The 56303-nt window shown below is 60.5% G+C and carries 54 protein-coding genes (1 of these 54 only partly in view); 23 read left to right on the top strand and 31 right to left on the bottom strand.

The window, feature by feature from the left end:
- Window positions 1-587, top strand: partial view of a LysR family transcriptional regulator gene (locus ACR52_RS01690; protein ID WP_048719774.1) — the 3' portion only. 322 nt of this gene lie to the left of the window's left edge; the window shows 587 of its 909 coding nt (coding positions 323-909); its start codon lies off the left edge, out of view; its stop codon occupies window positions 585-587.
- On the opposite strand, the gene ACR52_RS01685 is transcribed toward ACR52_RS01690, so the two are convergent.
- From ACR52_RS01685 to ACR52_RS01645, 9 genes are all read right to left on the bottom strand, one after another.
- On the bottom strand, window positions 584-1069 hold the full coding sequence (locus ACR52_RS01685; protein ID WP_048719772.1) for a DoxX family protein: 486 nt from the start codon (window positions 1067-1069) through the stop codon (window positions 584-586). The genes ACR52_RS01690 and ACR52_RS01685 overlap by 4 nt on opposite strands.
- Complete coding sequence (locus ACR52_RS01680; protein WP_048719771.1) at window positions 1066-1842, bottom strand: HvfC/BufC N-terminal domain-containing protein; 777 nt, start codon at window positions 1840-1842, stop codon at window positions 1066-1068. The genes ACR52_RS01685 and ACR52_RS01680 overlap by 4 nt, the downstream gene beginning before the upstream one ends.
- Window positions 1839-2717, bottom strand: coding sequence for an MNIO family bufferin maturase (gene bufB / locus ACR52_RS01675; protein ID WP_048719769.1), 879 nt, complete (start codon window positions 2715-2717; stop codon window positions 1839-1841). The genes ACR52_RS01680 and bufB overlap by 4 nt, the downstream gene beginning before the upstream one ends.
- A 23-nt stretch (window positions 2718-2740) precedes the next feature.
- The gene (locus ACR52_RS01670; RefSeq protein ID WP_048719767.1) at window positions 2741-3037 is read right to left on the bottom strand and encodes a BufA1 family periplasmic bufferin-type metallophore; all 297 of its coding nucleotides are present in this window, start codon (window positions 3035-3037) and stop codon (window positions 2741-2743) included.
- Between the two features lie 266 nt (window positions 3038-3303).
- Complete coding sequence (locus tag ACR52_RS01665) at window positions 3304-4005, bottom strand: ABC transporter ATP-binding protein (RefSeq protein ID WP_048719764.1); 702 nt, start codon at window positions 4003-4005, stop codon at window positions 3304-3306.
- Window position 4006: 1 nt separating this feature from the next.
- Window positions 4007-4774: a high-affinity branched-chain amino acid ABC transporter ATP-binding protein LivG gene (livG, locus tag ACR52_RS01660; protein ID WP_016975067.1), complete on the bottom strand. Its 768-nt coding sequence runs from the start codon at window positions 4772-4774 to the stop codon at window positions 4007-4009.
- Window positions 4771-6024, bottom strand: a complete 1254-nt coding sequence (locus ACR52_RS01655; protein WP_003231103.1) for a high-affinity branched-chain amino acid ABC transporter permease LivM — start codon at window positions 6022-6024, stop codon at window positions 4771-4773. Before ACR52_RS01655 ends, livG begins: the two co-directional genes overlap by 4 nt.
- Window positions 6021-6944, bottom strand: coding sequence for a high-affinity branched-chain amino acid ABC transporter permease LivH (gene livH, locus ACR52_RS01650; RefSeq protein ID WP_048719759.1), 924 nt, complete (start codon window positions 6942-6944; stop codon window positions 6021-6023). Before livH ends, ACR52_RS01655 begins: the two co-directional genes overlap by 4 nt.
- A 228-nt stretch (window positions 6945-7172) precedes the next feature.
- Window positions 7173-8300: a branched-chain amino acid ABC transporter substrate-binding protein gene (locus tag ACR52_RS01645; RefSeq protein ID WP_048719757.1), complete on the bottom strand. Its 1128-nt coding sequence runs from the start codon at window positions 8298-8300 to the stop codon at window positions 7173-7175.
- Window positions 8301-8640: 340 nt separating this feature from the next.
- On the opposite strand from ACR52_RS01645, the gene ACR52_RS01640 reads away from it, so the two are divergent.
- Window positions 8641-8943: a DUF2288 domain-containing protein gene (locus ACR52_RS01640; protein ID WP_048719755.1), complete on the top strand. Its 303-nt coding sequence runs from the start codon at window positions 8641-8643 to the stop codon at window positions 8941-8943.
- Window positions 8944-9163: 220 nt separating this feature from the next.
- Here ACR52_RS01640 and ACR52_RS01635 read toward each other — a convergent pair whose 3' ends face one another.
- Window positions 9164-11341 carry a hypothetical protein gene (locus tag ACR52_RS01635; protein ID WP_048719753.1) on the bottom strand — a complete coding sequence of 726 codons (2178 nt, stop codon included), beginning with the start codon at window positions 11339-11341 and terminating at the stop codon, window positions 9164-9166.
- A gap of 412 nt (window positions 11342-11753) precedes the next feature.
- Complete coding sequence (locus ACR52_RS01630; RefSeq protein ID WP_048719751.1) at window positions 11754-12122, bottom strand: YkgJ family cysteine cluster protein; 369 nt, start codon at window positions 12120-12122, stop codon at window positions 11754-11756.
- Window positions 12123-12375: 253 nt separating this feature from the next.
- On the opposite strand from ACR52_RS01630, the gene ACR52_RS01625 reads away from it, so the two are divergent.
- Window positions 12376-13722 carry a spinster family MFS transporter gene (locus ACR52_RS01625; protein ID WP_048719749.1) on the top strand — a complete coding sequence of 449 codons (1347 nt, stop codon included), beginning with the start codon at window positions 12376-12378 and terminating at the stop codon, window positions 13720-13722.
- A 170-nt stretch (window positions 13723-13892) separates the two neighbouring features.
- Here the strand turns inward: ACR52_RS01625 and rapA are convergent, their stop codons facing one another.
- A complete protein-coding gene (gene rapA / locus ACR52_RS01620) occupies window positions 13893-16739 on the bottom strand; it encodes an RNA polymerase-associated protein RapA (protein WP_048719747.1) in 2847 nt (948 codons plus the stop codon).
- A 218-nt stretch (window positions 16740-16957) separates the two neighbouring features.
- On the opposite strand from rapA, the gene ACR52_RS01615 reads away from it, so the two are divergent.
- Window positions 16958-17299, top strand: coding sequence for a hypothetical protein (locus ACR52_RS01615; RefSeq protein ID WP_048719745.1), 342 nt, complete (start codon window positions 16958-16960; stop codon window positions 17297-17299).
- On the opposite strand, the gene ACR52_RS01610 is transcribed toward ACR52_RS01615, so the two are convergent.
- The 3 genes from ACR52_RS01610 to ACR52_RS01600 all read right to left on the bottom strand — a co-directional run bounded on the left by ACR52_RS01610 (window position 17296) and on the right by ACR52_RS01600 (window position 19906).
- Window positions 17296-18477 carry an aminotransferase class V-fold PLP-dependent enzyme gene (locus ACR52_RS01610; RefSeq protein ID WP_048719743.1) on the bottom strand — a complete coding sequence of 394 codons (1182 nt, stop codon included), beginning with the start codon at window positions 18475-18477 and terminating at the stop codon, window positions 17296-17298. The two genes, ACR52_RS01615 and ACR52_RS01610, sit on opposite strands and share 4 nt — an antisense overlap.
- Window positions 18474-18944, bottom strand: a complete 471-nt coding sequence (locus ACR52_RS01605; RefSeq protein WP_048719741.1) for a RidA family protein — start codon at window positions 18942-18944, stop codon at window positions 18474-18476. Before ACR52_RS01605 ends, ACR52_RS01610 begins: the two co-directional genes overlap by 4 nt.
- An 89-nt stretch (window positions 18945-19033) precedes the next feature.
- Complete coding sequence (locus tag ACR52_RS01600; RefSeq protein WP_048719740.1) at window positions 19034-19906, bottom strand: LysR substrate-binding domain-containing protein; 873 nt, start codon at window positions 19904-19906, stop codon at window positions 19034-19036.
- Between the two features lie 134 nt (window positions 19907-20040).
- Here ACR52_RS01600 and ACR52_RS30870 point away from each other — a divergent pair, with 134 nt between their 5' ends.
- Together ACR52_RS30870 and ccoM are read left to right on the top strand one after the other, a co-directional pair.
- Window positions 20041-20202 (top strand): hypothetical protein, encoded by a 162-nt coding sequence (locus tag ACR52_RS30870; RefSeq protein ID WP_173439161.1) that lies wholly within the window; start codon window positions 20041-20043, stop codon window positions 20200-20202.
- A gap of 143 nt (window positions 20203-20345) precedes the next feature.
- Window positions 20346-20462: a cytochrome c oxidase subunit CcoM gene (gene ccoM / locus ACR52_RS31560; protein WP_048719738.1), complete on the top strand. Its 117-nt coding sequence runs from the start codon at window positions 20346-20348 to the stop codon at window positions 20460-20462.
- Between the two features lie 166 nt (window positions 20463-20628).
- Here the strand turns inward: ccoM and ACR52_RS01590 are convergent, their stop codons facing one another.
- The 3 genes from ACR52_RS01590 to ACR52_RS30060 all read right to left on the bottom strand — a co-directional run bounded on the left by ACR52_RS01590 (window position 20629) and on the right by ACR52_RS30060 (window position 23176).
- Window positions 20629-22104 (bottom strand): inorganic phosphate transporter, encoded by a 1476-nt coding sequence (locus ACR52_RS01590; RefSeq protein ID WP_048719736.1) that lies wholly within the window; start codon window positions 22102-22104, stop codon window positions 20629-20631.
- Between the two features lie 333 nt (window positions 22105-22437).
- Window positions 22438-22638: a hypothetical protein gene (locus ACR52_RS01585; RefSeq protein WP_003172389.1), complete on the bottom strand. Its 201-nt coding sequence runs from the start codon at window positions 22636-22638 to the stop codon at window positions 22438-22440.
- 277 nt (window positions 22639-22915) lie between these two features.
- Complete coding sequence (locus ACR52_RS30060) at window positions 22916-23176, bottom strand: hypothetical protein (RefSeq protein WP_152687570.1); 261 nt, start codon at window positions 23174-23176, stop codon at window positions 22916-22918.
- Between ACR52_RS30060 and pcaR the strand changes: the two genes are divergently transcribed.
- The 11 genes from pcaR to pcaC all read left to right on the top strand — a co-directional run bounded on the left by pcaR (window position 23165) and on the right by pcaC (window position 34049).
- Window positions 23165-24007, top strand: a complete 843-nt coding sequence (pcaR, locus tag ACR52_RS01580) for a pca regulon transcriptional regulator PcaR (RefSeq protein WP_048719734.1) — start codon at window positions 23165-23167, stop codon at window positions 24005-24007. The genes ACR52_RS30060 and pcaR overlap by 12 nt on opposite strands.
- Before the next feature lie 144 nt (window positions 24008-24151).
- Window positions 24152-25492 (top strand): MFS transporter, encoded by a 1341-nt coding sequence (locus ACR52_RS01575; RefSeq protein WP_048719732.1) that lies wholly within the window; start codon window positions 24152-24154, stop codon window positions 25490-25492.
- A gap of 160 nt (window positions 25493-25652) precedes the next feature.
- A complete protein-coding gene (locus ACR52_RS01570; RefSeq protein ID WP_048719730.1) occupies window positions 25653-26510 on the top strand; it encodes a CoA transferase subunit A in 858 nt (285 codons plus the stop codon).
- Window positions 26510-27289, top strand: a complete 780-nt coding sequence (locus ACR52_RS01565) for a CoA-transferase subunit beta (protein ID WP_048719728.1) — start codon at window positions 26510-26512, stop codon at window positions 27287-27289. Before ACR52_RS01570 ends, ACR52_RS01565 begins: the two co-directional genes overlap by 1 nt.
- Window positions 27286-28491 (top strand): 3-oxoadipyl-CoA thiolase, encoded by a 1206-nt coding sequence (gene pcaF / locus ACR52_RS01560; protein WP_173439166.1) that lies wholly within the window; start codon window positions 27286-27288, stop codon window positions 28489-28491. The genes ACR52_RS01565 and pcaF overlap by 4 nt, the downstream gene beginning before the upstream one ends.
- 17 nt (window positions 28492-28508) lie before the next feature.
- A complete protein-coding gene (gene pcaH / locus ACR52_RS01555) occupies window positions 28509-29213 on the top strand; it encodes a protocatechuate 3,4-dioxygenase subunit beta (RefSeq protein ID WP_048719724.1) in 705 nt (234 codons plus the stop codon).
- A 1-nt stretch (window position 29214) separates the two neighbouring features.
- Window positions 29215-29781: a protocatechuate 3,4-dioxygenase subunit alpha gene (gene pcaG / locus ACR52_RS01550; protein WP_048719723.1), complete on the top strand. Its 567-nt coding sequence runs from the start codon at window positions 29215-29217 to the stop codon at window positions 29779-29781.
- A gap of 187 nt (window positions 29782-29968) precedes the next feature.
- A complete protein-coding gene (locus ACR52_RS01545) occupies window positions 29969-31264 on the top strand; it encodes an MFS family transporter (RefSeq protein ID WP_048719720.1) in 1296 nt (431 codons plus the stop codon).
- A gap of 10 nt (window positions 31265-31274) precedes the next feature.
- Complete coding sequence (locus tag ACR52_RS01540) at window positions 31275-32639, top strand: 3-carboxy-cis,cis-muconate cycloisomerase (RefSeq protein ID WP_048719718.1); 1365 nt, start codon at window positions 31275-31277, stop codon at window positions 32637-32639.
- A gap of 26 nt (window positions 32640-32665) precedes the next feature.
- Window positions 32666-33457, top strand: a complete 792-nt coding sequence (gene pcaD / locus ACR52_RS01535; RefSeq protein ID WP_048719715.1) for a 3-oxoadipate enol-lactonase — start codon at window positions 32666-32668, stop codon at window positions 33455-33457.
- Between the two features lie 193 nt (window positions 33458-33650).
- Window positions 33651-34049: a 4-carboxymuconolactone decarboxylase gene (pcaC, locus tag ACR52_RS01530; RefSeq protein ID WP_048719714.1), complete on the top strand. Its 399-nt coding sequence runs from the start codon at window positions 33651-33653 to the stop codon at window positions 34047-34049.
- A gap of 178 nt (window positions 34050-34227) precedes the next feature.
- Here the strand turns inward: pcaC and ACR52_RS01525 are convergent, their stop codons facing one another.
- The 5 genes from ACR52_RS01525 to ACR52_RS01505 form a co-directional block, all read right to left on the bottom strand.
- Entirely contained in the window at window positions 34228-35127 is a 900-nt protein-coding gene (locus ACR52_RS01525; protein WP_048719712.1) for a polysaccharide deacetylase family protein, read from the bottom strand.
- An 85-nt stretch (window positions 35128-35212) separates the two neighbouring features.
- Window positions 35213-36463, bottom strand: a complete 1251-nt coding sequence (locus ACR52_RS01520; protein WP_048719710.1) for an OprD family porin — start codon at window positions 36461-36463, stop codon at window positions 35213-35215.
- A gap of 182 nt (window positions 36464-36645) precedes the next feature.
- On the bottom strand, window positions 36646-38103 hold the full coding sequence (adeC, locus tag ACR52_RS01515; protein WP_048719708.1) for an AdeC/AdeK/OprM family multidrug efflux complex outer membrane factor: 1458 nt from the start codon (window positions 38101-38103) through the stop codon (window positions 36646-36648).
- Window positions 38100-41261, bottom strand: coding sequence for an efflux RND transporter permease subunit (locus ACR52_RS01510; protein ID WP_048719706.1), 3162 nt, complete (start codon window positions 41259-41261; stop codon window positions 38100-38102). Before ACR52_RS01510 ends, adeC begins: the two co-directional genes overlap by 4 nt.
- A 3-nt stretch (window positions 41262-41264) precedes the next feature.
- Window positions 41265-42419 carry an efflux RND transporter periplasmic adaptor subunit gene (locus tag ACR52_RS01505; RefSeq protein WP_048719704.1) on the bottom strand — a complete coding sequence of 385 codons (1155 nt, stop codon included), beginning with the start codon at window positions 42417-42419 and terminating at the stop codon, window positions 41265-41267.
- A 286-nt stretch (window positions 42420-42705) separates the two neighbouring features.
- Here ACR52_RS01505 and ACR52_RS01500 point away from each other — a divergent pair, with 286 nt between their 5' ends.
- Window positions 42706-43338: a TetR family transcriptional regulator gene (locus ACR52_RS01500; protein ID WP_048719703.1), complete on the top strand. Its 633-nt coding sequence runs from the start codon at window positions 42706-42708 to the stop codon at window positions 43336-43338.
- Between the two features lie 380 nt (window positions 43339-43718).
- Here the strand turns inward: ACR52_RS01500 and ACR52_RS01495 are convergent, their stop codons facing one another.
- From ACR52_RS01495 to ACR52_RS01485, 3 genes are read right to left on the bottom strand one after another with little or no spacing between them, the layout of a single operon-like run.
- Window positions 43719-44774: an alkene reductase gene (locus ACR52_RS01495; RefSeq protein ID WP_048719702.1), complete on the bottom strand. Its 1056-nt coding sequence runs from the start codon at window positions 44772-44774 to the stop codon at window positions 43719-43721.
- 27 nt (window positions 44775-44801) lie between these two features.
- Window positions 44802-45968, bottom strand: coding sequence for an MFS transporter (locus ACR52_RS01490; RefSeq protein ID WP_048719700.1), 1167 nt, complete (start codon window positions 45966-45968; stop codon window positions 44802-44804).
- 13 nt (window positions 45969-45981) lie between these two features.
- The gene (locus ACR52_RS01485; protein WP_048719699.1) at window positions 45982-46308 is read right to left on the bottom strand and encodes an ArsR/SmtB family transcription factor; all 327 of its coding nucleotides are present in this window, start codon (window positions 46306-46308) and stop codon (window positions 45982-45984) included.
- Window positions 46309-46462: 154 nt separating this feature from the next.
- Between ACR52_RS01485 and ACR52_RS01480 the strand changes: the two genes are divergently transcribed.
- Window positions 46463-47047 carry an acyl carrier protein phosphodiesterase gene (locus tag ACR52_RS01480; RefSeq protein ID WP_048719697.1) on the top strand — a complete coding sequence of 195 codons (585 nt, stop codon included), beginning with the start codon at window positions 46463-46465 and terminating at the stop codon, window positions 47045-47047.
- 114 nt (window positions 47048-47161) lie between these two features.
- Here ACR52_RS01480 and ACR52_RS01475 read toward each other — a convergent pair whose 3' ends face one another.
- Together ACR52_RS01475 and olsB are read right to left on the bottom strand one after the other, a co-directional pair.
- Window positions 47162-47953: a lysophospholipid acyltransferase family protein gene (locus ACR52_RS01475; protein WP_048719695.1), complete on the bottom strand. Its 792-nt coding sequence runs from the start codon at window positions 47951-47953 to the stop codon at window positions 47162-47164.
- A complete protein-coding gene (gene olsB, locus ACR52_RS01470; protein ID WP_048719693.1) occupies window positions 47953-48708 on the bottom strand; it encodes an L-ornithine N(alpha)-acyltransferase in 756 nt (251 codons plus the stop codon). Before olsB ends, ACR52_RS01475 begins: the two co-directional genes overlap by 1 nt.
- A gap of 184 nt (window positions 48709-48892) precedes the next feature.
- Here olsB and ACR52_RS01465 point away from each other — a divergent pair, with 184 nt between their 5' ends.
- Both ACR52_RS01465 and ACR52_RS01460 read left to right on the top strand, forming a co-directional pair.
- Entirely contained in the window at window positions 48893-49975 is a 1083-nt protein-coding gene (locus ACR52_RS01465; RefSeq protein WP_048719691.1) for a serine hydrolase domain-containing protein, read from the top strand.
- Window positions 49972-50286, top strand: a complete 315-nt coding sequence (locus ACR52_RS01460) for a hypothetical protein (RefSeq protein WP_048719690.1) — start codon at window positions 49972-49974, stop codon at window positions 50284-50286. The genes ACR52_RS01465 and ACR52_RS01460 overlap by 4 nt, the downstream gene beginning before the upstream one ends.
- Before the next feature lie 197 nt (window positions 50287-50483).
- On the opposite strand, the gene ACR52_RS01455 is transcribed toward ACR52_RS01460, so the two are convergent.
- Together ACR52_RS01455 and ACR52_RS30055 are read right to left on the bottom strand one after the other, a co-directional pair.
- Window positions 50484-51146: a DUF2335 domain-containing protein gene (locus ACR52_RS01455; RefSeq protein ID WP_048719688.1), complete on the bottom strand. Its 663-nt coding sequence runs from the start codon at window positions 51144-51146 to the stop codon at window positions 50484-50486.
- A complete protein-coding gene (locus tag ACR52_RS30055) occupies window positions 51118-51474 on the bottom strand; it encodes a hypothetical protein (protein ID WP_048719686.1) in 357 nt (118 codons plus the stop codon). Before ACR52_RS30055 ends, ACR52_RS01455 begins: the two co-directional genes overlap by 29 nt.
- A 478-nt stretch (window positions 51475-51952) precedes the next feature.
- Between ACR52_RS30055 and ACR52_RS01445 the strand changes: the two genes are divergently transcribed.
- Together ACR52_RS01445 and ACR52_RS01440 are read left to right on the top strand one after the other, a co-directional pair.
- Window positions 51953-52543 carry a YceI family protein gene (locus tag ACR52_RS01445; protein WP_048719683.1) on the top strand — a complete coding sequence of 197 codons (591 nt, stop codon included), beginning with the start codon at window positions 51953-51955 and terminating at the stop codon, window positions 52541-52543.
- A gap of 1 nt (window position 52544) precedes the next feature.
- A complete protein-coding gene (locus tag ACR52_RS01440; RefSeq protein ID WP_048719680.1) occupies window positions 52545-53702 on the top strand; it encodes a phospholipase D-like domain-containing protein in 1158 nt (385 codons plus the stop codon).
- Between the two features lie 132 nt (window positions 53703-53834).
- Here ACR52_RS01440 and bglX read toward each other — a convergent pair whose 3' ends face one another.
- Window positions 53835-56126, bottom strand: coding sequence for a beta-glucosidase BglX (gene bglX, locus ACR52_RS01435; protein WP_048719678.1), 2292 nt, complete (start codon window positions 56124-56126; stop codon window positions 53835-53837).
- Between the last annotated feature and the right edge of the window lie 177 nt (window positions 56127-56303).

Here is a 56303-nt window from a genome sequence, read left to right as displayed (position 1 = left end):
ACGGCTTGTTGCTGGAGTTTTCCAAGGAATACCCGCAGGTGCAGATCGAGCTGGAGCTCAACAACAGTTATCGAGACCTGGCGCGGGATGGTTTTGATCTGGGGGTACGTTTGGGGGCCATCGAACATGAGCGCCTGGTGGCCAAGCCGCTGCTGGCCTGGCACGAGATGACCTGCGCCAGCCCGGCCTATCTGGAGCAGCATGGTGAACCGCAGACCCCGACGGATTTGGCCACCCACACCTGTTTGCTCAACAGCCACTACAGCGGTCGCGAAGAGTGGCTGTACCACCAGCAGCACGAATTGTTGCGGGTTCGCGTAAGTGGCACCTTTGCGTCCAATCACTACAACCTGCTGAAAAAGGCCGCATTGGTGGGCGCCGGTATCGCCCGCCTGCCGTCCTACGTATTACCGGCGGAATTGGCTGATGGCCGATTGCGCTGGCTCCTGCGCGACTATCAGACGCGGAGCATGCCGATGTACCTGGTTCATCCTTACCAAGGCGGCCTGCCGCGCCGTACCCAAGTATTGGCCGACTACTTGGTGGACTGGTTCAAGCGTAGCGGCGAGGCCCTCGACCGGCTCTAGCGATAGCGACGGGCGATCAGGTGGTCGATGGACAAGCGGCCCGGGCCCTTGGCAACCAGCAGCAACAGCAACGCAAGCCAGGTGCCGTGGGTCGGGTAGGCGTCAGGGTAGACGAACAGCTGAATGGTCAGGGTCATGCCGATCAAGGCCAGGGCCGAGAAGCGCGTGGCGAACCCCATCAGGATCAACGCCGGGAAAAAGTGCTCGGCAAACGCCGCCATGTGCGCCGCGATTTCCGGCGACAACAGAGGCACGTGGTACTCGCTGCGAAACAGCGGCAGCGTCGACGCCGATAATCGCGGTTCGCCGAGTTGGAAGGTGCCGCTGACCAGGTCTATCGCAAAGCCTTCGACCTTGGTTTGTCCGGACTTCCAGAACACCGCCGCGATGGAGAAGCGTGCGAGGAAGGCGATCAGGCTGTAGGGGATTTGCTCGAAAACCTGGATGACCCACTTTATCAGGCAAGGAGGGGACGTGTTCATGGCGATACCTTTTGTTCCTGGTGCAAGTGAGTAATGGCGCTGTGGGTAATCAGCAGCGTCAGGCATTGATGCAGGTCGAAGTCGGCCGACGCCTCGAGGGCATGCGCCACCGCCATTTCCAGCCCAGCGCCGTGGTTCAGGCTGTTGATAAACGCTACCGAGCCGCTGTCGATGGCGATGACCTTGACCGCCAGGCCCTGGCGCAACACCAATGCACCCTGGGCATACCAGGGATTCAATGTGGCGATGGCGCCCTCGGTCTGGTGTGCCGCCCACACTGCTACTACCGCGTAGGCGGAGTTCAACGTGGCAAGGGACGGGTGTAACTGCAGGCGTAATGCACCCAACTCCGTTTGGCGTTGCAGTGTTTCAAGCACGGCCTGCTGATCCAGCGTCTGGCTATCGGCGGCGTGATACGCACGTACCCGCAACCGCTCCAACCGCGCGACATCGGCCAGATACGGCACGCTGGCCGCAGGTTCGAAGCCTTGGATAAAGTCGGAAAATGTGCCGCCATACTCGCTGATCACTGGGCCAGTGGGCGGAAAAGCCTGTACGAAGAGGCTGGCCATGGCGCGGAAAAACTCATCGCCGACCAGTTGCAACGTCACCGGATACGCAGCGGCCAGCGCATCGATCAGCGAGCTGTGGATATTGTTGCGATACACCGCAAAACGGCTGGCCGGGTCGGCACCGTTGCTGCTGAACAGGCCTTCGGGGCAGGTTTGATCGGGCGCCAACAGGGCGCTGGCGAATGCGTGCTGAAGGCTCATGCAATCACCTGCGACAGATACCGCCTGGCGTGTTGGGCTTCGGCCAGCAGCACGCTGAAGGCCGGCACCTGGTTATCCCGCTCGATCAGCGTGGGCACAGGCCCGATGCGTGCCAGTACCTGTTCGTACAACTGCCACACGGCGTTATTGATAGGCGCACCGTGATCATCGATCAGCAGGCGGTCGCCGAGGCTGTCAGTGTCTTCGGCAAAACCGGCCAGATGAATCTCACCCACTGCGTGCAAGGGCAGGGAATCGATGTAGGAAAGCGCGTTGCGCTGGTGGTTGATGCACGACACGTAGACGTTGTTGACGTCCAGCAGCAGGCCGCAACCGGTGCGTCGGATGATCTCACTGATGAAATCGGTCTCGTCCAGTGTGGAGCGCTGGAACTGCAGGTACGTCGATGGATTCTCCAGCAGCATCGGCCGCTTGAGCGTGCTCTGTACCTGGTCGACGTGTTCACACACTCGGCCCAGGGTCGCGGCATCGTAGGCCAGGGGCAGCAGGTCATTGAGAAACACCGGGCCGTGGCTGGACCAGGCCAGGTGTTCGGAAAAAGACTGGGGTTGATAGCGCTCGATCAGCGTGGCCAACCGTGCCAGGTGCTCACGGTTCAGCGGGCCTTCGCCGCCGATGGACAGACCCACGCCGTGCAACGACAGCGGGTACTGCGCGCGGATCAAACCCAGGTAGTGATGAAACGGGCCGCCGGCTACCATGTAGTTTTCGGCGTGAACTTCAAAAAAACCGATGTCGGGTGAGGTCTCGAGCACTTCCACGAAGTGCTGGTTCTTCAGCCCCAGCCCGGCCCGAGAGGGGAGGCCGGGCGCCTGAGCCAGTGAGGGCGTGTGCGGGGATGAAAACGTCATCATCAGTACTCAGGCTGTGCAGGGTTTCAGGACTTGGCGGTGAAGGCAGCTTCCTGGCCGAAACCGGTCGGCGAGGTGGAACTTGCGGTTTTGCCGCAGGTGCCGGCCGGGACCAGTTTCCAGGCGTTGGCCTGGTCTTTGGTTTTGGAGGTGCCGGCGCAGGAGGTGCCAGCGCCTGCAGCGCAATCGTTCTTGCCGGCTTCAGCGACGCCGAAGCATTTCTGCATGTCGTCGGCAGCGTGGGCGGTGGTGGTCAGGGCGGACAGGCTCAGGGCGGAACCCAGGGCCAGGACGAGGGTGGCGGCGGACAGTTTGGTAGTCATGGTGTATCTCCAGCAGTAGGTTGAGGAGCGGGCTTGAATGCCTGCTTACACCACTAGAGGCGGGAGGATGATGTTCGTTACAAGGCCAGACGAAATAATTTCAAACTACGCAAAAAATGTGGGAGGGGCGGTGCGACGATTCGACTTGCTCCCGATGGCGGTGTGACAGGCACAGAGCATGTGACTGATGTACCGCTATCGGGAGCAAGTCGAATCGTCGCACCGCCCCTCCCACATTTAGATCCGGTTCATCCAGCAACCGTTTTTTAACCGCCCAGGTACGCCTCACGCACCTTCGGATCAGTCAGCAACTGCTCACCCGTGCCCTGCATCACCACCCGGCCGTTTTCCAGCACGTAGGCGCGGTCGGCGATTTTCAGCGCCTGGTTGGCGTTCTGTTCCACCAGGAACACCGTCACACCGTCCTTGCGCAGTTGTTCGATGATGTCGAAGATCTGCTGGATGATGATCGGCGCCAGGCCCAGGGACGGTTCGTCCAGGAGCAACAGCTTGGGCTTGCTCATCAGCGCGCGACCGATGGCGAGCATTTGCTGCTCGCCGCCGGACATGGTGCCGCCACGCTGGCTGAAGCGTTCCTTGAGCCTGGGGAACAGGTGCAGCACCTTGTCCATCTGCTCCTGGTAGTCGCCCTTGTCGGTGAAGAACCCGCCCATGGCCAGGTTCTCTTCCACGGTCAGCCGCGCAAACACGCGACGACCCTCGGGCACCACGGCAATGCTCTTGCGCATGATGTGCGACGACTGCTGGCCGACCAGTTCTTCACCCATGTAACGGATGCTGCCGCTGTGGGCCTGGGGCGAACCGCACAAGGTCATCAGCAAGGTCGATTTGCCGGCGCCGTTGGCACCGATCAGCGTGACGATCTCACCCTGGCGCACTTCCACGTTGACGCTGTGCAGGGCCTGGATCTTGCCGTAGAAAGTGGAAACGTTTTCGAATTGCAGCATTTTACGCTTCCCCCAAATAGGCTTTGATCACTTCAGGATTATCGCGGATCTGCTCCGGCGTCCCGTCGGCCAGCGGTGTGCCCTGGTTGATCACTACAATGTGGTCGGAAATGCTCATGACCAGTTTCATGTCGTGTTCGATCAACAGCACCGTGGCGTTGTTTTCCTCACGCAACACGCTGATCAGCGCCTTGAGGTCTTCGGTTTCCTTGGGGTTCAGGCCGGCGGCCGGTTCGTCGAGCATGAGGATCCGCGGGCGGGTCATCATGCAGCGGGCGATTTCCAGGCGACGTTGCTGACCATAAGCCAGGGTGCCTGCAGGGCGGTTGGCGAACTCGGTCAAGTTGACCTTGTCCAGCCAGTACTCCGCATATTCCATGGCCTCGCGCTCGCTCTTGCGGAACGCCGGGGTCTTGAACAGGCCTGCAAAGAAGTTGGTGTTCAGATGGCGATGCTGGGCGATGAGCAAGTTCTCGACCGCCGTCATGTCCTTGAACAAGCGCACGTTCTGGAAGGTACGCACCACGCCCTTGCGGGCGATCTCGTGGCCGGCCAGCCCCTGGATCGGTTGGCCGTCCAGCAGGATGCTGCCACCGCTCGGCTTGTAGAAACCGGTGAGGCAGTTGAACACCGTGGTCTTGCCGGCGCCGTTTGGGCCGATCAATGCCACAACCTGTTTCTCTTTCACGGTCAGGGCCACGCCATTGACCGCCAGCAAACCGCCGAAGCGCATGCTCAAGTTTTCGACTTTCAGGATCTCGCGGCTCATTTGCGCAGCTCCATGTGTGGACGTTGCATGGGCAGCAGGCCTTGAGGACGCCAGATCATCATCAGCACCATCATGGCGCCGAACATCAACATGCGGTATTCGCTGAACTCACGCATCATTTCCGGCAGCAGGATCATCACGATCGCGGCCAGGATCACGCCCAGTTGCGAGCCCATGCCACCCAGTACCACGATGGCGAGAATGATCGCCGACTCGATAAAGGTGAACGACTCCGGGGTCACCAAGCCTTGGCGAGCCGCGAAGAAGCTGCCGGCAAAACCGGCGAACGCAGCACCGAGGGTGAACGCGGACAGCTTGATGATGGTCGGGTTGAGACCCAGCGCACGGCAGGCGATTTCGTCTTCACGCAGCGCTTCCCAGGCACGGCCGATCGGCATGCGCAGCAGGCGGTTAATGACGAACAACGCGGCCAGGGCCAGCAACAGCGCCACCAGATACAGGAACACCACTTTGCTCACCGGGTTGTAGGCAATCCCGAAGTACTCGTGGAAGGTCTGCATGCCTTCGGCAGCGGTGCGGTCGAACGACAGCCCGAAGAACGTTGGCTTGGGGATACTGCTGATGCCGTTGGGGCCGCCGGTGATGTCTGTCAGGTTACGCAGGAACAGACGGATGATTTCACCAAAGCCCAGGGTCACGATCGCCAGGTAGTCACCGCGCAAACGCAGCACCGGGAAACCGAGCAGGAAGCCGAACGTGGCCGCCGCCATACCCGCCAATGGCAGGCAGATCCAGAAGCTCCAGCCCAGGTAGTGCGAGAGCAGCGCGTAGGTGTAGGCACCCACCGCGTAGAAACCCACATAACCCAGGTCGAGCAGGCCGGCGAGGCCCACCACGATGTTCAGGCCCAGGCCCAACAGCACGTAGATCAGGATCAGGGTGGCGATGTCGACCGCACCGCGCGAGCCAAAGAATGGCCAGATCAACGCGGCCACGATCAGGCCGATGATGATGTAGCGCTGGGTGCGCGGCAGGGTCAGGAATTGGCTGACCTTGGGCGAGACCAACGGGCCACGGTTGCCCTTGAACAAGGCACCGACTTGCTGGGTGAACAGCACGCGCAGGAACATCAGCACCGAACACAGCGCGATGATGGTCAGGGTCACGGGACCCGTGCCATGCACTTCCAGGTTGATGCCGACAATGCTCAGCTTGAGGCCGAGTACCGGAAACGCAACGGCCCACACCAGCAGGGCGCTGAAAAACGCCGATTTAAGATATCTGCTCATACTTTCTCAACCTCCGGACGGCCCAGGATGCCGGTCGGACGGAACAACAGCACCAGAACCAAAAGGCCGAACGCCACTACGTCTTTGTACTGGTCGCCGAAGATATCGGCGCCAAACGCTTCGGCCACACCCAGCACCAGTCCACCGAGCATGGCGCCCGGGATACTGCCGATGCCGCCCAGTACCGCCGCGGTAAAGGCCTTGAGGCCTACCAGGAAACCGGAGTTGGGGTTGATCACGCCGTACTGCATGCTCAGCAACACGGCCGCGACGGCCGCCAGCGCGGCACCGATGACGAAGGTCAGGGCGATGATGTTGTTGGTGTTGATGCCCAGCAGGTTGGCCATCTTGATGTCTTCGGCGCAGGCCCGGCAGGCGCGCCCCAGACGGGAGCGGGAGATGAACAGGGTTAGGCCCAGCATGGCCACCAGGGTGACGACGAAGACCAGGATCTGCATGTACGAAATCAGCACTTCTTGTGCGCCACCTGGGCCGAAGGAGAAGCTCCCCGGGATCAGGTTGGGAATGGACTTGTCCTTGGAGTCCTGGGACAGCAATACGGTGTTCTGCAGGAAAATCGACATGCCGATGGCGGAAATCAGCGGGATCAAACGGTTGCTGCCACGCAAGGGACGGTAGGCAACGCGCTCGATACTGTAGCCATAGGCACTGGTTACGACGATCGACGCAAGGAACGCAGCGGTCATCAACAGCGGCAGGGAGTGGATACCCATCATGGCCAGCCCGGCAAGGGCGATGAAGGCCACGTAGGAGCCAATCATGTACACCTCGCCATGGGCGAAGTTGATCATTCCAATGATGCCGTAAACCATTGTGTAGCCAATGGCTATCAAGGCATAGGTGCTGCCAATGGTCAGGCCATTAACCAGCTGTTGGAAAAAATGATAGATCTCAGGCATTACAGCGCTCCTAAAAACCCGATACGCATTTCACTGGTGGAGTCATGTTCCGGCCCCGCGCTGTGTTCTGTGACCACATTTGCACGAAGCGTTTGCCAGCGAACCGCTGGTGACGGTTTTAAGATTTTCAGGTGAGCCAGCGCCCGGATCGCGGGTGACAGGCCCATAAACCTCGTAAAACAAAGCCCACTGCTCTCGCAGTGGGCTTGTTGACCAGTAACGTCTGGCTTACTGAGGGGAAACTTCGGTTTTTGGTTTGCCGAAGTGCCATTCGTAGACCACGAATTTGAAGTCCTTCAGGTCGCCCTTGGCGTCAAAGCTCAGCTCGCCGGTAGGGGTCTTGAAGGTGCCCGCGTGGATGGCAGCTGCCACTTTGGCGGTGTCTTCGCTCTTCGCAGCGGCAATACCGCCAGCGATCACTTCAACAGCCGAGTAGGCCGGGAACACGAACGGACCGGTTGGGTCCTGCTTGTTCTTGGCGAACTCTGCAACGATGGCTTGGTTGGCCGGGTCGGTGTCAAAGGATTTAGGCAGGGTGACCAGCAGGCCTTCGGAAGCGCCCTGGGCGATTTGCGAAATGGAGTCGTTGCCGACGCCCTCTGGGCCCATGAACTTGGCGTTCAGGCCTTTTTCCTTGGACTGGCGCAGGATCAGGCCCAGCTCAGGGTGGTAGCCGCCGTAGTAGACGAAGTCGACGTTGGCTTGCTTGAGCTTCTGGATGATCGAGGAGAAGTCTTTGTCGCCAGCGTTCAGGCCTTCGAAGACGGCCACTTTGACGCCTTTTTCTTCCAGGGTCTTTTTGACCGCGGAGGCGATGCCTTCACCGTATTGCTGTTTGTCGTGCAGTACGGCAACGACCTTTGGCTTCACGTGGTCGGCAATGTAGTTGCCGGCCGCCGGGCCCTGTGCGCTGTCCAGGCCGATGGTGCGGAAGATCAGCTTGTACCCTCGGGCGGTGATTTCCGGGCTGGTAGCGGCCGGAGTGATCATGATCACGCCTTCGTCTTCGTAGATGTCGGTAGCGGGCTGAGTGGAGCTGGAGCAGAGGTGACCGACCACGAACTTGACGCCGTCGTTGACCACTTTGTTGGCCACGGCAACGGCTTGTTTAGGATCGCAAGCGTCGTCGTATTCCTTGGCCTCGAGCATCTTGCCGTCGACGCCGCCTTTGGCGTTGATGTCGGCGATAGCCTGCTTGGCACCCATGAATTGCATGTCGCCGTATTGCGTTACAGGGCCGGTCTTAGGCCCGGCGATGCCGATCTTGATGGTGTCGGCTGCGAACGAATGGCCGGCAACCCCAGCCAGGACCATAGCGGCAAACAGTTTGGAAATCTGCTTAGTAGCCTTATTCATAGTGCTCCACTCTTACTGTTGTATTTTTTATAGTTCTAGCGGCCTTGTGAGCTGCAGAACCGGATCAGATATCTCGGATATCCCCCGGCAGTGCCCTGGCAACTGTACCGGTACAGTGTAGAGCGCCGGCTGATCGCTTGAAAAGCTGGCTGCTGGGGGCAATACCCGGGCGTGTCGCTTAAATGAAAGAAAAAGACAGAATTGCGGCGGGGTGATGCCAGAGTATCGGGCAATCCTTGGCTTTCCTGACACTTTCAATCGATGACTCAATTGCAACTGGGTTTTTCTACGAGAGGCTCGACGTTATGATTGCGCCGATTTTTTACTCAGGTGAATTCCCATGACGCAAGAACCTAGCACCCTCTATGCCAAACTGCTCGGTGAAACAGCCGAAATTTCCTGGAAGGAGCTTGAGCCGTTCTTTGCCAAGGGTGCCCTATTGTGGGTCGACGCCGGCCTGGATTTGATCGAAGCCGCCGAAGGAATGGCCGAAGACAACCGCGATAAAGTCGCCGCGTGGCTGGCTGCGGGCAGCCTTGGCGAAGTGTCTGCGACGCGGGCATTGGACTTGCTGGAGCGTGATCCGGAGCTTTGGGCAGTGGTGGTTTCGCCGTGGATTCTGATCCAGGAAAGGGCAGTGTAAGAAACGACCGCACGAAAAAGGTGCGCCGTTTGCGCAAATGAAGTGTGTAGCGGAGTAACCGCTGATGCGGTGATGGCATCTTGCCGTAGAGAAAGGTCACAGCGCAGGGTGACGTGCGCGTAACGGGAACAGTTTTGCGCTGCGCCAAATACGCGGGGAATTGTTTCCGGGTGTTAGCAAATCCATGTGGCGAGGGAGCAGGCTCCCTCGCTACAAAAGCTCAAGCAGTTTTGCCGGTATGGTTATTCAACGAAATAACCTTGGTCTTGCCAATCCGGTGACGGTAAATCTCACGCAGGTACTTGATCGCCTTCTTCACACAATCCCGTGACAGACGAATGTCATTGATCGAGACAAACTTCTCTTTGTCATTGATCAACTCGCGATACTTCTTCTCATACATCGGTTTGATCGCGTACCAGTTGGTATCGAGGATCTTCGCCGGGTTTTCAAACTCGTTGAGCAGCTCGTCGATACGGTCTTCGTCGAAGTCCTCGTGGATGATGAAGTCCAGGATCGAGTTGTCCAGCGTGTCGTCAAAGCGGTAAGGGTTGCGCGCAAAGCAGCGCTTGATGAACGCCACGATCAGCGTCAGGAAGTCATCCGACAGGCACGGGCTCTTGGCGATCAGCGTCGTCAGCGACAGGTTGGCCGATGCGCCGATTACCAGGGCGTAGCGCTTGAGCGTGGTGTTGGGGAACAGGCTGTTGAGGTGGGTCTTGAGCCGGTTCAGGTCCATGTAGGACAGCTTGTAGTCCTTGGGCAACGACACGATGGACACCACCGACGAGCAGTTCTTGAAGAAGTGCAGGTCGTGCAACGCTGCCGCGTCGTAGCCGGAGTTCTTGTACTGCTCCAGGGACGCCTTATAGCGCTTGGACTCGATCGGCAGCAGGCTGATGCCTTCGATGGCCTGGGTGACCTTGTTGAAGTGCGGCAGGTCGATGGAGCGGAAGAACAGGTCGTCGATGTTCAGGCGCTGCGGTTCTTTTTCGAACACCTTGAACTTGTCATTCGACGGCGCCGGGGTTTCCGGGACTACGGATTCGGCGTAGGCAATTGCTACCGGGCCGGCCAGGCTCATGAACAGGTCGTTGGCGTCCAGGCGAATGGTTTCGCCGATGTCGATGCCAGCTCGACGGAAGTAGTTCTGGTCGTAGTCGGTGGTCACCGCCTGGGCGGTGAGGATGTTGAAGATTTGCTGGGAGATGTACTGGTTGGCGTGTTTTTCCATGGCATTGACGTCAATGTTCTGGATGTTGCCGTCATCGCTTTCTTCGGCGTAACGCATGATGTCGTTGGAGATCAGCATCATCGCGTTCCATGGACGGATGCGGCCTTTTACGCTGGCTTCGCTGCTGTCTTCATTGTCGAAGTTGTACGAGAAGTCCCATTCTTCCGACAGGTATTTGCACAGCAACCGGCCGGCGTTGATGTGCAGCGCCTCGGACATTTCGCTGCGGTGATCCGAAATATTCGGCAGCACGCAGATGCCGCTGGTGAAGATTGGCTCGAAGACGAAGGCGTGTCCGCTTTTGCTGTCGTGCTCGTCGGCGGGCTTGGTGTCGAACGTCTTGTTCATGTACGAATGCTGCTGGGCCAGGCCGAACTCCGAGGCCATGCCCGAACCGGTACCGCCGCCGGCGCTGAAAATCGAGAAGTACAGGCGCGACTGGTTGGCCTTGATGCCGCAGGAGTCGATCAGGTACGAGTGAATCATCTTCCAGTCGGGGCTGGAAAAACGCTGGGTGTCTTTGTTGAGGATGATCTTGGCCAGGTACTGGCCGAGGATCGGCGCGTTGCCGGCGCCACCGGCATGGACTTCGGAGAGGTCCATGATTTTCATCTTGCTGTAGTCGCGCAGGAAACCGCTTTTTTCGCCCTTGCGCGAGAAGCGGATACGCCCGGCGATGTCCTTGTCCAGATCGCCCAGCATCACCAGCGGCTCCACCAGGAACACCGGCTTGCTCGCCTTGCCACCGCCCAGGCGCAGGTTGTTGCGAATCCATTGGGCCGGGCTGTAGCCCTTGTCCGTCGACTTGTCTTCGGTACTGAATTCGTTCAGGTAGAACTTGCGCGCGTTGTACACCAACTCCGCTACGTCCAGCGCGATGTTCGAGCCGCAACGGCCCAGGCCGATCAGGCACACCGAGGGAAACTCCTGCTCGCTGCGCAGCTCGCTGTCGCCTTCCTGGTGGGGCGGGCGCGGGAACACCATGTCGCGCAGGCCGTCGAGGTTGTCGAGGATGCGGTCGGTATTGGTTTCGGTGAAGTACAGGTATTGCTGGGTGGCCAGCGGGCGAGGGCTGCTCAATGACTTTGAACCTGAGGGCTTTTCCGCAGGAGCTGTGAGCAACACGTCGGATACCACGGTGGCAGAGTTATTTTTAGAAGTCATTGTGCGCCATGTGCCTGGGCGGACGGCTGGAAAAATATCAATTAGCCATCACTGAATGAGAGTTCGCGACTTTGCAGTGCGTCCTTGTCCGGGACAATCGGGTTTAACCCCAGCGTTATTAAGGGAAATCCTGGCCGGACTCTGTTGAATCGGCCGTTCGTCAGCGTTCTTTAGGTAAATGATGGCGAAATGCCAAAGATTCGGCGTCAGTGGATTGGCCTGATGACGGAAGTCGGACCGACGCGGCCAGGGGAAGGGTCTAATCGATGGCCAGCGACACGCCCAGCGCGCGGATTTGCCGCAACAGTGCCAGGGTGCTGCTGATATTGCCCGTCATCGAGCCTCGTCACTCGCCAGGACTAATGGCACTTTGCTCTGTACGATTTTGGCATGCCCGCAATAGCGTTTGATGCTAAGCGCTGATAGGCAGGTCCAATTCGAAGGGCGGCGCTTCCAGGGGCGCCAGGCCGAACGCTGCGCGCGCGGCATCGCAGTCGACGTTCTGTACGCCATGGCTCCAGGACGAGTCGAACTCGCGGCACACACTGGAGCGCTGTTCATAAATTGAGCAACTGGTGCCTTTGCCAACTTCGCCCTCAAGGCTGCAGCAGCGCGTAGGTTTCTGGTCGGTACCGATCATTGCCACACGGCTGGGGTTGATCTGCACCACCAGGTCATCGGGCACCGTGCCGCCCGACGAGGCGCACTCTCCCCAGAAGAAAGACACACGAAAGTGTGAACAGCAGGCACCGCAATTCAGACACGGACTGGCTTCGGACATGGGCGTCATCGATAAGAAAAGTAAGAGTGGGGTACTACTGGAGGGCTCGCCATTCTAAGCGCGCCATGGTCATTGGGAAGGGGGGAGTGAACTTATATTTTTGTGGGCGAAATCCCGTAATGCCGGGTGAAATCATGCCCTATCAGCTTTACGAATCATTACAGACAACCGTGTCGCGCCTGACTATGTTGCAGGTACCTGAGCAGGATGCATCGGGCATCGCAGCTCTCATAACAATAAAAGAGACGGACCCATGCAGAACTCGACCCAAGCGGCGAATGCCTGGCGCATTCTGTTCCTGTTGTTCCTGGCCAATCTGTTCAACTTCTTCGACCGCACCATTCCCGCGATCATCATCGAGCCAATCCGCATGGAATGGCACCTGAGCGACTTCCAGCTCGGCATCATCGGTACCGCCTTCACCATCGTCTACGCCATTGCCGGCCTGCCACTCGGGCGCATGGCCGACACCGGTTCACGTAGCAAACTCATGGGCTGGGGCCTGTTCGCCTGGAGCGGCCTGACGGCGGTCAACGGCATGGTCGGCAGTTTCTGGACGTTCCTGCTGGTGCGCATGGGCATCGGTATTGGCGAAGCCAGCTACGCGCCGGCGGCCAACTCGCTGATTGGCGACTTGTTCCCGGCGCATCGCCGGGCCCGGGCGATGGGGATTTTCATGCTGGGTCTACCGCTGGGCCTGTTGCTCGCGTTCTTCACCATTGGCTGGATGGTCAAGGCGTTCGACAGCTGGCGGGCGCCGTTTTTTATCGCGGCGGTGCCGGGGATGATCCTGGCGGTGTTCATGTTCTATATCAAAGAGCCCAAGCGTGGCGCGGCAGAAACCGTGCAAGTCTCCCAGGAACGCGTCGACCGTCCGATCCGCCGCGTGCTGGCAGTGCCCACCTTTCTCTGGCTGGTGCTTGCCGGGCTGTGTTTCAACTTCGCCACCTATGCGTGCAACTCGTTCCTGGTACCGATGCTGCAGCGCTATTTCCTGATGCCGTTGCAGGATGCGGCGGTCGCTACCGGGGTGATCGTCGGCTTGACCGGCCTGGTGGGCCTGACCCTGGGTGGCTGGATTGCCGACAAAATCCATCAGCGAGTCGCCAATGGCCGGCTGCTGTTTGCTGCGTTCAGTCTGATCATCTCCACCGTCACCACCGCCTGGGCGTTGCACGCCGGGCGCGTCGAGATCGGGGTGTTTGTCGCGCTGTTCAGCGTGGGCTGGCTGTTTGCCTATAACTTCTACACCTGTGTGTATACGGCGATTCAGGACGTGGTCGAGCCGCGCCTGCGGGCGACGGCGATGGCGCTGTTTTTTGCCGGGCTATATCTGTTGGGCGGGGGCATGGGGCCGGTGGTGGTGGGGGCCTTGTCCGATCACTTTGCCCATTCGGCGATGTATGCCGCCGGGGCGGAGCAGATGACGGAGGCTTATAAAGCAGTGGGGTTGCATGACGCCATGTACCTGATTCCGGTGGCGCTGTTCTTGACCATGCTGTTTTTGTTCCAGGCTTCGCGCAGTTTTGTGCGCGATGCCAAGCGGATGAAGGATGGGTTGGTGGCTGTTGAGATGCCGGTTGCGGCGGCTACAGCCTAAGGCTACATTGTGGCGAGCGGGCTTGCCCCGCGTTGGGCTGCGAAGCAGCCCCTATAAAATCACCGTGTTTTTTCAGACAAAACGCGGTGCAGGATTTGGGGCTGCTGCGCAGCCCAACGCGGGGCAAGCCCGCTCGCCACAACCTTCTTTTTAGCCGGGCAGGGCAGCAATCAACCCGCCACTAACACCCGAATCGCTTCCAGTCGCAACGCCGCCTTGTCGAGCATGGCCAGGCCTTGCTCGCGTTGTTGGCGAAGGGCAACCAGTTCGCTGTCGCGCACGGTCGGGTTGACCGCTTGCAGGGCGGTCAGGCGTGCCAGCTCTTCGTCGGTGTCCGCCGCCAGGCGACGTTGCGCCTCGGCCACGCGCTCGGCATGACGCGGGGTGATTTTCTCTTCGCCGGCATTGATCCGTGGCGTCAGCTGGTCGCGCTGGGCCTGGATAAACTTGTTTGCGCTGGCGCGAGGCACGCTTTCCAGTTGGTCGTTCAGGGTCTCGAACGACACGCGGCCCGACAGGTCATTACCGTTGGCGTCCAGCAGGCAGCGCAGGGCGGCCGGTGGCAGGTAGCGGCCCAGCTGCAGCGAGCGCGGGGCAACCACTTCGCTGACGTAGAGCAGTTCCAGCAACACGGTGCCCGGCTTGAGCGCCTTGTTCTTGATCAGCGCCACGGCGGTGTTGCCCATGGAACCGGACAGCACCAGGTCCATGCCGCCTTGCACCATCGGGTGTTCCCAGGTGATGAACTGCATGTCTTCGCGTGACAGCGCCTGGTTGCGGTCGTAGGTGATGGTCACGCCTTCGTCGTCGCCCAGGGGGAAGCTGGCGTCGAGCATTTTTTCGCTCGGCTTGAGGATCAGTGCGTTTTCCGAATGGTCTTCGCTGTCGATGCCAAACGCGTCGAACAGGGTTTCCATGTAGATCGGCAGGGCGAACTGATCGTCTTGTTCGAGGATGTCTTCCACCAGCGCATCGCCTTCACCCGCGCCGCCGGAGTTGAGCTCCAGCAGGCGGTCGCGGCCGGTGTGCAGTTCCTGCTCCAGGCGCTCGCGTTCGGCGCGGGCTTCGTCGATCAGGTCTTGCCACTCGCCGTCGTCGGCATTTTCCAGCAGCGGCAGCAGGCGCGGGCCGAACCGATGCTGCAAGGCGTTGCCGGTCGGGCACGTGTTGAGGAACGCGTTCAGCGCTTCGTGGTACCACTGGAACAGGCGCTCTTGCGGGCTGGTTTCCAGGTACGGTACGTGCAGTTCGATCACGTGCTTCTGGCCGATCCGGTCCAGACGGCCGATCCGCTGTTCCAGCAGGTCGGGGTGGGACGGCAGGTCGAACAGCACCAGGTGGTGGGAGAACTGGAAGTTGCGGCCTTCACTGCCGATTTCCGAACAGATCAGCACCTGGGCGCCGAATTCTTCATCGGCGAAGTAGGCAGCGGCGCGGTCACGTTCGAGGATGTTCATGCCCTCGTGGAACACCGTGGCCGGGATGCCGGAGCGCACGCGCAGGGCGTCTTCCAGGTCCATGGCGGTTTCGGCGTGGGCGCAGATCACCAGGACCTTGGTGCGCTTGAGCATTTTCAGCTGGTCGATCAGCCACTCAACCCGTGGGTCGAAGCGCCACCAGCGGTTTTCTTCTTCGATGTCCGGCTGCGACTGGAAGCTGACTTCCGGGTACAGCTCGGCGTGTTCGCCCAGGGGCAATTCCAGGTATTCGTCCGGGTTCGGCAGCGGGTAGGCGTGCAGCTTGCGCTCCGGGAAACCCTGCACGGCGGCGCGGGTGTTGCGGAACAGCACGCGGCCGGTGCCGTGGCGGTCGAGCAGCTCACGCACCAGGCGTGCACTGGCTTCGGTATCGCCATCGTTGACGGCGGTGAGCAGAGCTTCACCTTCGTTGCCGAGGAAACCCTGGATGGTTTTGTGTGCCTTGGGTGACAGGCGGCCCTTGTCGAGCAGCTCCTGCACGGCTTCGGCCACCGGGCGGTAGTTCTCGCTCTCGGCGCGGAAGGCGTGCAGGTCGTGGAAACGGTTCGGGTCGAGCAGGCGCAGGCGCGCGAAGTGGCTGTCCTGGCCCAGTTGTTCCGGGGTGGCGGTCAGCAGCAGCACGCCCGGTATGACTTCGGCGAGTTGCTCAACCAGCGAGTACTCAGGGCTGGCTTTCTCTTCATGCCACACCAGGTGGTGTGCTTCGTCGACCACCAGCAGGTCCCAGCCGGCGGCGAACAGCGCATCCTGGGCCTTCTCGTCGTCCACCAGCCATTCCAGGGCGACCAGGGCGAGCTGGGTGTCTTCGAACGGGTTGGCAGCATCGCTTTCGATAAAACGTTCTTCGTCGAACAGTGCAACCTGAAGGTTGAAGCGGCGGCGCATTTCCACCAGCCACTGGTGCTGCAGGTTTTCCGGCACCAGGATCAGCACGCGGTTGGCGCGGCCCGACAGCAACTGTCGATGGATCACCAGGCCGGCTTCAATGGTTTTGCCCAGGCCCACTTCGTCGGCCAGCAGGACCCGTGGCGCGATACGGTCAGCGACTTCACGGGCGATGTGCAATTGGTGAGCAATCGGTTGTGCACGCACGCCGCCCAGGCCCCACAGGGAGGACTGCAACTGACGGCTGGTGTGTTCCAGGGTGTGATAGCGCAGCGAGAACCAGGCCAGCGGGTCGATCTGCCCGGCGAACAGGCGGTCGCTGGCCAGGCGGAACTGGATGAAGTTCGACAGTTGGGTTTCCGGCAGGGTGACCTGCTCGTTCTGCCCATTGAGGCCGTGGTAGACCAGCAGGCCGTCGACATCGTCGACTTGCTGCACGGTCATTTTCCAGCCTTCAAAATGGGTGATGGAATCACCCGGAGAAAACCTCACGCGAGTGAGGGGCGCATTCCGTAGCGCATACTGGCGAGTGTCGCCAGTGGCCGGATAGAGCACGGTCAACAAGCGGCCGTCCTGTGCCAGAACGGTGCCTAACCCCAGCTCTGCTTCGCTGTCACTAATCCAGCGTTGCCCCGGTTGATACTGCTGCGCCATGCTGCCTGACTCCCGCCGTGAAAAAGCCGACTATCTTAACGGAACAAGGCCCCACGCCCAAGGACTCTGACAAAAACTACTCTGTTTGGGCGGCACTGCGGACCCCGAATCGACGGGTGGCGGGCACTTGCGAGTGTCGATTGGGTCACAAGTTGGCGAGCTCGCGCTCAAGTCGCCGCGCCGCCCGCCGACAGCCTGCTGACAGGAGAACAACTATTATGCTGCCACCCATGCTGCCCGTGAGCGTTGTGCCGGTCACGTCGCAACTCGACCCGGTGCGCCAAAAGCCAGACATCCCGCCCGTGGTGCCCGTACAACCGAGCTCCAACGAAAGCACGATCGACCTGAAAAAGGGCGATGCCGAGCAGTCGACCTTGCTGCTGCGTGAAGAACAGCGCCGCCAGCAGGAACAGCAGAGACGCCGGCGTGAAGCCGACGAAGACCCTGAGGAGCATTTGGCGATTCCCGGCGATGTGCTTAACGCTGACAACACCGTGCCCGTAATCCCTCTGATCGAAGACGCGCCGCGCCAGGGTTTGTGGGTGGACGTCGAGGTTTAATCACGCAGTTCCCGCAGGGCGTCCATCAGCAACTCGATCTCTTGATCAGTGTTGAGGGGGCTGACGGAGATTCGCGCTACGCTGGTCAGGCCGCGAGCCTGCATGTCCAGCGGGGTGTAGGCGACGCTATTGGCGCCGATATTGATGCGCTTCAAGCCCAGACTTCGCTTGAGTTCGAAGGCGTCCCAGCCGGCCAGGTTGAAGGCGATCAAGCCGGATCGGGCGCTACCCAGGTCATGCAGGGAAATCCTGGGCATCTGACATAACGCTTCACGGATTCGCGCGCTGGTCTGCTCGACCCTTTCCCATACCCGCTCAATCCCCAATCGATTCATTTCCTGCAACGCATTGCCCAGCCCGGCCAACAACGCGAACGATACTTCGCTGGTTTCAAAACGGCGGGCGTCGTTGCGCAGGTCGAAACCGGCGGCTGTCCAGGGTGCTGAAAATACATCGCGTTGGGCAGGGTTGAGGCGCTCGAGAAAGTCCGGTCGCACATACAAGAGTGCTGTGCCGCGTGGCCCTCGCAGGTGTTTGCGGCCGGCCGCCTTGAGTACGTCGCAGTGCAGCGCTTGCACATCCACCGGCAGTTGGCCGACAGCCTGGCCCGCGTCGATGAAGTAGGGGATACCGTGGCGCCTGGCCACTTCACCGATCGCTTGGGCAGGGTTGATCAGGCCGCCGTTGGCCGGGAGCCAGGTCAGGTCGATCAGCTTCACGTTTGAATCGATCATCGAGGCCAGTGCCACCGGGCAGGCCGCACCGGTTTCATCACACGGGATCACCTCCACCCGCGCCCCGGCCTGCACAGCCAGTTCCATGCTCGCCAGGTTGCCGCCCCATTCGTGGCGACCCACCAGAATGCGCTCGCCCGGCTGCCATGGGCCGAGTGCCTGGAACGCCATGCTCCAGGCTGTCGAGCCGCTGCTGGCAAAGGCTATCGATGCGGCAGGCGCGTTGAGCAATTGCCCCGCCGCGCGCCGGGCTTTTTCCAGCAGGAGGGCGCCCTGCTCACCGGCTTCCATCGGGCCATCGCGGGCTTCGCGTTGCAGCTGGTCGATGATCGCGTCGAGGGTCGCCTGGCTTGGCAGCGAGGCACCAGCATGGTTGAAGTGCACGATGCCGGACTGGCAACCGGGGGTGGCGTCCCGCAGTTGCTGGACTTCGAGCGGGGTCACGGTTGCAGCTCGAAAATCGCATCAACCTCCACCGCCACGCCACCCGGCAGGCTGGAAACGCCAACGGCCGTGCGCACATGGCGACCCTTGTCGCCGAGGGCATTGACCAGCAGGTTCGAGGCGCCATTGGCCACGACGCCTTGGCGCTGAAAGTCGCCGCTGCTGGCGATAAACACGCCCAGGCGCAGGATGCGCACCAGGCGCGACAGGTCATCGCCCAGCGCGTCGCTCAATTGCGCAAGCAAGCCCAGCGCCGCCAGTTCTGCTGCCTGGGCGCCTTCCTCTTCGCCAAGGGACTCGCCCAAGCGGCCTACATAGGCCGGTTTGCCGTCCACCAAGGGGATTTGCCCGGAAATAAACAGCTGGTTGTGGCTGACGACGTGATTGATGTAGTTGGCAATCGGCTGGCTGGGCGAGGGCAGCGTCAGGCCTAGGGCTTGCACGCGTTGGCGGATGGAATCGCTCATGTTGAATCCTCTGGGTTAAGAGGTTTCAGCATGTTGGCTGTGGTGATGGACGACAAACGGATAGATCTCACCCGACGTATCGAAATAACTCACGCGCCGGCGCAGGCGTCCTTCAGCCACTCGCTGAAGCAGTGGGCGGCCTCGTTGGCGACGCCTTGGGGCGCAATCAACCAGTAGCCGATTTCGCTGCGGTAGGGCGGCCAGTCGAAGGCTTCCACCAGGCTGCCGTCCTTGAGCCTGCGTTCGATCAAACGATGGCGGCCCATGGCGATACCCTGGCCGGCCACGGCGGCTTCGACCACAATGTTGTAGTCATGCAGCATCACGCGAGGGTGGTTAGCGAGGTCGACTTGATAATGGCTGGACCAATCCGTCCATTCGAAGGGCCGGTGCGAAGTGGCCATCAGCAGCGGGCCATTACGCAGTTGGCTGGCCTTGAACGCCGGGCTGCACACGGGTGAGATTAATTCAGCCATCAGCCGTGTGGCTTGAACATCGGGCCAGTCGCCCTTGCCGTAACGAATGGCCAGGTCGACCTCGGCGGCGGCGACGTTTGCCAATTGAATCGCCGGCAACAGCTCTACCTGGATCTGCGGGTAGCGGTTGAGAAACCCGGCCAGGCGCGGTGCCAGCCATAAGGTGGCAAATGACGCGAGCAGGCCGATACGCAGCACCGTCACGCTGGGGGCTACCCGTTGGGTACGGGTGGCGGCGGCGATGGCGTCGAGGGCAGGGCGGATTTCGTCGTAGTAGTGTTGGCCGTCGGCGGTCAGATCGATCGCGCGGGTACGTCGGATAAACAGCGGTTTGCCCAGATGTTGTTCGAGTTTTTGTACCTGATGGCTCAGGGCGCTTTGGGTCACCGACAACTCATTCGCCGCCTTGATAAAACTCAAGTGCCGTGCCACGGCTTCGAAAGCGCGCAGCGCCAGCAGCGGCGGAAGGTCGTTGTGCAGTGCCACCTGAGTGTGCCTCCAGGGTAAGGATGGAAAGTGCCGATTTTGGGCGATGACCTGCATTTTGTCGCCCGCTGATTTGCCGTCGGGCGGGAGAGGCCGCATTATTGAGGCATTCCCGCCACGACGTAAGCCAAGCCATGAGTGAAGACGACAAGCTGATCGACCTGAATGCCGAACGTGCCAAACGGGTGCATGACCTCAATGACAAACGCCTGAATGAAGTGCGCCAGGCGTTTGAACAAGCGATGCCACTGGGCAAGCCAAAAAAGAAGTCGAAGAGCAAACCGAAAAAACGTTGAAACAGCCTGCATTTATTGATGCAGGTCAGTTATTACCCTTCTTTACGCCCCGTTGCGGGCGACATTGATCCCCGTCAATTTTCCAATTCGCCTTCTCCATTAACTTAGTCCTATCGCAACAGGGCAAGAGCAGGAGGCCGGTCATGTTTTTCGATAATGTGGTGTTTGCCGGAGTGCTGACCGTCGGCCTCATGGTGATGTTCTTTGTAGGGTTTGGAATTTTTATCTGGAAAGACGCGAATAAGCGTAAAAAATCATAAGTTTTTTCCAGGTTACATGAGCACGCAAGGCATTTTGGGCGACTTCGGTCGCCTTTTTTTTGCGCGAAATTTAATCAACATGCAGGGCCGCTGTGGGAGCGATCAGCCGGGCATAAAAAAAGGTGCGACCCTCGCGGATCGCACCTTTTTCATTGCAGGCTGTTTATCAGCTGCCCAATGCCTTGGACGCCAGCCAGAACAACCCGGCCGACAGGCCAACGGTCGCTGGCAAGGTCAGTATCCAGGCCATCAGGATGGTCTTCACTGTGCCGCCTTGCAGGCCGCTTTTGTTCGCGACCATGGTGCCGGCCACACCCGACGACAGTACGTGGGTAGTGGACACGGGCAGGGCGAAGATATTGGCGAAGCCAATCATGGTGGCGGTGGTGATTTGCGCCGACATGCCCTGGGCATAGGTCATGCCCTGCTTGCCGATCTTCTCACCGATGGTCAGTACCACACGCTTCCAGCCCACCATGGTGCCCAGGCCCAGGGCCAGTGCGACCGCGAGGATCACCCAGAACGGCGCGTACTCGGTGGTGGCGGTCAGGTCCTTGCGCAGCTTGTCGAGGTCGGACTTTTCACGGGAATCCAGGCCGGGGAGCTTGCCGACTTTCTTCGCGGTATCGTCCAGGCACAGCAGGTAGCGACGTACTTCAATGCGGTGATCGGCGGTCAGCGAATGGTAGTCAGACACACCCTTCAACGTACTCAGCAGGGCGTTGATGGTCGGCTCGGTCTGCTGCGGATTGCAGCGGAACTTGCCCGACAGGTCGTCCTTCACGCTTTTGCCCAGCGCCAGGAATTCACCCAGCGTCTCGTGGTTGCGCTGATAGAACTGATTAAGGTGCAGGGTGGCGTCGCGGGTACGTTCGATCTGATAGGTGGTGCTGCCCAGGTCAAGTACGAACTGCGCCGGCATGATACCGATCAACACCAGCATGATCAGGCCGATACCTTTCTGGCCATCGTTGGAACCGTGCACGAAGCTCACGGCCATGGCGGAAATCACCAGTACCAGGCGGTTCCAGAACGGCGGGTGCTTCTTGTCGTCGACTTTGCGGCGTTGATCCGGGGTCTTGTGCATCTTCGACAGCGGGCGCCACCATTTCAGGACGAGCAGCACCAGGGCGGCGACCAGGAAACCGGCCATCGGCGAGAACACCAGGGACGCGCCGATATCGATCGCTTTCTGCCAGTTCACACCGTCAGCCAGAGGGATGTCGTTGATCAAGGCATTGGCCAGGCCGACACCGAGGATCGATCCGATCAGGGTGTGGGAGCTGGACGCCGGAATCCCGAAGTACCAGGTGCCCAGGTTCCAGGTGATCGCCGCTGCCAACAATGAGAAGACCATCGCCAAACCATGGCCGGTGTTCACATTGATCAGCAATTCCACTGGCAGCAAATGCACGATGGCGTAGGCGACACCCACACCACCGAGCAACACGCCGAGGAAGTTGAACACCCCGGAGAAGAACACGGCCAGGTGCGGCGGCATGGCTTTGGTATAGATGACTGTGGCCACCGCGTTAGCGGTGTCATGAAAGCCATTGATGAACTCGAAGGCGAGGACAAAGGCCAGGGCGAGCAACAGGCTCACGAGAACCCAAGCATCCAGTCCGCTGAATAAATCGATCATGAAGGTTTTCTGACCCGGTCGTAAGGGGGCGCGATTATGCCAGAAAACCTCGGTAATCGATGCATTAGCTGCTCATCGGTAACAATCTTCATCGAAAAAAAGCGAGCGAAAGGCGTCCATCCCAGGGAATCCGGGGGTTTGACAAGTCTTTGATTTATAACGCGCAGGGCTGAAAAGACGGGCTTTTGTCACGAAATCGTCATGTCTGAAACATTTGTATGAAATTTCGCCGGCCGCAGCAGGAAGCTGGCCAGTGGGCACTGAGGTGAGGTGCCCTCCGCCGGCGGTTGACCGGCGGAGACAGCAGGACCCTGGGTGCTCAGACCGCAGTGCTTATGGCTCTTCAGCTTTGAGTTCCTGTTCAATCTTTTGGATTTCCTGGGCAAATGCCTGGTCGAGCAGACTGGCTCGTTTGCGCCATGGCTTGCGCTCTGGCTCAGGCTGGGCGGCGTAGGTGGTGACTTCCCCGCCGTAAACATCCTTGTAACGTTGCTCCTGGCGCTCAAGTTCCGCGCGCAGTTCATCTTTCGTCACAGTGTTACCTAATTTGAATTGAGTTTAATTAAATTGCAGCGGTGTACCTGAATATTGCCCTCCACGTGTTTCAAATTAAACAGTAGAACCGTTCAAGTATGAAAGGACTGTCAAAGGGTTCTTCGCTAAACCGGTACTTGTAACCGGCGATGCATCCAGCATGCGCCGCCTGGCGAGCTCCAATCCCGATATCGATACCGGGCCGACCTCTGCACAGGTTGCATTATAGCGGCGCATTTGAATAACACTATCCTCATAAAGTTAAAAAGCGTCCACTTCATGTGAGGGTTTTGTTACATGCCCACGTCAGTAGTTGCAGAAAACCTGGCGCCATAAATTGTGCGTTCTTCAAAAAGTTGTAGAGGCCATCCGACTTCGTGATCCCGTCTGCAAAAAATTGCGATAATCGAATGGTCGTCCGATAATCGCCCAATGTTACTGGCCCTGCCTTGTGCGTCAAGGTCGGCGCGGCTTTCAATAGCGGCCAGCCCTCCCAGCGGTTGAGAATAAGAGAAAGGATCCCGAGATGAACGATCAATTGCGCAACTCTTTCGCGTCAGTGGCGCCGCCGATCGTGGCTTCACCGGCCAAACGCATCCAGGCGTTTACCGGTGATCCGGACTTCATGACCTCCCTGGCCCGCGGCCTGGCCGTGGTGCAGGCGTTCCAGGAGCGCAAGCGCCACCTGACCATCGCCCAGATCAGCCACCGCACCGAAATTCCCCGCGCCGCCGTGCGCCGTTGCCTGTATACCCTGATCAAACTCGGTTACGCCACCACTGACGGGCGCACCTATTCGCTGTTGCCCAAAGTCCTGACCCTCGGCCACGCCTATTTATCGTCCACGCCACTGGCGGTGTCGGCCCAACCCTACCTGGACCGTATGAGCGAGCAGCTCCACGAAGCCTGCAACATGGCCACCCTCGAAGGCGACGACATCCTTTACATCGCCCGTTCGGCCACCACCCAGCGCCTGATCTCGGTGGACCTCTCGGTGGGCGGGCGTTTGCCGGCGTATTGCACCTCCATGGGCCGCATCCTGCTCGCGGCGCTGGACGACGCCTCGCTGCAGGACTACCTCGACCACGCCGAACTGCAAACCAAGACCAGCCGCACACTGACCACCCCCGAAGCCTTGTTCGAGTGCCTGCAGCAAGTGCGGCAACAGGGCTGGTGCATCGTCGACCAGGAACTGGAACAAGGCCTGCGCTCTATCGCCGTGCCGGTGTATGACGCGTCTGGCCAGGTGTTGGCCGCGCTCAACGTCAGCACCCACGCCGGGCGGGTCAGCCGCAGCGAGCTGGAGCAGCGGTTCCTGCCGAGCATGCTCAGCGCCAGCCGCGAGTTGAGTACGCAGCTGTTTGCCTAAGCTGTTCGGTGACCGCACAGATCCCGGTTTGATCAATTGACGGTGTTTCCCCTGGCTTATTACTGTGCGGCAGCGCTCTGAGCGCAGCCCAATAATAATGACGACCCCAGGTCGTTGGCCCACCATCGGTGTGGAATAAAAATAATGAATCAGCCTTCTGTCGGTACCACGCTGGACGTTCAGTCCTTCATCAATGCCCAGCCACTGTCACGCTATCAGTGGCGCGTGGTAATCCTGTGTTTCCTGATTGTCTTCCTTGATGGCCTCGATACCGCCGCCATGGGCTTTATCGCGCCCGCGCTGTCCCAGGACTGGGGCATCGACCGCGCGAGCCTCGGCCCGGTGATGAGCGCCGCGTTGATCGGCATGGTGTTCGGCGCACTCGGTTCCGGGCCGCTGGCTGACCGCTTCGGACGCAAAGTAGTGTTAGTGGGCGCGGTGCTGGTGTTTGGCGCGTTCAGCCTGGCCTCGGCCTACAGCAGCAACGTCGACCAACTGCTGGTGCTGCGCTTCCTGACCGGGCTGGGCCTGGGGGCAGGGATGCCGAATGCGACCACATTGCTCTCCGAATACACCCCTGAGCGCCACAAGTCGTTGCTGGTGACCAGCATGTTCTGTGGTTTTAACCTGGGCATGGCCGGCGGCGGGTTTATCTCGGCCAAGCTGATCCCCGCGTTTGGCTGGCACAGCCTGCTGCTGATCGGCGGCATCCTGCCGTTGATCCTCGCTGTGGTGCTGCTGGTGTGGCTGCCGGAATCGGCGCGTTACCTGGTGGTACGCAATCGCGGTACCGATAAGGTGCGCAAAACCCTGTCCCCCATCGAACCGAGCATCGTCGCCCAGGCCACCGGCTTCAGCGTCCCCGAGCAAAAAACAGTCAAGGCACGCAACGTGTTCGCGGTGATTTTCTCCGGCACCTACAGCGCCGGCACCTTGCTGCTGTGGCTCACCTACTTCATGGGCCTGGTGATCGTCTACCTGCTGACGAGCTGGCTACCGACCCTGATGCGCGACAGCGGCGCCAGTATGGAACAGGCCGCGTTTATCGGCGCGTTGTTCCAGTTTGGTGGTGTGTTGAGCGCGGTGGGTGTGGGCTGGGCGATGGACCGTTTCAATCCCCACAAGGTTATCGGCATCTTCTACCTGCTGGCCGGGGTGTTTGCCTACGCAGTAGGGCAGAGCCTGGGCAATATCACCGTCTTGGCCACGTTGGTGCTGATCGCCGGGATGTGCGTCAACGGTGCGCAATCGGCCATGCCGTCGCTGGCCGCACGCTTCTATCCGACGCAGGGCCGCGCCACGGGTGTGTCGTGGATGCTCGGCATTGGCCGCTTCGGCGCGATTCTTGGTGCGTGGATGGGCGCAACATTGCTGGGCCTGGGCTGGAACTTTGAGCAGGTGCTGACTGCGTTGGTGATTCCTGCCGGATTGGCCGCCGCTGCGGTGGTGATCAAGGGCATGGTCAGCCACGCCGACGCCACCTGACTCCCGGCTCCTATACGGAAAGGTAGCCAGGCAACAATCTGTTCGATAATCGAACGCTGTGTCGATTATCGGATTGTTTGGCCCGTTGGCCCGGCTTAACCTTCAAGCACTTCGGCGCCACCTCAGCGCCTTTTTCGATCAACTCCGGGAGCCCAACCCCATGGCTGAAATTCTCACCCTGCGTGATGCGGTCAAGCGCTTCGTGAACGACGGCGATACCGTCGCCCTCGAAGGCTTCACCCACCTGATCCCTACGGCCGCAGGTCATGAAATCATTCGTCAGGGTAAGAAAGACCTGACGCTGGTGCGCATGACGCCTGACCTGGTCTACGACCAGTTGATCGGCGCCGGCTGCGCGCGCAAGTTGATTTTCTCCTGGGGCGGCAACCCGGGTGTGGGCTCCCTGCATCGCTTGCGTGACGCGGTCGAGAGGCAGTGGCCGCAACCGCTGGAGATTGAAGAACACAGCCACGCCGACCTGGCCAATGCCTACGTCGCCGGCGCCTCCGGCCTGCCCTTTGCGGTGCTGCGTGCCTACGCCGGTTCCGACCTGCCCAAGGTCAACCCGCTGATAAAAACCGTGACCTGCCCGTTCACCGGCGAAGTGCTGGCGGCGGTGCCGTCAGTGCGTCCGGACATCAGCGTAATTCACGCACAAAAGGCCGACCGCAAGGGCAACGTATTGCTCTGGGGCATTCTCGGCGTGCAGAAGGAAGCGGCGCTGGCGGCCAAGCGTTGTATCGTCACCGTTGAGGAAATCGTCGACGACCTGAATGCACCGATGAACAGCTGCGTGCTGCCAACCTGGGCCCTGACCGCCGTCTGCCATGTGCCCGGCGGCGCGCATCCGTCCTACGCCCACGGCTATAACGAGCGCGACAACCGCTTCTACCAGGCGTGGGACCCGATTGCTCGCGACCGTGAGACTTTTACCGCCTGGATCGACGAATACATCCACGGCACTGCCGATTTCAGTGAATTCCAGGCCAAGCTGGCCACCGCGCAGGAGGCCAAGTAATGGCTTACTCGACCAATGAAATGATGACGGTCGCCGCCGCGCGCCGCCTGAAGAACGGCTCGGTATGCTTCGTCGGCATCGGCCTGCCGTCCAAAGCCGCCAACCTGGCGCGCTTGACCTCGTCGCCGGACGTGGTGCTGATCTACGAGTCCGGCCCGATTGGCGCCAAGCCCAGCGTACTGCCGCTGTCCATCGGTGACGGCGAGCTGGCGGAAACCGCTGATACGGTCGTCCCCACCGGTGAGATTTTTCGCTATTGGCTGCAGGGCGGGCGTATTGACGTCGGCTTTCTCGGCGCGGCCCAAGTCGACCGTTTCGGCAACATCAACACCACCGTGGTCGGTGATTATCACCAGCCCAAGGTGCGCCTGCCGGGTGCCGGTGGCGCGCCGGAGATCGCCGGTTCCGCCAAGAGCGTGTTGATCATACTCAAGCAGTCGGCGCGTTCGTTTGTCGACAAGCTGGATTTCATCACCTCTGTCGGCCACGGCGAAGGCGGCGACTCACGCAAGCGTCTGGGCCTGCCCGGTGCCGGTCCTGTAGGGATTATTACCGACCTGTGCGTCATGGAGCCGGAAGAGGGCACACATGAGTTCGTGGTCACCGCACTGCACCCTGGCGTGACCCGCGAGCAAGTCGTCGCGGCCACCGGTTGGGCGATTCGGTTTGCCGACCAAGTGAGTACCACCGCTGAACCGAGCGACGTCGAGTTGACCGCCCTGCGTGATCTCGAAGCGCGCACCGCCGCCGCTCATGGCCAAGCGCCGGGAGAAGCCTGATGCGCGACGTATTTATCTGCGATGCGATTCGCACGCCTATCGGTCGTTTCGGCGGTGGCCTGTCCACCGTGCGCGCCGATGACCTGGCCGCGCTGCCGATCAAGGCATTGATTGAACGCAACCCTTCGGTGGATTGGACTGCCGTCGACGAGGTGTTCTTCGGCTGTGCCAACCAGGCCGGTGAAGACAACCGCAACGTCGCACGCATAGCGCTGTTGCTGGCGGGCTTGCCGGAAAGCATTCCCGGTGTGACCCTCAACCGTTTATGCGCCTCGGGCATGGATGCCATCGGCACCGCGTTTCGTGCGATTGCCAGCGGCGAAATGGAGCTGGCAATTGCCGGGGGCGTCGAGTCGATGTCCCGTGCGCCGTTCGTGATGGGCAAGGCCGACGCGGCGTTTTCGCGCAACATGAAACTGGAAGACACCACCATCGGCTGGCGTTTTATCAACCCGTTGATGAAGGCCCAGTACGGCGTGGATGCGATGCCGCAGACCGCCGATAACGTCGCTGACGACTACAAGGTTTCCCGCGCCGATCAAGACGCTTTCGCCCTGCGTAGCCAGCAACGCACCGCCGCCGCGCAAGCCGCCGGCTTCTTTGCCGAGGAAATCGTGCCGGTGCGGGTCGCCCATAAAAAAGGCGAAACCGTGGTGGAACACGATGAGCACCCGCGCGCCGACACCACCCTGGAAACCCTGGCCAAACTCAAGCCAGTGAATGGGCCGGACAAGACCGTCACCGCCGGCAATGCCTCAGGCGTGAATGACGGTGCAGCGGCGTTGATTCTGGCGTCTGCCGAAGCCGTGAAGAAACACGGCCTGACCGCCCGCGCCCGTGTGTTGGGCATGGCCAGTGCGGGTGTTGCGCCACGGGTGATGGGCATCGGTCCGGTGCCGGCGGTACGCAAACTGGTGGAGCGCCTGGGTTTGGCGGTCACCGATTTTGATGTCATCGAACTCAATGAAGCTTTCGCCAGCCAAGGCCTGGCGGTGCTGCGTGAACTCGGCATTGCCGACGATGCCCCCCAGGTCAACCCGAACGGTGGCGCCATCGCCCTCGGCCATCCCCTGGGTATGAGCGGCGCGCGGCTGGTGTTGACGGCCCTGCATCAGTTGGAAAAAAACGGCGGCCGCAAAGGCCTGGCGACCATGTGTGTGGGCGTCGGCCAAGGCTTGGCCCTGGCAATTGAACGTATCTAATAAGAGAGGATTGCTCAATGAGTGACAAGCCAGGATACCGGCGCCCGCAAGCGGGCACTCAACCTGATTACCTGCACCCGGCCTATCAGTCGACGAACCTGCGTTCGCCGTCCAAGCCGTTGGTGTTCCTGCCCCATTCCTTGTCGGAAATCACCGGCCCGACTATCGGCGCCGAGCGTATCAACGACAAAGATAATGACCTGACCGCCCAGCATGACGGCGAGCCCCAGGGCGAACGCATCATCATTCACGGCCGCGTGCTGGATGAAAACGGCCTGCCGGTGCCGGGCATCCTTGTGGAAATCTGGCAGGCCAACGCCGCCGGCCGCTATAACCACAAGCGCGATGTCCATGACGCACCGCTGGACCCGAACTTCACCGGCACTGGGCGCACCGTCACCGATGCCGACGGCTGGTACCAGTTCCAGACCATCAAGCCCGGCGCCTATCCGTGGGGCAACCACCACAACGCTTGGCGCCCGGCGCATATCCACTTTTCGCTGTTCGGGCCGAGCGTGCTGACGCGTCTGGTGACGCAGATGTATTTCCCCGGCGACCCGCTGCTGGAATACGACCCGATCTACAACTGCGTGCAGGACACCTCGGCCAAGCAACGTTTGATCGCAAGTTTCGACCTGGAAAAAACCATTCCTTCCTATGCCCTCGGCTACCGTTGGGACATCGTCCTGCGCGGCCGCGACGCCACGCCGATGGAGAAATGAGATGACACTCAACGCGACCACGTCCCACACCGTCGGGCCGTATTACCACATCGGCCTGACCTGGCTGAACCGCGAAGACCTGACCCAAACCGGCACCCTCGGCGAGCGCGTGGCGATCAGCGGGCAAGTGGTGGATGGCAACGGTGATGTCGTCAACGACGCCATGCTCGAAGTCTGGCAGGCGAATGCCGCCGGCAAGTACGACCACCCGGAAGATGAGCAGGACAAAGCAGTTGACCCCCACTTCGAAGGGTTTGGCCGGGTGCCGGTGGATGCCGAAGGGCGTTTCCGCTTTACCACCATCAAGCCGGGCAGCGTACCGGGGCTGAAGGGCACGACCCAGGCGCCGCATTTGGTGGTGTTGGTGTTTGCGCGGGGGTTGGTGAAGCACTTGCTGACGCGGATTTATTTTGACGGTGAGGCGTTGAATGGGGATGACTCGTTGCTGGCGTGTGTACCTGCAGAGCGTCGCAGTACCTTGATTGCCAAGCAGGATGCGGACGGTGTGTATCAGTGGAATGTGGTTTTGCAGGGGACAGATAAGGAAACGGTGTTTTTCGACTATTGACTTGGCTTGAAATCCTATCGGGAGCAAGCCCCCTCCCACATTTTAAGCGCGCCGCCTATTAAATGTGGGAGGGGGCTTGCTCCCGATGAGGTCGGTTCAGGCAGCACATATCCAAAAGTCTGCTTGCGGAACATGGTTGTTGCAAAGTATGTCTAGGCTATAACCGTTCCCACTGAGTGAAAAAAACATGACAACAAAAACGAGTCATTACACCGGAGAAGAGCGCAGCAAGCGGATTTTTGCGATTGTCGGGGCGTCCTCCGGCAACCTGGTCGAATGGTTCGACTTCTACGTCTACGCCTTCTGCGCCATTTATTTTGCCCCGGCGTTTTTCCCGTCGGACGACCCCACAGTCCAACTGCTTAACACCGCCGGTGTGTTCGCCGCCGGGTTCCTGATGCGTCCCATCGGCGGCTGGCTGTTTGGCCGCGTGGCCGATAAGCACGGTCGCAAAAATTCGATGATGATCTCGGTGCTGATGATGTGCGCCGGTTCCCTGGTCATCGCTTTCCTGCCCACCTACAAAGACATCGGCGCCTGGGCACCGGCCTTGCTGTTGGTGGCGCGGCTGTTTCAGGGTTTGTCGGTGGGTGGCGAATACGGCACCACCGCGACCTATATGAGTGAAGTCGCGCTCAAGGGGCAGCGCGGCTTCTTCGCCTCGTTCCAGTACGTGACGCTGATCGGCGGGCAACTGCTGGCGGTGCTGGTGGTGGTGATCCTGCAACAGATCCTCACTGAAGACGAACTGCGCGCCTGGGGCTGGCGGATTCCGTTTGTGATCGGCGCCATCGCGGCGGTGATCTCGCTGCTGCTGCGTCGCACCCTGAAAGAAACCACCAGCAAGGAAATGCGCGAAGACAAGGACGCCGGCAGCATCGTCGCGCTGTTTCGCGACCACGGCAAAGCGTTTGTGACGGTGCTGGGCTACACCGCCGGCGGCTCGCTGATTTTCTACACCTTCACCACTTACATGCAGAAGTACCTGGTGAACACGGTCGGCATGCACGCCAAGACCTCGAGCTACATCATGACCGGCGCACTGTTCCTCTACATGTGCATGCAGCCGCTGTTCGGCATGTTGGCGGACAAGATCGGCCGCCGTAATTCGATGCTCTGGTTCGCCGGCCTTGGCACCCTGTTTACGGTGCCGATCCTGCTGACCCTGAAAACTGTCACGAGTCCGTTCCTGGCCTTTGTGCTGATCACCCTGGCCTTGGCGATTGTCAGCTTCTACACCTCCATCAGCGGCCTGGTCAAAGCGGAAATGTTCCCGCCTCAGGTGCGTGCATTGGGCGTAGGCCTGGCGTATGCGGTGGCTAACGCGGTGTTTGGCGGTTCGGCGGAAGTCGTCGCGCTGAGCCTGAAATCCATCGGCATGGAAAACACTTTCTATTGGTACGTGACCGCGATGATGGCGGTGGCCTTCCTGTTCAGCTTGCGCCTGCCGAAACAGGCGGCGTACTTGCACCACGATCTGTAAGGGATGAGTTATGACACTGCGCACGAGCAATCAATTGTTCGATGCTTACTTCACCGCTGACAGCATGGCCGAGGTGTTCTGCGACCAGGGGCGCCTGCAGGGCATGCTGGATTTCGAAGCCGGGTTGGCCCGGGCGCAGGCCCGGGTCGGGTTGATCCCGCAGGCCGCCGTCGCACCGATTGCCCAGGCGTGCCTGGCGTCTCTGTATGACGTGGATGCCTTGGGCGTGGCGATTGCCACGGCGGGGAATTCAGCGATTCCGCTGGTGAAGGCACTGGGCAAGTTGATTGCCAGTGAAGATGCCGGGGCCGAGCGCTTTGTGCATCTGGGCGCGACCAGCCAGGATGTGATGGACACGGGGCTGGTGCTGCAAGTGCGCCGCGCGGTGGAGTTGGTCGAGACGGATTTGGCGCGCTTGGGCGACATACTTGCCGCTCAGGCGCAGCGCTACGCGACCACAGCGTTGGCCGGGCGCACCTGGTTGCAGCATGCAACGCCGGTCACCCTTGGGATGAAAATCGCCGGTTGGCTGGGCGCGGTGACCCGTAACCGACAACGTCTCGCTGAGCTGAAACCGCGCTTGCTGGTGCTGCAATTCGGCGGCGCGTCCGGCACCCTGGCGGCGCTCGGCGAACAGGCGATGCCCGTGGCCGAAGCGTTGGCTGCAGAGTTGCAACTGACACTGCCCGAGCAGCCCTGGCACACCCAGCGTGATCGGCTGGTCGAATTCTCCAGCGTGCTCGGCCTGATCGCCGGCAGCCTCGGCAAACTCGGTCGCGATATCAGCTTGCTGATGCAGACCGAAGCGGCCGAAGTGTTCGAACCGTCCGCGCCGGGCAAAGGCGGCTCGTCGACCATGCCGCACAAACGCAACCCAGTCGGCGCTGCCGTGCTGATCAGCGCCGCCACTCGCGTGCCCGGCCTGGTAGCGACGATGTTCAGCGCGATGCCCCAGGAGCACGAGCGCAGCCTCGGCTTGTGGCATGCCGAATGGGAAACCTTGCCGGAGATTTGCCGCTTGGTCTCCGGCGCGTTGCAACAAGCGCTGCTGGTAAGCGAAGGGTTGGAAGTCGACCCAGAACGTATGACGCAAAACCTCGGCCTGACCCAAGGCCTGGTTTTGGCCGAAGCGGTCAGCATCGTTCTCGCCCAACGGCTGGGCCGCGAAACCGCGCACCATCTGCTGGAGCAGTCCTGCAAACGGGCGGTCGCTGAGGGGCGCCACCTGCGCGCTGTACTGACGGACGAACCGCAGATCACCGCCGAACTGTCAGCCGCTGAACTGGACCGCCTGCTCGACCCGGCCCACTACCTGGGCCAGGCTCAAACCTGGGTCACCCGTGCTGTAACCGAACATTTTGCATTGAACGCTTGAATGCCTTACTGATTAAGGAGAAAGCTGTGGCATTTGTACAACTCGCCGAGGGCGAACTGCATTACCAACTGGACGGCCCTGTCGACGCACCGGTGTTGGTGTTGTCCAACTCCCTGGGCACCGACCTGGGTATGTGGGATATCCAGATCCCGGCCTTCACTGAGCATTTTCGTGTGCTGCGTTTTGACACCCGTGGTCATGGCAAATCATTGGTCACAGAGGGGCCTTACAGCATCGAGCAATTGGGGCACGACGTGCTGGCGCTGCTGGATGCGCTGGATATCCAGCGTGCGCATTTCTGCGGGCTGTCCATGGGCGGCCTGATTGGCCAGTGGCTGGGCATCAACGCGGGTGAGCGTCTGTATCGCCTGGTGGTGTGCAACACCGCAGCCAAGATCGGCACGCCGGACATCTGGGACCCACGGATCGAGATGGTCCTGCGCGATGGCGCGGCGGCCATGGTTGCCCTGCGCGATGCGTCGATTGCCCGTTGGTTTACCGCTGATTTTGCCGAGGCCAATCCGCAGCAGGCCAAGCGGATCACCGACATGCTCGCAGCCACCTCGCCCGAAGGGTATGCCGCCAATTGTGCGGCGGTGCGCGATGCCGATTTTCGAGAGCAGTTGGCAGCGATCAAAGTGCCGACGCTGGTGATTGCCGGCACCGAAGACGCCGTCACTCCACCCGCTGGCAGTCACTTTATTCAGGAACATGTGCAGGGCGCCGAGTACGCTGAGTTTTACGCCGCGCACCTGTCGAATGTTCAGGCGGGTGCGGCGTTCAGTGATCGGGTGCTCAAATTCCTGCTGGCCCACTAAACCTGTGGCGAGCGGGCTTGCCCCGCGTTGGGCTGCGAAGCAGCCCCAAAACCTGACAATGCGGTGACTGCATCAGGGCCGCTTCGCGCCCCAACGCGGGGCAAGCCCGCTCGCCACAAGAAGCCTGCTCCCCACATGAAGCCCCGCTGTGCACAAGTGAACGGGCGCTAATCAAATTGAACAAGGAATTTTTATGGATGAGAAACAACGTTACGCCGATGGCCTGCACGTGCGCCGCGAAGTGCTGGGTGATGCCCATGTCGACCGCAGCCTCAACGCCCTGACCGAATTCAACAGCGAGTTCCAGGAAATGATCACCCGCCACGCCTGGGGTGATATTTGGACCCGTCCCGGTCTGCCGCGGCACACGCGCAGCCTGATCACCATCGCCATGCTGATCGGGATGAACCGCAGCGAAGAACTCAAACTGCACCTGCGCGCGGCCGCCAGCAATGGAGTCACCCGGGCCGAAATCAAGGAAGTGCTGATGCAGAGCGCGATCTATTGCGGGATCCCGGCGGCGAATGCAACGTTTCACCTGGCAGAGTCGGTGTGGGATGAACTGGGTGTGGAGTCCCGCCAACAGGGCTGAACGCGTTGCCCCACCGTGGTGGTGATCGTTCCGACGCTCTGCGTGGGAATGCCGCGCTGGACGCTCTCAGTCCGCTTCTAAAGTCGTGACGCAGAGCGTCACAGGATTAATTCCCACGAGAGCGTGGGAACGATCAATAAACGCGGCGCCCGTGTGTTTTTCGCCGGCAAGCCTGCGCCTACAGGGTATCGGCGCTCCACACCCAGTTCCACACGCCCGGCAGATGCACCGGCTCGTTCACATCCTTCACCGTTCGCGCCAGCGCAGCGCGTTCCAGCGCGGCGTGCTCGGTGTAGAACGGCTCGGCGGCGGTTTGCATGCCGTTGATCCGGGCGCTGTCCATCAGGATGTGCAGGTACTCCTGCAGGTGCCGGGCCGTGTAGCGGTTGATGTCGTGGAAGGTCACCACCACCGGGATCACGCCGTCCACCGTGGGCAACTCCCCCAGGGCAATGCGCTCGCGCACCACCGACAGTTGCCGATACAGGTTGGCGCGGCGGCGCGGGCTGCCATTGAAACCCCAGATTTTGCCGTCATTGGCACTCAAATCCGTCAATAACACCTGCATGCCATGGCGTTGGTACGCGGCGAAGGTGCGTCGGTCGTAATTCCAGAACGGCGGGCGCACCAGCGTGGGCGGCGTACCGGTGATCGAGGCAATATCTTCGGCGCCCTGGCTGAGTGTGCGTTCAAGCTCGGCGTCGTTCAGCCAGCGGTGGTTGGTATGAAACCCCGTGGCGGTGTGGAACGCCAGGATATGCCCCCCCGCGTGCTCACGCTCCATGGTCTTGCGACCCCGTGAACTGCCACCGGAGCGCGAGGCTTCGGTCTGCAAAAAGAACACCGCCTTGATGCCCGGCAACACCGGGTTGTTGGCCAGGTCGGCAATCACTGAGCGGCTCGGGTTGTTGTAGCCCGACGCGCTGGGACCATCATCAAACGTCAGCAGAAAACGGATCGGCGCCTGGGCCTGCAAGCGCTGCTCGGTCTGCGGCGTCAGGGCGATGGGTGCGCCGATGCAGCCGCTGAGGCTCAAGGCGAGGGCAAGCAGGGCGGATGCGAGGGCAAAGGATTTCATGGTGTGGGCCGGGCTCGTCTGGAGGCCGCCGCCGAGTCAGCTCAGCGGCAGCAGGCGCGCACCATACCGCAAGTGCGACGCGGGTTTACAGCAGACTTATCGGGTAGCTGACGATCAACCGGTTTTCGTCGAATTCGTTGTTGCTGTAGTCGCGCCGCATGCTGGAATTGCGCCAGCGCATCGTGAGGTTTTTCAGGGCGCCGCTTTGCACGGTGTAGCCCAATTCGCTTTCGCGGCCCCACTCCTTGCCGTCGGTCACGGTGCCTGTGTGCACGTTGCTGCCGCTGATATAGCGGTTCATCAGGGTCAGGCCCGGCACGCCAAGGGCGACGAAGTTGTAGTCGTGGCGAACCTGCCAGGATTTTTCCTGGGCGTTGTCATAGCTGGCGTTGTAGCTGTCGTTGGCCAGGGTGCCGCCGCTGGTGCCGTTGACGCGCATCCACGCGCTGTTGCCGGTGAGCTTTTGCAGGCCGACGTAGAAGGTGTTGCCGCCGTACTTGGCCGAGAACAGGCCGGACCAGGTCTTGTTGTCCAGGTCACCGGCGCGGGCGCTGCCGTCGTCCTTGCCGTAGAAGAACCCGAGGTTGGCGCCGAGGGTCCAGTCGCCCACGGGTTGGCTGTGGATCAGGTTGACGAACTGTTGGCTGTAGATGTCCTTGAGTTGGGCATTCCAGAGGCCGACCTGCGTGCGTTTGTCATTGAACGCATATTCGCCGCCCTGGAAGTTGAATCGGTCGGAAGTGAAGGCGGTTTTGCCGACCATCGACATGTCCGTCATGCTGCTGTCGTCTCGTGGGCTGTTGGCGCGGAACTGGCCGCCGTAGAGAGTCAGGCCGTCGATTTCCTTCGAGGTGATCTGCCCGCCGCGCAGAGTTTGCGGGAGTGAGCGGCCGTCGTCTGAACGCAGGATCGGCAGCACCGGCATCCACTCGCCGACCTTCACTTCGGTCTTCGAAATGCGCGCCTTGAACGCCACGCCCAAACGCCCGAATTCATCCGCCGGCCGGCCATCGCGGTCCAGCGGCAACAACTGAGTGCCGCCGGTGCCGCGCCCGCCATCGAGCTTGAGCGAGTACAAGCCCAGCACGTCCACCCCGAAACCTACCGTGCCCTGGGTAAAGCCGGACTTGGCGTCGAGGATGAAACTCTGCGTCCACTCCTGCGCGCCGCCCTGGGCCTTTGTCGGGTTGGTGAAATTGCGGTTCAAGAAGAAATTGCGCAGGTTGAGGTTGGCACTGGCGTCTTCGAGAAAGCCGTGTTCTTCGGCGACTGCGGGAAGGGCAAGGCTGGCGACAGCGATAGCCAGCAAGAGCTGGCGAACGTGAAAAATGTTCATGGCGTTAGACCTGTTGTTATTGGGGTTATGCAGGTGGCGGCCATGGTGCGGGGCAGGGCGGGGGCGATGAAAGTGGGGGCGGGCGGGTTGTGGGCGATGATCGAACGCAAGTTGACGGGAGCCTTTCGGACATAAAAAAACCGCTTCCTGCGAGGGAAGCGGTTTGTTTTACAGCACCGTTATCAGAACAACTTCAACGTCGGCGCTTCTTCTTTCAGCGGCTCGTTCTTCGCGGTCTGCTCGTTCCAGCCACCGCCGAGGGCCTTGTACAGGTTGACCTCGCTGTTGAGCTGCGCCAGGCGGTCGGTGATCAGCGATTGCTGGGCACTGAACAGTTGGCGCTGGGCGTCGAGGAAGGTCAGGTTGCTGTCGACACCAATGCGGTAGCGACGCTCGGCCAGGCGGTAGTAATCCTGGTTGGCGGCGACGAAACCACGCTGGGCCTCCAACTGCTGCTTGTAGGTCTCACGCGCGGCGAGGCCGTCGGAGACTTCCTGGAAGCCGGTCTGAATGGCCTTCTCGTAGTTGGCCACGTTGATCTCTTTCTGGATCTTCGAGTAGTCCAGGCTTGCGCGCAGGCTACCGGCGTTGAAGATCGGGATGTTGATCTGCGGGGCAAACGACCAGGTGCCCGAACCGCCTTTGAACAGGCCGCTCAGATCCGGGCTCATGGTGCCGGCGTTGGCCGTCAGGCTGATGCTCGGGAAGAGCGCTGCACGGGCCGCGCCGATATTGGCGTTGGCCGCCTTGAGGTTGTACTCGGCTTGCAGAATGTCGGGACGACGTTGCAGCAGGTCCGATGGCAACCCGGCCGGCACTTCGCTCAGCAGGTCATCCGACAGTGGCTTGCTGGCGATATTCGCCGGCAGGCCAGTGCCGAGCAGCAGGGTCAGGCTGTTTTCGTCCTGGGCCACCTGGCGGGTGTAACGCGCCAGTGCCACCCGGGCGTTTTCCACCGAGGTGCGCGCCTGGCTCAAGTCGAGGGCCGAGGCCACGCCGACTTCGTTGCTGCGCGAGGTGAGCTTGTAGCTCTGCTCGTACGCACCCAGGGTGTCTTGGGTCAGCTTGAGCAGTTCCTTGTCGGCCTGCCAGGTCAGGTAGGCGTTGGCCACACTGGCCACCAGGCTGATCTGGGTGGTGCGACGGGCTTCTTCGGTCGCGAAGTACTTCTGCAGCGCTTCTTCACTCAGGCTGCGCACGCGGCCGAACAGGTCCAGCTCATACGAGCTGATCCCGAGGGTGGCCGAGTACGAACTGGTGATGCCCGCTTCGCCGGTCTGCGACGACCGTGCCGGCACGCGCTGGCGGCTGCCGCTGCCATTGGCAGAGACGGCGGGGAACAGGTCGGCACGCTGGATGCGGTACTGCGCCGCGTAGGCGTCGATGTTCAGGGCCGCGACGCGCAGGTCGCGGTTGTTCACCAATGCGGTCTGGATCAGCTGTTGCAGGGCAGGATCATGGAAAAACTGCTTCCAGCCCTGCTCGGCAGCAGCCTGGTTCGGCGCCTGGGCCGACGAATACGCCGGCCCCTGCGGGAACTGTGCGGCCACCGGCGCTTCGGGGCGCTGATAGTCAGGTATCAGCGAGCAGCCACTGAGCACGAATGCCGTGACAGCTAAGGAAAGGAGCGACTTGCTCATTGGCCAGCCTCTTTAGGAGTTTGCTTGGGTTCAGTCTTTTTACGTTCGCCCATGGAGGTCACGGTTGCGAAGAACAGTGGCACCCAGAAGATCGCCAGGACAGTGGCCGTGATCATACCGCCAATTACGCCGGTACCGATCGCGTGCTGGCTGCCTGAGCCTGCACCCGAGGAGATCGCCAGCGGCAATACGCCGAGGACGAACGCCATGGAGGTCATGATGATCGGCCGCAGACGCATGCGGGACGCCTCGATGGCTGCTTCGACGATGCCTTTGCCTTGTTCGTGGAGCTCTTTGGCGAACTCCACAATCAAGATGGCGTTCTTCGCGGCCAGGCCCACCGTCACCAACAAGCCCACCTGGAAGAACACATCGTTGGACAACCCGCGCATGCTGGTCGCCATCAACGCACCCACAACCCCTAGTGGTACTACCAAGATCACCGCGATCGGGATCGACCAGCTTTCGTACAGTGCCGCGAGGCAGAGGAACACCATCAACAGTGACAAGGCGTACAGCGCAGGTGCCTGGGAGCCGGACAGACGTTCTTCATACGACAGGCCGGTCCAGGCATAGCCGACACCCGCCGGCAATTGCTTGGCGATACGTTCAACTTCGGCCATGGCGTCACCGGTACTGTAGCCCGGCGCCGGCGTACCGAGGATTTCCATCGCCGCCACACCGTTGTAGCGCGAGAGTTTCGGCGAACCGAAGATCCACTTGCCCGAGGCGATGGCCGACAATGGCACCATCTTCCCGGAGTCGCTGCGCACGAACCATTTGTTCAGGTCTTCAGGCGACATGCGGCTGGCGGCATCACCTTGCACGTACACCTTCTTCACCCGACCACGGTCGATGAAGTCGTTGACGTAGCTGCCACCCAGGGCAATCGCCAGGGTCTGGTTGATGTTTGACAGGGTGATGCCTTGGGCACTGGCCTTTTCGTCGTCAACGGTGAGTTCGTACTGCGGCTCATCGTTCACGCCGTTGGGGCGCACGCCTGCCAGAATCTTGCTTTGTGCTGCCATACCGAGGAACTGGTTACGCGCCGCCATCAATTTCTCATGGCCGACACCGCCCTGGTCCTGCAGGAACACGTCGAAGCCGGTTGCGTTACCCAGTTCCAGTACAGACGGCGGAACGATGGCAAATACCATGGCGTCCTTGAAGGTCTGCATGAAGTAGCCCTGGGCGCGCTTGGCGATCTCGAACACCGAGTTGGAGGCGTCACGCTCGTCCCACGACTTTAGCATCACAAACGCCAGGCCCGAGCTCTGGCCACGACCGGCGAAGTTGAAGCCGTTTACGGTGAACACCGATTTCACGCCTTTGCCTTCGCCAGGCTCGCCTTCCTTGTCGTTGAGCAGGTAGGCGCGCATGTCGTCGATGACTTTTTGCGTGCGTTCAGCCGAAGAACCGACCGGCGTCTGCACCTGGGCAAAGATCACACCCTGGTCTTCATCGGGCAAGAACGCAGCAGGGATGCGCATGAACAGCCAGATCATGCCGACGATGATCAGCGCGTACACCAGGAACGCCGGGATCTTGTGCTTGATCATGTTACCCACGCCGCGCTCGTAGCTCAGTACGCCACGGTCGAAGGTGCGGTTGAACCAGCCGAAGAAACCACGCTTGGGTTGGCCGTGCTTCTCGGGGTCGATCGGCTTGAGCATGGTGGCGCACAAGGCCGGGGTGAAGATCAGGGCAACCAGTACCGACAACGCCATGGCCGAAACGATGGTGATGGAGAACTGTTTGTAAATCACACCGGTGGAACCACCGAAAAACGCCATCGGCAACAGCACCGCCGACAATACGAGGGCAATACCGACCAGGGCGCCCTGGATCTGGCCCATGGACTTGACCGTCGCCTCTTTCGGCGACAGGTGCTCCTCGGCCATCACCCGCTCGACGTTTTCGACCACCACGATGGCATCGTCCACCAGCAAGCCGATGGCCAGGATCATGCCGAACATGGTCAAGGTGTTGATGGTGAAGCCGAACGCCGCCAGGATCCCGAAGGTACCCAGCAATACCACCGGTACAGTCATGGTGGTGATGATGGTGGCGCGGAAGTTCTGCAGGAACAGGAACATCACCAGGAACACCAGCACGATCGCTTCGACCAGGGTGTCGACTACACCGGAGATCGATTCGGTCACTACAGGCGTGGTGTCATAGGGCACCACGGCCTTCATGCCAGGCGGAAAGAACGGTTCGAGCGACGCCACGGTGGCACGGATGGCCTTGCCGGTGTCCAGGGCGTTGGCGCCGGAGGCCAGCTTGATCGCCATACCCGAAGCGGGCTTGCCGTTGAACTGTGCAGCGATGCTGTAGTTCTGACCACCCAGCTCAATACGGGCGACATCCTTCAGGCGTACCTGGGAGCCGTCTGTATTGACCTTCATCAGGATATTGCCGAACTGCTCCGCAGTCTGCAGGCGGGTCTTGCCAATGATGGTCGCGTTCAACTGGGTGCCGGGCAGGGCAGGCAGGCCGCCCAGTTGGCCGGTAGCCACCTGGACGTTCTGTGCGGAGATCGCAGTGCTGACATCCACCGGTGTGAGCTGGTAGTTGTTCAGCTTGGCCGGGTCAAGCCAAATACGCATGGCGTACTGCGAACCGAACACCTGGAAGTCACCCACACCAGCGGTCCGTGAAATCGGGTCCTGAATGTTCGAGACGATGTAGTTGGACAGGTCGTCCTTGGTCATGCTGCCGTCTTCCGACACCAGACCGATCACCATCAGGAAGTTCTTCACCGACTTGGTCACGCGGATACCCTGCTGCTGCACTTCTTGCGGCAGCAGTGGGGTCGCCAGGTTCAGCTTGTTCTGCACCTGAACCTGGGCAATATCCGAGTTGGTACCCTGGTTGAACGTCACGGTGATGGTCATGCTGCCGTCGGAGTTACTGTCCGAGGAAACATAACGCAGGTTGTCGATACCGTTGAGCTGTTGCTCGATGACCTGTACCACGGTGTCCTGCACGGTTTGTGCGGACGCGCCTGGGTAGGTCACCTGGATGTCGATGGCGGTCGGCGCAATGGCCGGATATTGGTTGATGGGCAACTTCATGATCGAAAGTGCCCCGACCAGCATGATCACCAGGGCAATTACCCAGGCGAAAATGGGACGGTCGATAAAAAAATTGGACATGGATTACTCCCCTTTGCCAGCAGCGGCAGCAGGAGCAGCACCAGTGCCAGCACCAGCAGGCTTGGCGTTATCAGCCTCCTTGACCTTGACCTCGGCGCCCGGCTTGACGTACTGCAAGCCTTCTGTAATCACACGGTCACCGGCGTTCAAGCCTTTTTCGACCAGCCAGTAGGCGCCGTAAGTGCGGTTGGCGACCAGTTCACGCTGCTCGACCTTGTTGTCGGCGTTGACGATCAGTGCCGTTGGAATGCCCCTGAGGTCGCGGGTCACGCCTTGCTGCGGGGCAAGGATGGCCTTGCTGTTCACACCGGCTTGCAGTTGGGCGTGTACGAACATGCCCGGCAGCAGGGTGTGGTCAGGGTTAGGGAACACGGCGCGCAGGGTGACCGAGCCGGTGGTCTGGTCGACCGAGACTTCGGAGAACTCCAGCTTGCCGTCCTGGCCGTAATCGCTACCGTCTTCCAGGGTCAGCTTGACCTTGGCGGCATTCGCGCCGGCTTTCTCCAGCTGGCCGCTTTCCAGGTCGCGGCGCAGTTTCAGCATTTCAGCCGAAGACTGCGTCACGTCGACGTAGATCGGGTCCAGTTGCTGGATCACGGCCATCGCATCGGCCTGGCCATTGCTGACCAACGCGCCTTCGGTCACCGAAGAACGGCCGATACGCCCGGAGATCGGCGCGAACACTTTGGTGTAGCGCACGTTGATCTGAGCGGTTTGAACGTTTGCTTCTGCGGTCATGCGATTGGCGACAGCAGTGTCGTATTCCTGACGGCTGACGGCTTGCTCATCGACCAACTGCTTGTAACGGTCGGAGATGGACTTGGTCTGCGTCAGGCTGGCTTGTGCACTTTTCAGGGTTGCCTCATAGACCGACGGATCGATCTGATAAAGCTGCTGACCTTCTTTCACATCCGCGCCTTCCTTGAACAGGCGCTTGAGAATGATGCCGTTGACCTGAGGACGAACTTCCGCGATGCGGTAGGCGGTGGTGCGGCCTGGCAGCTCGGTTGTCAGGGTAAAGGCTTGCGGTTGAAGGGTGACCACGCCGACCTGAGGGGTTTGAGCGGGCGGAGCCGCTTCTTCCTTTTTACATCCGCTGAGCAGCGATGCCAGGGCGACGGCAGTGACCAGAGCGGTAACAGCTGGCTTAAGTTGCATGAAGATCCTCGGGTCAGGCGCGCAGGGTGCGCACAAGAAGTGTGGAAGGGTAAAAAACAAGCTGTGAGTAGATAAGTAGCTTGCTACGCAATATACTTACGTTCATGGTTGTTTGTAAACTCTTGACAGGCTTCGCGCAATGTAGACAAAGCGCTGCCCAAAGCCTCGATTCTAGTACGTTCGGCTCCCATGACGGTGTCGTCCCACAATTATTTAGATGATCGTTACCGCCTATTAGCCCAGCGTTACCGATAGTCCCAAGTGTTCTGATTGAGGTTTTACTGCCATGGTTCGTCGCACCAAAGAGGAAGCTCAGGAAACGCGCAGCCAGATTCTCGAAGCCGCCGAGCATGCCTTTTATGAACGCGGCGTCGCGCGGACCACTCTGGCGGATATCGCCGCGTTGGCCGGCGTGACGCGCGGTGCCATCTACTGGCATTTCAGCAACAAGGCCGACTTGCTGCAGGCGATGCTGGAAACGCTGCACGAGCCGCTGGATGAGCTGGCCCGGGCCAGTGAGAGCGAGGATGAAGTCGACCCGCTGGGCTGTATGCGCAAGCTGTTGATTCATTTGTTTCATCAAGTTGCTCTGGACCCGAAAACCCGACGCATCAATGAGATTTTGTTTCATAAGTGCGAATTCACCGATGAAATGTGCGACATGCGCCGCCAACGCCAGACCCACAGTCTTGAATGCAACCTGCGCATCGGCCTGACACTGCGTAACGCGGTCCATCGCGGGCAACTTCCGGAAAATCTCGACACCGTCCGAGGGGCGGTGTGCCTCCATGCGTATATCGACGGGATGCTCGGCCAATGGTTGCTGGTACCGGACAGCTATCAGTTGCACCAGGAAGCCGAGCGCTGGGTCGACATAGGTCTGGACATGCTGCGTTTGAGCCCTAGCCTTCGCAACTAAGACAAAAAATGCGTAATTGAATCAAGCTGTGTCAACAGTAAAGCCTAAGGAGGGCGAATCGTCCTTCGGCCTTATCTGTGGAGTGACTTTATATACGGGCTGGCGGGCGGTTGATACGTAGTCGCCTAACTATTTTGTAGCGATATTGTTGCAAGGCTGTGAAGGAATGTTTCCCGGCCTTTGTCTGATCGTTCCTACGCTTTGCGTTGGAATGCATCCTGTGAGGCTCTGCGTCATAACTTCAAAGCGGACGCGGAGCGTCCAGGGCGGCATTCCCACGCGGAGCGTGGGAACGATCAAGAGGACGTGGAACGAGCATGTCATCAATGAAAAAGCCCCGGTTCTTGCGCGCCGGGGCTTTTTCGTTTCAGCAAGTTACATCAGAGCGCCAGTGTCGGGTAGTCGATGTAACCGACCGGACCCTTGCTGTAGAAGGTGTCCGGACGTGGATCGTTCAGCGGCGCGTCGGCCTTCAGGCGGGCCGGTAGGTCCGGGTTGGCAATGAACGGTACGCCGAAGGCCACCGCATCCGCCTTGCCCGAGGCCAGCGAGGCGTTGGCGCTGTCCTTGGTGAAGCGTTCGTTGACGATGTACGGGCCGCCGAACGCTGCCTTGAGTTGCGGGCCGAGGCTGTCGCCGGCTTCTTTCTCGCGGGAGCAGATGAACGCGATACCGCGCTTGCCCAATTCACGCGCAACGTAGGTGAAGGTTTCGGACAGATTCTCGTCGCCCATGTCGTGCAGGTCGGCGCGGGGTGACAAATGCACACCCACACGGCCGGCGCCCCAGACTTCGATGGCGGCGTCGGTGACTTCCAGCAGCAGGCGCGCACGGTTTTCCACGGAACCGCCGTAGTTGTCGGTGCGCTGGTTGGTGCTGCTCTGCAGGAACTGGTCGAGCAGGTAGCCGTTGGCGCCGTGGATTTCCACGCCGTCAAAACCGGCGGCCTTGGCGTTTTCCGCACCGACGCGGTAGGCATCGACAACGTCGGCGATTTCAGCGGTTTCCAGGGCGCGCGGGGTCGGGAAGTCAGCCAGCGGGCGGACTAGGCTGACGTGGCCTTTAGGCTGGATCGCGCTCGGTGCCACCGGGGTTTCGCCGTTCAGGTACGACGCGTGGGAGATCCGGCCGACGTGCCACAGTTGCAGGAAGATCTTGCCACCCGCGCCATGAATGGCCTTGGTGACATTGGCCCAGCCGCGGACCTGGTCGTTGGACCAGATGCCCGGGGTGTCCGGGTAACCCACGCCCAGTGGCGTGACGGAAGTGGCTTCGCTGAGGATCAGCCCGGCGGAGGCGCGTTGCACGTAGTACTCGGCCATCAGTGCGTTTGGCACGCGACCGGCATCGGCGCGGCAGCGGGTCAGCGGCGCCATGATGATGCGGTTCGACAGTTCCAGGTCGCCCAGTGTGATCGGATCGAAAATAGTCGTCATGGGATAACACCCTTCTCTTTAGTTTGATCAGTTGGTCGCAGGGGCCAGGTCGGCATCGCCGCTCTGACGGAAAGTAATCAGGGTCACCAGCAGCGCGAGGATCGCCAGGGCCGCAGCGGCCAACGGCACGCTGGTCAGGCCGAAACCGTGGGCAATCACGCTGCCGCCGACCCAGGCGCCGAGGGCGTTGCCGATGTTGAACGCGCCGATGTTCAAGGTGGACACCAGGTTCGGCGCCGCCTTGCCGAAGGTCACTACGTTGATTTGCAGCGCGGGGACGGCGGCAAACGAGGCGGTGGCCCACAGGAACAGGGTGATTTCAGTCGGGATCACCGCTACGCTGGTCCAGGTCAGCGCCGTGGATACCACCGCCATGCTGATAAACACACCGATCAGGGTGGCCGCCAGGCGTTTGTCCGCCAGCTTGCCGCCGATGATGTTGCCCACGGTGAGGCCGAGGCCGATCAGCAGCAGGGTCCAGGTCACGCCTTTGGGCGAGACGCCGGTGACGTCGCCGAGCAGCGGTGCCACGTAGGTGAAGAGGGTGAACATCGACGCGGCGAACAGCGCGGTCATGCTCAGTGACAACCAGATCCCGGCACCCTTGAGGGCGGCCAGTTCGGCGCGCATGTCGAGTTTTTCTTCGCCACGCTTGGCCGGCAGGAAGCGGATCAGGCCGATCAAGGCGATCACACCAATCACCGTCACCGCCCAGAAGGTCGAGCGCCAGCCGGCTTCCTGGCCCAGCGCCGTACCCAGTGGCACACCGAGTACGTTGGCGAGGGTCAAGCCGGTGAACATCAGGGCCACGGCCGACGCGCGTTTGTTGGCCGGCACCAGGTTGGCGGCGACCACCGAACCGATACCAAAGAAAGCGCCGTGGCACAGCGCAGTGACCACGCGGGCAAACATCAGCACGTTGTAGTCGCTGGCCATTGCGCAGAGCAGGTTGCCGACAATAAAGATGCCCATCAACGCTACCAGGGCGGCCTTGCGTGGCAGCTTGGCGGTGGCCAGCGCCATGAACGGTGCGCCAATGGCCACGCCCAGGGCGTAGCCGGTGACCAGCCAGCCGGCGCCGGGAATCGACACGCCCAGGTCCGCCGCCACATCGGGCAACAGACCCATGATGACGAACTCGGTGGTGCCGATGGCGAAGGCGCTCAGGGCCAGTATGAGTAGCGAGAGGGGCATGTACGTTTCCTTTCTACAGCGGTTTGCTGATTTCAGCGCTGAGTTCAGTGATGAGCGCAGTGAGGAAGGCTTGGATCGTTTCCTCGTTGCGTTTGAAAAAGTGCCACTGCCCGGCCTTCTGGCTGCTGATCAATCCCGCCCGTTGCAACGTGGCCAGGTGGGCCGACACGGTCGACTGTGACAAGCCGCAACGCTGGTCGATCTGCCCGGCGCAGATGCCGTATTCGTGGTTGTGCAGTTGCTCGGGGAATTGCACTTGCGGGTCTTTCAGCCAGTTGAGGATGTCTCGCCGTACTGGGTGCGCCAGGGCTTTTATTATTTCGTCGAGGTCGATGGACATGGCAGGTGCTCGGTTTCGTAAAGCGTTATATCGCGATGAGGCGAACTTTAAATCGCTGTATCCCGATATACCAATATGATTTTGGTCTTAGTCCAGGTCGAATCGGTATATCGGGTTATAACGATACATTGAAGGCAGTGGTAGACTGCGCGGCATGAATTATCTCGCACATCTGCACCTGGGCGGCCAACTTCCTGCGCAACTGCTAGGCAGCCTTTACGGCGACTTTGTCAAAGGCCGTCTGCAGGGTCAGTTCAGCCCGCAAATCGAGTCGGCGATTGCGCTTCACCGCTCAATCGACCGCTTCACCGACAGCCATCCGCTGGTAGGGGAGGCGTTGTCGCGCTTCAGCCTGACCCGCAGGCGCTATGCCGGGATCGTCCTCGATGTGTTTTTCGATCACTGCCTGGCGCGGGATTGGCAGGTGTATGCCGAGCAGCCGCTGGAGCACTTCACGGCGCAGGTGTACCGCGTGCTGGCGGCCGAACCGCAATTGCCGGGACGGCTGGCGCAAATTGCGCCGTATATGGCGGCGGATGATTGGCTGGGCTCGTACCGTGAGTTTGCGGTGATGGAGCAGGTGTTGCGCGGGATTTCGCGGCGGCTGACGCAGCCTGAGGCGTTGGGGCATGCGATGCAGGAGTTGCGCGAGTTATATGAGCCGCTGAGCGAAGATTTCCGGCTGTTCTATCCAGAGTTGCAAAAATTTGCACAAGCTCAACTGACCACTGAGGTCTAAATGTGGGAGGGGGCTTGCTCCCGATGGCGGTGGTTCAGTCAGCACATGCATTGACTGACACACCGCCATCGGGAGCAAGCCCCCTCCCACATTTTGTACTGTGTCCAGCGCCTGTCAGGCGGCGAACGCTGGTCGAGCAGCCACTTGCTCGGTCTCCGGCATCGGCCCAAACAACGCCTTCTGCACCGCCTGCTGCGCCTGGAACGCCAGCGCTGCGCGTTCCTGCCCGGCGCAGGCAATCGGCTTGAGCACATGGATTTCCACATCGCCCTGGTCATTGCTGAACAGTCGCATCAGGTGTGAGAGCAAATCATCGTCGCCAATAAACGGCGCAAGCGGGTCCACCTGCCCGTCACGCAGATAACGGATCGCCACCGGTTGCAGCGACACGTCCGCATCAATAGCACTGGCCAGCAGGCGCCCGTGGAAAGTGCGCAGGCTGCGCCCATCGGTGGTGGTGCCTTCGGGGAACATCAGCAACGGGTGCTGTTGCTCCAGGTGACGGGTCATCTGCTTGCGGATCAACTGGCTGTCGCCCGAACCCCGGCGGATAAACAGGCTGCCTGCCTTGGCCGCCAACCAGCCGGCCACTGGCCAGGTGCGCACTTCGGCCTTGGACAAAAACGACATCGGCGCGACCATACCCAGCAACGGAATGTCAGTCCAGGACACGTGATTGCTCACCCACAGCATCGGGGTTTGCGGCAACTCGCCGTGCACCGTCACGCGAAAGGGCAGGGCGTTGGTCAGCCGCGCCATAAAAAACCGCGACCAGCGCTGGCGCCGCACCATCGAATTGGCCACCCCCAGACGCTCGAACAAACCAAACACACTGGCCATGCTCAAGCCCAGCGCCACCACCAGCAGTACGCGGGCAATGCGCCCGTACACCCGCAGGCGGCTCATCACATCGCCGCCTTGAAGTGGCGGGCGTAACGCGGGCACAGCTCGTCACGCTTGAGCAGGATGAACACGTCGGCCACCTGGAAATCTTCATCCCAGCACGGCTCGCCGCAAATCTTAGCGCCCAGGCGCATATAAGCCTTGAGCAGCGGCGGCATTTCGGCGATCACGTTGGATGGCAGGTCCAGCGTGGGCAGCGGTTTTTTCGGCTCGGCGCGCAGGTGTTCGTTGCACAGGTAACGTTCGCGCAGGCGCTGCATGATCGCGTGGGCCTGGATGCCGCCGTCTTGCATCGGGATGCTCGCGCAGCCCATCAAGTAGCTGTAGCCGCCCTGGTTGAGCACTTCGGCCAACTCGCCCCACAACACGGCGATGGTGCCGCCGTTGCGGTAGGCCGGGTCGACGCAGGTACGGCCGATTTCCAGGATCGGGCCTTGCAGATGCAACAAGCCATGCAGGCTGAACTCTTCTTCACTGTAGAACCGGCCCAGGGTGCTGGCGGCCTGGTGGTCGAGCAAACGGGTAGTGGCGACGAGTCGACCGCTGTTTAAATCCCGCACGCCGATGTGGCTGCAGTGAACATCATAGTCATCCATGTCCAGGCCCAGTTCCGCGCCTTTCAGCTTGGCGTTGAACTCGCCGCTGAACACGTTGAACCGCAGGGCCTGAGCTTCCTGCAAAGCCTGCGCGCCAATCAGGCGTTCGGCTTGCAGACGGCGTTCATTGCCGGTGTCGCTGATGCGGGCGATCTGAGTCATGGCGAATCTCCGAGTGCCAGCCACGTTCCGGCCGGTCGACTTGTTTGTCCAAACTCAGGCTATGTAGGCTCGGTGTCATCTCCATGAAGTTCCGGTGACGGTTGGATGACAGGCCCCCTGTAGCAAATCTGTCATGCCCCTCGGCTAGGCTCGCGGGCTTGAATGCCCCCTTGAGTTTGCGTCCATGGTCAGAGGCCTGTTGTGCGTTGCCCTGCTGTTAGTCACCGTTGCCGCCCGCGCCGAAACCTGGCCTGACAAGGAGTGGGCAAAGGGCGCGCTACTCGCCGGCCCCGCTGTCGATGCCCTCAACGCCTATGCTTTCCCCCCGCGTGACGACGCCACCCGCCAGGGCATTCGCACCGATGCGCTGCTGGTGATCCGCGATGGCGTGGTCATCTACGAACGCTACGCTGCACCCACCATCGCCAGTACCCCGCATTTGACCTGGTCGATCAGCAAAAGCCTGATGGCCACCGTGCTGGGCGTGGCCTATGGGGAAAACCGCTTCAAACTGACCGACCCCGCCGCGCGTTTCTACCCGCCGATGAAGCAACACCCCACGGTCACGATGGCAGACTTGCTGCACTGGGCCTCGGGTCTGGACTGGCAGGAAGACTATGAATATGCCCCGCTGAAATCCTCGGTGGTGGCGATGCTCTACACCCGTGGGCGGGGTGATATGGCCGAATTCGCCGCCGATACCGAGCGCGCCGCCGCGCCGGGCCAGGCCTTCCGTTACTCCAGTGGCGACAGCAATATTTTGTCCGCCGCCCTCAAAGGCATGCTCGGCCACAAGGCGTACATGAGTTACCCGTGGGATGTGCTGTTCAAGCCGCTGGGTATTCGCAACGCCACCTGGGAAACCGATGCCGATGAAACGTTTGTCGCCTCGTCCTACGCCTACCTCACCGCCCGCGATTTGGCGCGCGTCGGCCTACTGATGGCGCGGAATGGTCGCTGGGGTGATCAGCAACTGCTGCCTCAAGAGTGGGTCGCCTTCAATCGCCAACCCTTCGACTCGTACAAAGCCGGTCAGGACGAAGCCGTCCCCGGCGGCCACTGGTGGCTCAATCGCGAAGTACAAGGCGCCGCCCGACCCTGGCCCGATGCGCCCGCCGATACCTTCGCCGCACTCGGCCACTGGGGCCAGGCTCTGTACGTGATGCCCGACGAACATCTGGTGATCGTGCGCTACGGCGATGACCGCGACGGCAGCTACCGCCACAACGAACTGCTCAAGCGAGTACTCGCGGCGGTGCAACCATGATTCGTCGTCGGCCGTTTACCCGTCTGTTTCTCCTGTTGTTGCTTGCCGTGGCTGGCTGGGTGTGGCACGAGCGCGTCAACCTGCAAGCCTTCCCCGACATCATCGCGGCGTACACGGCCAAGGAGTATTGCTCGTGCCGGTATGTGGCGAACAACCCGGCCGACTATTGCCGGGGGTATGTGAAGCAATATGTGCCGACCAGTGCGTTCAGCGATAACCCGGAGCGCAGTGAAGTGACGGCAAGTGGGTTGGGGCGCACGCACACGGCGCGGTGGATGGGGGAAAGGCAGGGGTGTCGGCTGGTACCGTGAGGGAGTACCGGCGCTCGATGCAGTGCACCGGCTGCGGACGTTTCAAGGTGTAGAGGTGGCAGCCGTACGTGGGCTGGAAACCGAGAAGAGGTAACTCGGCAGACACGTGTGCCTCCCGCGCACCGCCGCCAAAAAGTATAAGACACAGGCACAAAAAAGCGTTCGTTAATTATTTGGCGACGCTAATTTACTTTTCGTTAATCGGGTTCCGGGCCACTTTTCGCCTTCTCTTTCTCTTCAGATTTCTTAAACCGCTGAGTCAAGAACACTGCTGCGATACCGATGAAGTTGGTAGCAATCAAGGCCACACCTGCCTCCACATGCTGAAGCGAAATCAGCCACACGCCGACACACAGTACAATCAGTGATAATCCTCCCGCGAAATATTGCGAGCGGGCATCGCGATCCGCTACCACTTGCAAGGACGTTTTTTTCAGGCTGAGTTCTCCCAATTGAACGTCTTGCTGCATCTGGAGCCGAGACATATTGTAGTCAAAGATCTTTTTTTCCATTTCATGTCGATGTGCCTGTTCGACTTCCACTGTAGTGAAAAGTCGATTGGCACCATCGGGGAAAATGGCGTTGTATTCGCGAAGCTGCCGGCCAGAAGGGGTCGGGCCCGAATGGTGTTCTTTGACGACAGAAATGGCTACCGTGGTCAGCTCTCGCACGGCCTCCTTCCCATCTATGCTTTTTAGTAGCTGACCGATGGCGGGGTTAGACTCGCTGAGCTGGCGAACAGCGTCGGTGATCTCTTGGCTGATTTCAGCAGAGAATACGGTGTGCTCGCTCTCGTGACTGGTGGAGTCGTTATCTTCTCTGCGCGGGTTGTCACTTGGCGTATCGGCAGTATTCGTCATTGAGTAAGAGCTTATCTCTGGTAGAGTCGGAGAGTTCAAGTTGAGCAAATCCTTCTGTCTCAAAAAGTTTGGCTGCGGCATATTTAAAGTCCGCGCCAATACGCCTCATATCCCCGCTTAATCCCCCTTGATAGTAATCCAGAGACATTGGGTCGATATGTTCTAGTTGTCCATGGTCAACAGCATGGGTATTCAATATGCCATGCAGTTCTATTCGTTGGTGTGCAATCCTATAACCTGCTTCATTTAGAAGTTCAACGGCTTCTGCATAAGGGTCATCGCCGGGAGCCAAGTTTAAGACCGACGAAAAACTTTCATACTTGTTCATAATCCTTTTGCCTCCTTTGACCCTGATCTACGTAGCCTTGCCAGCAGCACTGGCGACACATTCCAGTGGTCATTCTACCCCCGAAGCTAGCTCGGGTTGTATAGGCAGAACATATAGCCCGCCGTTCCGAGTGTAAAGCGGCGACGTTCGTACATTTAACAACAAACTTAAAAAATGGCATTTTGCCATCATTTTTCATCATCATGTGGGGGTTTTTAAAATTCGGCATGATATTTGCCGTGATGGCAAAATGATGCTTGTGTCTATTTGAATGAAGGCAACCCTTGAGTCTCTATTGGGGCTAATTGCGTTCTGCATTCAATATGTAGTGTTTTGAATGAGAATGCACACCGCTTAGGGTACTAAAATGTGACATGGCATTGAGGGTGGAGTCGCTTTGCCCGGTTCGATATTGGATTTGCGCCTTTCGTAACATTGCGCTTAATGTTCGTTCAGGTTTTCCGCCCCACGAGTCTTTATGTTCAACGCTTCTCTATTCAAACCCCTGGCCTTCACCTTGCTGGCCGCCGCTGCCGTGCCCGCCCACGCCGATTGGTACCTGGATAACGAGTCCTCTCGCCTGTCCTTCGTCACCACCAAAAACACCGAAATTGCCGAGGTGCATCGCTTTCTGGTGCTGCACGGCAAGGTCGACAGTAAAGGCGCGGCAAAGGTGGAGGTGGAGTTGGAGTCGGTCAACAGCGGCATCCCGCTGCGTGACGAGCGCATGCGTAACGAGCTGTTCGCGATCAAGACCTTCCCCGAAGCGTTGATCAGCGCACAGATCAACTTGCAGCCGATCAATGACCTGGCTCCTGGCGCGCAACTGGAATTGCGCTTGCCGCTGAGCGTCACCCTGCACGGCAAGACCCAAACCTACAGCACTGAGCTGTTGGCCACGCGCCTGGATGACCGACGCTTCCAGGTGGTGACCCTGGAGCCTGTTGTGCTGCATGCAGAGGATTTCGACCTGGCGCCGGGCGTGGCGGTGTTGCGCAAGGCGGCCGGGCTTAAGTCGATCAGTTTGTCGGTGCCGGTGGGTGCGGTGCTGATTTTTACGGCGCGCTAACGTGAGCGGCGCAGTGTTCCCGTGGCGCAGCGCCAACCGTTTCGAGTTGTTGATCGACGGGCCGAATTTCTTCCCGCAGATGTTGGTGGGCATTGCCCGTGCCGAGCGGCAAGTTGATTTGGAGTTGTACCTGGTGGAAGCCGGTGCCTGCGCCGAAGCTATGGTGCAGGCGTTGGTGCTGGCCGCCGAGCGGGGCGTGCGGGTGCGTTGCCTGTTTGATGATTACGGCAGCCTGGCGTTTACGCTCGGGCTGCGTAAGCGCTTGACCGATGCGGGTGTAGAGCTGCGTTTCTACAATCGTCTGAATTGGCGGCGCTGGATGCGTAACCTGTATCGCGACCACCGCAAGCTGTTGCTGATCGACCAGAGCATCGCGGTGGTTGGCGGTACTGGCGTCACCGACGAGTTCTGGACGCCGGGCCAAGACACGGCCGACTGGCATGAGGTGATGGTGCAAATCAGCGGCCCGCTGGTGCTGGATTGGCAGGCGCTGTTCGACCGCCAATGGCACGCCAACGCTGCGCGCCGCGAGTGGAAGCCCGCCACCCATTTTGGTTTGCCGCGCTTGCCCAAGGTGCCGGCGACCGGACCGGGCCTGGGTCGCGTGGCGTATGCCGATGCCCGTCAGCACCGCGATATCTTGCAGTCGCTGATCCGCGCCTTGAACAGCAGCCAGCAGCGCATCTGGCTGGCCACTCCGTATTTCCTGCCGACCTGGAGCGTGCGCCGTGCCTTGCGCCGCGCGGCCGGGCGCGGGGTGGATGTGCGTTTGCTGCTCACCGGCCCGCGCACCGATCACCCGTCCGTGCGCTATGCAGGGCACCGTTATTACCCGCGTTTGCTGCGGGCTGGCGTGCATATTTTTGAGTATCAGCCGTGCTTCCTGCACCTGAAGATGGTGCTGGTGGATGACTGGGTGAGTGTCGGTTCGTGCAATTTTGACCACTGGAATTTGCGCTTCAATCTGGAAGCCAACCTGGAGGCGTTGGACCCGGAGTTGACGTTAGCCGTGGCGGGCAGTTTCGAGCGGGATTTTGCCCAGAGCCAGGCGGTGAGCCTGGAGGCGTGGAAGTCGCGGCCGTTGTGGCGGCGGGTGAAGCAGCGGGTGTGGGGGTGGATTGATCGGTTGGTGGTCAACCTGCTGGATCGACGAGGCTGACACAAGATCGTTCCAACGCGCAGCAAAGGAATGCAGCCCGTAACGCTCCGCGTCCCAAAGCGTGACGCAGAGCGTCACAAGAGGCGTTCCCACGCGGAGCGTGGGAACGATCAGAGCAATTCAAACGTCGTGTTAGAGCAGCTCAAACGTCTGCTGCTGCACATCCTGGGAGTCCAGCCCGATCTGCACATTGAACTCACCCGGTTCCGCTGCGAACTTGAGCTGGGTGTTGTAGAACTTCAAATCCTCCTCGGTAATGGTGAAGTGCAACGTGCGCTCTTCGCCCGCCTTGAGCATGACTTTCTGGAAGTTCTTCAGCTCTTTGATCGGGCGGATCATCGAGCCTGCTACGTCCTGGATATAGAGCTGCACCACGGTTTCGCCGTCCACCTTGCCGGTGTTTTTCAGCGTGACGCTGGCGTCGAGCTTGCCGGTCTTGTTCAGGGTGGTGGACGACAGCGCCATGTCCGACACGCTGAACGTGGTGTAGCTCAGGCCATAGCCAAACGGGAACAGCGGCCCGGTGGTGTCATCGAAGTACTGCGAGGTGTAGTTGCCCGGCTTGCCCGGCGTAAATGGCCGGCCGATGGTCAGGTGGTTGTAGTAGGTCGGAATTTGCCCCACCGAACGTGGGAAGGTGATCGGCAGCTTGCCCGATGGGTTGTAGTCACCGAACAGCACGTCGGCGATGGCATTGCCGCCTTCGGTGCCGGCGAACCAGGTTTCCAGGATCGCGTCGGCCTGTTGGTTCTCGTCGAGAATCGACAGCGGACGGCCGTTCATCAGCACCAGCACCAGCGGTTTGCCGGTGGCTTTCAGGGCCTTGATCAGGTCGCGCTGGCTTTGCGGGAGGTTCAGGTCGGTGCGGCTGGATGATTCGTGGGACATGCCACGGGACTCACCCACGGCAGCGACCACCACGTCGGCATCCTTGGCGGCCTTGACCGCTTCATCGATCAGCACTTGGGCAGGGCGGGTGTCATCCACCACTTCCGGGGCATCGAAGTTGAGGAAGTTCAGGTAGTCGACCACGGCCTTGTCACCGGTGATGTTGGCGCCACGGGCATAGATGATCTTGCCTTTTTCGCCAATCACCGCGTTCAAGCCGTCTAGCAGGGTGACCGATTGCGCAGGCTTACCGGCAGCGGCCCAGCTGCCCATCATGTCGATGGGGGCCTTGGCCAGTGGGCCGACAAGGGCGATGGTTGCGGATTTTTTCAGCGGCAGGGTGGCGTTCTGGTTTTTCAGCAGCACCAGGCTGCGGCGCGCCACATCACGGGCCTCGGCACGGTGCAGGCGGTTCTCGGCGTAGGTGTCGACCGGGTCATCCTCGGCCTTGCCGATACGCAGGTACGGGTCTTTGAACAGGCCCATGTCGTACTTGGCGCCGAGCACTTCGCGCACGGCGTTGTCGATGTCGCTCTGCTCGATTTCGCCGGACTTGAGCAGCCCCGGCAGTTCCTTACCGTACAGCGAGTCGTTCATGCTCATGTCGATGCCGGCCTTGATCGCCAGCTTGGCGGCTTCACGCCCGTCCTTGGCCACGCCGTGCTTGATCAGCTCGAAGATCGCACCGTGGTCGCTGACGGTCAGGCCCTTGAAGCCCCAGTCTCTGCGCAGCAGGTCGTTCATCAGCCAGGTGTTGGCGGTAGCGGGCACACCGTTGATCGAGTTGAGCGCCACCATCACGCCGCCGGCACCGGCCTTGATCGCGGCGTGGTAGGGCGGCAGGTAGTCCTGGTACATCTTGACCGGGCTCATGTCGACGACGTTGTAGTCGCGGCCACCTTCCACTGCGCCATACAGGGCGAAATGCTTGACGCTGGCCATGAGGCTGTCGGCGTTGGCGGCGCTGGTGCCCTGGAAGGCCTTGACCATCACGTCGGCAATTCGCGAGACCAAATACGTGTCTTCGCCGAAGCCTTCGGAGGTGCGGCCCCAGCGCGGGTCGCGGGAAATGTCGACCATCGGCGCAAAGGTGATGTCGAGGCTGTCAGCGGCGGCTTCCTGGGCGGCGATGCGCCCGGAGCGGGCGATGGCGTCCATGTCCCAGCTGGAGGCCAGTGCCAGGCTGATCGGGAAGATAGTGCGGTGGCCGTGGATCACGTCATAGGCGAAGAACATCGGGATCTTCAACCGGCTGCGCATGGCCGCGTCCTGCATCGGACGGTTTTCCGGGCGGGTGATCGAGTTGAACGTGCCGCCGATGCGGCCGGCGGCGATTTCCTTGCGGATCAGCTCGCGGGGCATCTCGGGGCCGATGCTGATCAGGCGCAATTGGCCGATCTTTTCATCGAGGGTCATCTGCTTGAGCAGGTCGCTGACGAACGCGTCCTTGTCCTTGAGCGCAGCAGGCTTTGTTTCTGCCCAGACGGGGTGGGTGGCCAGCGTGGCAACAAGGCCGAGCAAACACAGCTTTTTCATGAATATCCTTTTTCGGCTCACTGCACAGCGCTTTACGCTGATCGGCCAAAATGTGGGGAGCGTCTATTGTTGTTCGGGTGTTGTTCAGATAAATGCAGCACACTCTGAACTCTTATTAGCGCTGGGCATCTTTTAGCTGATTGGCTCGATGCATTCCAGTGGTGGTGGCGGATTATG

The organism is Pseudomonas fildesensis (genome assembly GCF_001050345.1).
GTDB lineage: Bacteria > Pseudomonadota > Gammaproteobacteria > Pseudomonadales > Pseudomonadaceae > Aquipseudomonas > Aquipseudomonas fildesensis.
This window is presented reverse-complemented; position numbering and strand designations above follow the sequence as displayed.

Bases quoted from the DNA above. Each gene is read 5' to 3' on its own strand.
- ACR52_RS01685 (WP_048719772.1), bottom strand. From the start codon at position 1,069: ATGAACACGTCCCCTCCTTGCCTGATAAAGTGGGTCATCCAGGTTTTC.
- ACR52_RS01680 (WP_048719771.1), bottom strand. From the start codon at position 1,842: ATGAGCCTTCAGCACGCATTCGCCAGCGCCCTGTTGGCGCCCGATCAA.
- bufB (WP_048719769.1), bottom strand. From the start codon at position 2,717: ATGATGACGTTTTCATCCCCGCACACGCCCTCACTGGCTCAGGCGCCC.
- ACR52_RS01670 (WP_048719767.1), bottom strand. From the start codon at position 3,037: ATGACTACCAAACTGTCCGCCGCCACCCTCGTCCTGGCCCTGGGTTCC.
- ACR52_RS01665 (WP_048719764.1), bottom strand. From the start codon at position 4,005: ATGCTGCAATTCGAAAACGTTTCCACTTTCTACGGCAAGATCCAGGCC.
- livG (WP_016975067.1), bottom strand. From the start codon at position 4,774: ATGAGCCGCGAGATCCTGAAAGTCGAAAACTTGAGCATGCGCTTCGGC.
- ACR52_RS01655 (WP_003231103.1), bottom strand. From the start codon at position 6,024: ATGAGCAGATATCTTAAATCGGCGTTTTTCAGCGCCCTGCTGGTGTGG.
- livH (WP_048719759.1), bottom strand. From the start codon at position 6,944: ATGCCTGAGATCTATCATTTTTTCCAACAGCTGGTTAATGGCCTGACC.
- ACR52_RS01645 (WP_048719757.1), bottom strand. From the start codon at position 8,300: ATGAATAAGGCTACTAAGCAGATTTCCAAACTGTTTGCCGCTATGGTC.
- ACR52_RS01640 (WP_048719755.1), top strand. From the start codon at position 8,641: ATGACGCAAGAACCTAGCACCCTCTATGCCAAACTGCTCGGTGAAACA.
- ACR52_RS01635 (WP_048719753.1), bottom strand. From the start codon at position 11,341: ATGACTTCTAAAAATAACTCTGCCACCGTGGTATCCGACGTGTTGCTC.
- ACR52_RS01630 (WP_048719751.1), bottom strand. From the start codon at position 12,122: ATGTCCGAAGCCAGTCCGTGTCTGAATTGCGGTGCCTGCTGTTCACAC.
- ACR52_RS01625 (WP_048719749.1), top strand. From the start codon at position 12,376: ATGCAGAACTCGACCCAAGCGGCGAATGCCTGGCGCATTCTGTTCCTG.
- rapA (WP_048719747.1), bottom strand. From the start codon at position 16,739: ATGGCGCAGCAGTATCAACCGGGGCAACGCTGGATTAGTGACAGCGAA.
- ACR52_RS01615 (WP_048719745.1), top strand. From the start codon at position 16,958: ATGCTGCCACCCATGCTGCCCGTGAGCGTTGTGCCGGTCACGTCGCAA.
- ACR52_RS01605 (WP_048719741.1), bottom strand. From the start codon at position 18,944: ATGAGCGATTCCATCCGCCAACGCGTGCAAGCCCTAGGCCTGACGCTG.
- ACR52_RS30870 (WP_173439161.1), top strand. From the start codon at position 20,041: ATGAGTGAAGACGACAAGCTGATCGACCTGAATGCCGAACGTGCCAAA.
- ccoM (WP_048719738.1), top strand. From the start codon at position 20,346: ATGTTTTTCGATAATGTGGTGTTTGCCGGAGTGCTGACCGTCGGCCTC.
- ACR52_RS01590 (WP_048719736.1), bottom strand. From the start codon at position 22,104: ATGATCGATTTATTCAGCGGACTGGATGCTTGGGTTCTCGTGAGCCTG.
- pcaR (WP_048719734.1), top strand. From the start codon at position 23,165: ATGAACGATCAATTGCGCAACTCTTTCGCGTCAGTGGCGCCGCCGATC.
- ACR52_RS01575 (WP_048719732.1), top strand. From the start codon at position 24,152: ATGAATCAGCCTTCTGTCGGTACCACGCTGGACGTTCAGTCCTTCATC.
- ACR52_RS01570 (WP_048719730.1), top strand. From the start codon at position 25,653: ATGGCTGAAATTCTCACCCTGCGTGATGCGGTCAAGCGCTTCGTGAAC.
- ACR52_RS01565 (WP_048719728.1), top strand. From the start codon at position 26,510: ATGGCTTACTCGACCAATGAAATGATGACGGTCGCCGCCGCGCGCCGC.
- pcaH (WP_048719724.1), top strand. From the start codon at position 28,509: ATGAGTGACAAGCCAGGATACCGGCGCCCGCAAGCGGGCACTCAACCT.
- pcaG (WP_048719723.1), top strand. From the start codon at position 29,215: ATGACACTCAACGCGACCACGTCCCACACCGTCGGGCCGTATTACCAC.
- ACR52_RS01545 (WP_048719720.1), top strand. From the start codon at position 29,969: ATGACAACAAAAACGAGTCATTACACCGGAGAAGAGCGCAGCAAGCGG.
- ACR52_RS01540 (WP_048719718.1), top strand. From the start codon at position 31,275: ATGACACTGCGCACGAGCAATCAATTGTTCGATGCTTACTTCACCGCT.
- pcaC (WP_048719714.1), top strand. From the start codon at position 33,651: ATGGATGAGAAACAACGTTACGCCGATGGCCTGCACGTGCGCCGCGAA.
- ACR52_RS01525 (WP_048719712.1), bottom strand. From the start codon at position 35,127: ATGAAATCCTTTGCCCTCGCATCCGCCCTGCTTGCCCTCGCCTTGAGC.
- ACR52_RS01520 (WP_048719710.1), bottom strand. From the start codon at position 36,463: ATGAACATTTTTCACGTTCGCCAGCTCTTGCTGGCTATCGCTGTCGCC.
- adeC (WP_048719708.1), bottom strand. From the start codon at position 38,103: ATGAGCAAGTCGCTCCTTTCCTTAGCTGTCACGGCATTCGTGCTCAGT.
- ACR52_RS01510 (WP_048719706.1), bottom strand. From the start codon at position 41,261: ATGTCCAATTTTTTTATCGACCGTCCCATTTTCGCCTGGGTAATTGCC.
- ACR52_RS01505 (WP_048719704.1), bottom strand. From the start codon at position 42,419: ATGCAACTTAAGCCAGCTGTTACCGCTCTGGTCACTGCCGTCGCCCTG.
- ACR52_RS01500 (WP_048719703.1), top strand. From the start codon at position 42,706: ATGGTTCGTCGCACCAAAGAGGAAGCTCAGGAAACGCGCAGCCAGATT.
- ACR52_RS01495 (WP_048719702.1), bottom strand. From the start codon at position 44,774: ATGACGACTATTTTCGATCCGATCACACTGGGCGACCTGGAACTGTCG.
- ACR52_RS01490 (WP_048719700.1), bottom strand. From the start codon at position 45,968: ATGCCCCTCTCGCTACTCATACTGGCCCTGAGCGCCTTCGCCATCGGC.
- ACR52_RS01485 (WP_048719699.1), bottom strand. From the start codon at position 46,308: ATGTCCATCGACCTCGACGAAATAATAAAAGCCCTGGCGCACCCAGTA.
- ACR52_RS01480 (WP_048719697.1), top strand. From the start codon at position 46,463: ATGAATTATCTCGCACATCTGCACCTGGGCGGCCAACTTCCTGCGCAA.
- ACR52_RS01475 (WP_048719695.1), bottom strand. From the start codon at position 47,953: ATGAGCCGCCTGCGGGTGTACGGGCGCATTGCCCGCGTACTGCTGGTG.
- olsB (WP_048719693.1), bottom strand. From the start codon at position 48,708: ATGACTCAGATCGCCCGCATCAGCGACACCGGCAATGAACGCCGTCTG.
- ACR52_RS01465 (WP_048719691.1), top strand. From the start codon at position 48,893: ATGGTCAGAGGCCTGTTGTGCGTTGCCCTGCTGTTAGTCACCGTTGCC.
- ACR52_RS01460 (WP_048719690.1), top strand. From the start codon at position 49,972: ATGATTCGTCGTCGGCCGTTTACCCGTCTGTTTCTCCTGTTGTTGCTT.
- ACR52_RS01455 (WP_048719688.1), bottom strand. From the start codon at position 51,146: ATGACGAATACTGCCGATACGCCAAGTGACAACCCGCGCAGAGAAGAT.
- ACR52_RS30055 (WP_048719686.1), bottom strand. From the start codon at position 51,474: ATGAACAAGTATGAAAGTTTTTCGTCGGTCTTAAACTTGGCTCCCGGC.
- ACR52_RS01445 (WP_048719683.1), top strand. From the start codon at position 51,953: ATGTTCAACGCTTCTCTATTCAAACCCCTGGCCTTCACCTTGCTGGCC.
- bglX (WP_048719678.1), bottom strand. From the start codon at position 56,126: ATGAAAAAGCTGTGTTTGCTCGGCCTTGTTGCCACGCTGGCCACCCAC.